The sequence below is a fragment of the Janibacter sp. RAF52 genome (assembly GCF_052114035.1).
In the GTDB taxonomy this organism is placed as follows: domain Bacteria; phylum Actinomycetota; class Actinomycetes; order Actinomycetales; family Dermatophilaceae; genus Janibacter; species Janibacter hoylei.
The window spans coordinates 1-54,416 of the sequence record NZ_JBFRDY010000006.1 but is presented as its reverse complement, the minus strand read 5'-3'; the positions used below and the strand labels follow the sequence as shown (position 1 = coordinate 54,416).

Annotated in this window: 58 protein-coding genes, 1 pseudogene and 1 riboswitch (1 of these 60 running past the window's edge); of the genes and pseudogenes, 29 read left to right on the top strand and 30 right to left on the bottom strand. The window is 72.1% G+C overall.

Going from position 1 to position 54,416, the window contains the following annotated elements:
* Both AB4Y78_RS09490 and AB4Y78_RS09485 read left to right on the top strand, forming a co-directional pair.
* On the top strand, positions 1 to 942 hold the final stretch of the coding sequence (locus AB4Y78_RS09490) for a polyribonucleotide nucleotidyltransferase (RefSeq protein WP_441713536.1). Its footprint begins 1,479 nt before the window's first position; the window shows 942 of its 2,421 coding nt (coding positions 1,480-2,421); the start codon falls outside the window, past its left edge; its stop codon occupies positions 940 to 942.
* Positions 943 to 1,082: 140 nt separating this feature from the next.
* Positions 1,083 to 1,223, top strand: coding sequence for a hypothetical protein (locus AB4Y78_RS09485; protein ID WP_441713537.1), 141 nt, complete (start codon positions 1,083 to 1,085; stop codon positions 1,221 to 1,223).
* Positions 1,224 to 1,301: 78 nt separating this feature from the next.
* On the opposite strand, the gene AB4Y78_RS09480 is transcribed toward AB4Y78_RS09485, so the two are convergent.
* On the bottom strand, positions 1,302 to 1,454 hold the full coding sequence (locus AB4Y78_RS09480) for a hypothetical protein (RefSeq protein WP_156811740.1): 153 nt from the start codon (positions 1,452 to 1,454) through the stop codon (positions 1,302 to 1,304).
* Between the two features lie 114 nt (positions 1,455 to 1,568).
* Here AB4Y78_RS09480 and dapB point away from each other — a divergent pair, with 114 nt between their 5' ends.
* Positions 1,569 to 2,309: a 4-hydroxy-tetrahydrodipicolinate reductase gene (gene dapB / locus AB4Y78_RS09475; RefSeq protein WP_040880901.1), complete on the top strand. Its 741-nt coding sequence runs from the start codon at positions 1,569 to 1,571 to the stop codon at positions 2,307 to 2,309.
* Between the two features lie 29 nt (positions 2,310 to 2,338).
* Here the strand turns inward: dapB and AB4Y78_RS09470 are convergent, their stop codons facing one another.
* From AB4Y78_RS09470 to AB4Y78_RS09435, 8 genes are read right to left on the bottom strand one after another with little or no spacing between them, the layout of a single operon-like run.
* Positions 2,339 to 2,659, bottom strand: coding sequence for an AzlD domain-containing protein (locus AB4Y78_RS09470; RefSeq protein WP_265229710.1), 321 nt, complete (start codon positions 2,657 to 2,659; stop codon positions 2,339 to 2,341).
* A complete protein-coding gene (locus tag AB4Y78_RS09465; protein WP_007926100.1) occupies positions 2,656 to 3,378 on the bottom strand; it encodes an AzlC family ABC transporter permease in 723 nt (240 codons plus the stop codon). The genes AB4Y78_RS09470 and AB4Y78_RS09465 overlap by 4 nt, the downstream gene beginning before the upstream one ends.
* Entirely contained in the window at positions 3,375 to 3,923 is a 549-nt protein-coding gene (locus tag AB4Y78_RS09460) for a GNAT family N-acetyltransferase (protein WP_007926103.1), read from the bottom strand. The genes AB4Y78_RS09465 and AB4Y78_RS09460 overlap by 4 nt, the downstream gene beginning before the upstream one ends.
* Positions 3,923 to 4,645 carry an enoyl-CoA hydratase-related protein gene (locus AB4Y78_RS09455; RefSeq protein WP_441713538.1) on the bottom strand — a complete coding sequence of 241 codons (723 nt, stop codon included), beginning with the start codon at positions 4,643 to 4,645 and terminating at the stop codon, positions 3,923 to 3,925. Before AB4Y78_RS09455 ends, AB4Y78_RS09460 begins: the two co-directional genes overlap by 1 nt.
* A gap of 21 nt (positions 4,646 to 4,666) precedes the next feature.
* Entirely contained in the window at positions 4,667 to 5,428 is a 762-nt protein-coding gene (locus tag AB4Y78_RS09450; RefSeq protein WP_040880950.1) for a hypothetical protein, read from the bottom strand.
* Positions 5,425 to 6,054 carry a SatD family protein gene (locus AB4Y78_RS09445; RefSeq protein WP_265229706.1) on the bottom strand — a complete coding sequence of 210 codons (630 nt, stop codon included), beginning with the start codon at positions 6,052 to 6,054 and terminating at the stop codon, positions 5,425 to 5,427. Before AB4Y78_RS09445 ends, AB4Y78_RS09450 begins: the two co-directional genes overlap by 4 nt.
* A 48-nt stretch (positions 6,055 to 6,102) precedes the next feature.
* Complete coding sequence (locus AB4Y78_RS09440; RefSeq protein ID WP_441713539.1) at positions 6,103 to 7,074, bottom strand: dihydrofolate reductase; 972 nt, start codon at positions 7,072 to 7,074, stop codon at positions 6,103 to 6,105.
* Positions 7,071 to 7,880, bottom strand: a complete 810-nt coding sequence (locus tag AB4Y78_RS09435; RefSeq protein WP_007926111.1) for a thymidylate synthase — start codon at positions 7,878 to 7,880, stop codon at positions 7,071 to 7,073. The genes AB4Y78_RS09440 and AB4Y78_RS09435 overlap by 4 nt, the downstream gene beginning before the upstream one ends.
* A 43-nt stretch (positions 7,881 to 7,923) precedes the next feature.
* Between AB4Y78_RS09435 and dapA the strand changes: the two genes are divergently transcribed.
* Both dapA and AB4Y78_RS09425 read left to right on the top strand, forming a co-directional pair.
* Entirely contained in the window at positions 7,924 to 8,820 is an 897-nt protein-coding gene (gene dapA, locus AB4Y78_RS09430; RefSeq protein ID WP_282070757.1) for a 4-hydroxy-tetrahydrodipicolinate synthase, read from the top strand.
* A complete protein-coding gene (locus AB4Y78_RS09425; protein ID WP_265229704.1) occupies positions 8,817 to 10,502 on the top strand; it encodes a ribonuclease J in 1,686 nt (561 codons plus the stop codon). The genes dapA and AB4Y78_RS09425 overlap by 4 nt, the downstream gene beginning before the upstream one ends.
* Before the next feature lie 57 nt (positions 10,503 to 10,559).
* On the opposite strand, the gene AB4Y78_RS09420 is transcribed toward AB4Y78_RS09425, so the two are convergent.
* Together AB4Y78_RS09420 and AB4Y78_RS09415 are read right to left on the bottom strand one after the other, a co-directional pair.
* Positions 10,560 to 11,777, bottom strand: a complete 1,218-nt coding sequence (locus AB4Y78_RS09420) for an aminotransferase class V-fold PLP-dependent enzyme (RefSeq protein WP_007926115.1) — start codon at positions 11,775 to 11,777, stop codon at positions 10,560 to 10,562.
* A 42-nt stretch (positions 11,778 to 11,819) separates the two neighbouring features.
* Positions 11,820 to 11,934, bottom strand: a riboswitch (SAM riboswitch).
* A 74-nt stretch (positions 11,935 to 12,008) separates the two neighbouring features.
* Complete coding sequence (locus AB4Y78_RS09415; protein ID WP_441713540.1) at positions 12,009 to 12,653, bottom strand: prepilin peptidase; 645 nt, start codon at positions 12,651 to 12,653, stop codon at positions 12,009 to 12,011.
* A gap of 124 nt (positions 12,654 to 12,777) precedes the next feature.
* On the opposite strand from AB4Y78_RS09415, the gene AB4Y78_RS09410 reads away from it, so the two are divergent.
* Positions 12,778 to 15,615 (top strand): DNA translocase FtsK, encoded by a 2,838-nt coding sequence (locus AB4Y78_RS09410; protein ID WP_007926119.1) that lies wholly within the window; start codon positions 12,778 to 12,780, stop codon positions 15,613 to 15,615.
* On the opposite strand, the gene AB4Y78_RS09405 is transcribed toward AB4Y78_RS09410, so the two are convergent.
* Positions 15,599 to 16,630: a MauE/DoxX family redox-associated membrane protein gene (locus AB4Y78_RS09405; RefSeq protein ID WP_007926126.1), complete on the bottom strand. Its 1,032-nt coding sequence runs from the start codon at positions 16,628 to 16,630 to the stop codon at positions 15,599 to 15,601. The genes AB4Y78_RS09410 and AB4Y78_RS09405 overlap by 17 nt on opposite strands.
* A gap of 22 nt (positions 16,631 to 16,652) precedes the next feature.
* Between AB4Y78_RS09405 and AB4Y78_RS09400 the strand changes: the two genes are divergently transcribed.
* The 5 genes from AB4Y78_RS09400 to AB4Y78_RS09380 all read left to right on the top strand — a co-directional run bounded on the left by AB4Y78_RS09400 (position 16,653) and on the right by AB4Y78_RS09380 (position 20,311).
* On the top strand, positions 16,653 to 17,357 hold the full coding sequence (locus tag AB4Y78_RS09400; protein WP_259909316.1) for an ion channel: 705 nt from the start codon (positions 16,653 to 16,655) through the stop codon (positions 17,355 to 17,357).
* 28 nt (positions 17,358 to 17,385) lie between these two features.
* The gene (rimO, locus tag AB4Y78_RS09395) at positions 17,386 to 18,792 is read left to right on the top strand and encodes a 30S ribosomal protein S12 methylthiotransferase RimO (RefSeq protein WP_441737074.1); all 1,407 of its coding nucleotides are present in this window, start codon (positions 17,386 to 17,388) and stop codon (positions 18,790 to 18,792) included.
* Positions 18,789 to 19,448 (top strand): CDP-diacylglycerol--glycerol-3-phosphate 3-phosphatidyltransferase, encoded by a 660-nt coding sequence (gene pgsA / locus AB4Y78_RS09390; protein ID WP_306514535.1) that lies wholly within the window; start codon positions 18,789 to 18,791, stop codon positions 19,446 to 19,448. Before rimO ends, pgsA begins: the two co-directional genes overlap by 4 nt.
* Positions 19,438 to 19,950 (top strand): CinA family protein, encoded by a 513-nt coding sequence (locus AB4Y78_RS09385; RefSeq protein WP_259909319.1) that lies wholly within the window; start codon positions 19,438 to 19,440, stop codon positions 19,948 to 19,950. Before pgsA ends, AB4Y78_RS09385 begins: the two co-directional genes overlap by 11 nt.
* A gap of 61 nt (positions 19,951 to 20,011) precedes the next feature.
* Positions 20,012 to 20,311, top strand: coding sequence for a helix-turn-helix domain-containing protein (locus AB4Y78_RS09380; protein ID WP_128276741.1), 300 nt, complete (start codon positions 20,012 to 20,014; stop codon positions 20,309 to 20,311).
* Between the two features lie 25 nt (positions 20,312 to 20,336).
* Here AB4Y78_RS09380 and AB4Y78_RS09375 read toward each other — a convergent pair whose 3' ends face one another.
* From AB4Y78_RS09375 to AB4Y78_RS09345, 7 genes are all read right to left on the bottom strand, one after another.
* Positions 20,337 to 21,200 (bottom strand): Fpg/Nei family DNA glycosylase, encoded by an 864-nt coding sequence (locus AB4Y78_RS09375; protein ID WP_441713542.1) that lies wholly within the window; start codon positions 21,198 to 21,200, stop codon positions 20,337 to 20,339.
* Between the two features lie 3 nt (positions 21,201 to 21,203).
* Complete coding sequence (locus tag AB4Y78_RS09370; protein ID WP_441737071.1) at positions 21,204 to 25,820, bottom strand: ATP-dependent helicase; 4,617 nt, start codon at positions 25,818 to 25,820, stop codon at positions 21,204 to 21,206.
* A 33-nt stretch (positions 25,821 to 25,853) separates the two neighbouring features.
* Entirely contained in the window at positions 25,854 to 26,102 is a 249-nt protein-coding gene (locus AB4Y78_RS09365; protein WP_441713545.1) for a hypothetical protein, read from the bottom strand.
* An 86-nt stretch (positions 26,103 to 26,188) separates the two neighbouring features.
* Complete coding sequence (locus AB4Y78_RS09360) at positions 26,189 to 26,725, bottom strand: carboxymuconolactone decarboxylase family protein (RefSeq protein ID WP_259909322.1); 537 nt, start codon at positions 26,723 to 26,725, stop codon at positions 26,189 to 26,191.
* Positions 26,722 to 27,606, bottom strand: coding sequence for an SDR family NAD(P)-dependent oxidoreductase (locus AB4Y78_RS09355; RefSeq protein ID WP_259909323.1), 885 nt, complete (start codon positions 27,604 to 27,606; stop codon positions 26,722 to 26,724). Before AB4Y78_RS09355 ends, AB4Y78_RS09360 begins: the two co-directional genes overlap by 4 nt.
* Before the next feature lie 39 nt (positions 27,607 to 27,645).
* Positions 27,646 to 28,332 (bottom strand): lysoplasmalogenase family protein, encoded by a 687-nt coding sequence (locus AB4Y78_RS09350; protein WP_441713546.1) that lies wholly within the window; start codon positions 28,330 to 28,332, stop codon positions 27,646 to 27,648.
* The gene (locus AB4Y78_RS09345) at positions 28,329 to 29,375 is read right to left on the bottom strand and encodes an agmatine deiminase family protein (RefSeq protein WP_259909325.1); all 1,047 of its coding nucleotides are present in this window, start codon (positions 29,373 to 29,375) and stop codon (positions 28,329 to 28,331) included. Before AB4Y78_RS09345 ends, AB4Y78_RS09350 begins: the two co-directional genes overlap by 4 nt.
* 76 nt (positions 29,376 to 29,451) lie before the next feature.
* Between AB4Y78_RS09345 and AB4Y78_RS09340 the strand changes: the two genes are divergently transcribed.
* From AB4Y78_RS09340 to AB4Y78_RS09315, 6 genes are all read left to right on the top strand, one after another.
* Entirely contained in the window at positions 29,452 to 29,706 is a 255-nt protein-coding gene (locus AB4Y78_RS09340) for a DUF3046 domain-containing protein (protein ID WP_128276736.1), read from the top strand.
* 73 nt (positions 29,707 to 29,779) lie between these two features.
* Positions 29,780 to 30,766: an ABC transporter ATP-binding protein gene (locus AB4Y78_RS09335; RefSeq protein WP_407716887.1), complete on the top strand. Its 987-nt coding sequence runs from the start codon at positions 29,780 to 29,782 to the stop codon at positions 30,764 to 30,766.
* Positions 30,766 to 31,599: an ABC transporter permease gene (locus AB4Y78_RS09330; RefSeq protein ID WP_306513275.1), complete on the top strand. Its 834-nt coding sequence runs from the start codon at positions 30,766 to 30,768 to the stop codon at positions 31,597 to 31,599. The genes AB4Y78_RS09335 and AB4Y78_RS09330 overlap by 1 nt, the downstream gene beginning before the upstream one ends.
* A complete protein-coding gene (locus AB4Y78_RS09325) occupies positions 31,596 to 32,384 on the top strand; it encodes an ABC transporter permease (protein WP_259909329.1) in 789 nt (262 codons plus the stop codon). The genes AB4Y78_RS09330 and AB4Y78_RS09325 overlap by 4 nt, the downstream gene beginning before the upstream one ends.
* Positions 32,385 to 32,625: 241 nt before the next feature.
* The gene (gene recA / locus AB4Y78_RS09320) at positions 32,626 to 33,699 is read left to right on the top strand and encodes a recombinase RecA (protein ID WP_040880958.1); all 1,074 of its coding nucleotides are present in this window, start codon (positions 32,626 to 32,628) and stop codon (positions 33,697 to 33,699) included.
* 13 nt (positions 33,700 to 33,712) lie between these two features.
* Positions 33,713 to 34,387 (top strand): regulatory protein RecX, encoded by a 675-nt coding sequence (locus AB4Y78_RS09315; protein ID WP_441713547.1) that lies wholly within the window; start codon positions 33,713 to 33,715, stop codon positions 34,385 to 34,387.
* Positions 34,388 to 34,492: 105 nt separating this feature from the next.
* Here the strand turns inward: AB4Y78_RS09315 and AB4Y78_RS09310 are convergent.
* Both AB4Y78_RS09310 and AB4Y78_RS09305 read right to left on the bottom strand, forming a co-directional pair.
* Positions 34,493 to 34,627: pseudogene (locus tag AB4Y78_RS09310) on the bottom strand (allophanate hydrolase subunit 2 family protein); the annotation flags it as partial.
* The gene (locus AB4Y78_RS09305) at positions 34,624 to 35,160 is read right to left on the bottom strand and encodes a LamB/YcsF family protein (protein ID WP_441713548.1); all 537 of its coding nucleotides are present in this window, start codon (positions 35,158 to 35,160) and stop codon (positions 34,624 to 34,626) included. The pseudogene AB4Y78_RS09310 and the gene AB4Y78_RS09305, both read right to left, overlap by 4 nt.
* Positions 35,161 to 35,307: 147 nt before the next feature.
* Between AB4Y78_RS09305 and AB4Y78_RS09300 the strand changes: the two genes are divergently transcribed.
* The 5 genes from AB4Y78_RS09300 to AB4Y78_RS09280 are packed head-to-tail and all read left to right on the top strand — an operon-like array spanning position 35,308 to position 40,064.
* On the top strand, positions 35,308 to 36,921 hold the full coding sequence (locus AB4Y78_RS09300) for a circularly permuted type 2 ATP-grasp protein (protein ID WP_007926167.1): 1,614 nt from the start codon (positions 35,308 to 35,310) through the stop codon (positions 36,919 to 36,921).
* Positions 36,921 to 37,844 carry an alpha-E domain-containing protein gene (locus tag AB4Y78_RS09295; RefSeq protein ID WP_007926169.1) on the top strand — a complete coding sequence of 308 codons (924 nt, stop codon included), beginning with the start codon at positions 36,921 to 36,923 and terminating at the stop codon, positions 37,842 to 37,844. The genes AB4Y78_RS09300 and AB4Y78_RS09295 overlap by 1 nt, the downstream gene beginning before the upstream one ends.
* Complete coding sequence (locus AB4Y78_RS09290; protein ID WP_007926171.1) at positions 37,841 to 38,686, top strand: transglutaminase family protein; 846 nt, start codon at positions 37,841 to 37,843, stop codon at positions 38,684 to 38,686. The genes AB4Y78_RS09295 and AB4Y78_RS09290 overlap by 4 nt, the downstream gene beginning before the upstream one ends.
* 11 nt (positions 38,687 to 38,697) lie before the next feature.
* Entirely contained in the window at positions 38,698 to 39,276 is a 579-nt protein-coding gene (locus AB4Y78_RS09285; RefSeq protein ID WP_441713549.1) for a hypothetical protein, read from the top strand.
* On the top strand, positions 39,273 to 40,064 hold the full coding sequence (locus AB4Y78_RS09280) for a glycosyltransferase (protein ID WP_441713551.1): 792 nt from the start codon (positions 39,273 to 39,275) through the stop codon (positions 40,062 to 40,064). The genes AB4Y78_RS09285 and AB4Y78_RS09280 overlap by 4 nt, the downstream gene beginning before the upstream one ends.
* Here the strand turns inward: AB4Y78_RS09280 and AB4Y78_RS09275 are convergent.
* The 7 genes from AB4Y78_RS09275 to idi are packed head-to-tail and all read right to left on the bottom strand — an operon-like array spanning position 40,030 to position 45,697.
* A complete protein-coding gene (locus tag AB4Y78_RS09275; RefSeq protein WP_441737068.1) occupies positions 40,030 to 40,935 on the bottom strand; it encodes a prenyltransferase in 906 nt (301 codons plus the stop codon). The two genes, AB4Y78_RS09280 and AB4Y78_RS09275, sit on opposite strands and share 35 nt — an antisense overlap.
* A complete protein-coding gene (locus AB4Y78_RS09270; RefSeq protein WP_306513291.1) occupies positions 40,932 to 41,261 on the bottom strand; it encodes a lycopene cyclase domain-containing protein in 330 nt (109 codons plus the stop codon). The genes AB4Y78_RS09275 and AB4Y78_RS09270 overlap by 4 nt, the downstream gene beginning before the upstream one ends.
* Positions 41,258 to 41,584 carry a lycopene cyclase domain-containing protein gene (locus AB4Y78_RS09265; protein WP_441713554.1) on the bottom strand — a complete coding sequence of 109 codons (327 nt, stop codon included), beginning with the start codon at positions 41,582 to 41,584 and terminating at the stop codon, positions 41,258 to 41,260. Before AB4Y78_RS09265 ends, AB4Y78_RS09270 begins: the two co-directional genes overlap by 4 nt.
* Positions 41,585 to 43,210: a phytoene desaturase family protein gene (gene crtI, locus AB4Y78_RS09260; protein WP_441713555.1), complete on the bottom strand. Its 1,626-nt coding sequence runs from the start codon at positions 43,208 to 43,210 to the stop codon at positions 41,585 to 41,587.
* On the bottom strand, positions 43,207 to 44,091 hold the full coding sequence (locus AB4Y78_RS09255; RefSeq protein WP_441713556.1) for a phytoene/squalene synthase family protein: 885 nt from the start codon (positions 44,089 to 44,091) through the stop codon (positions 43,207 to 43,209). The genes crtI and AB4Y78_RS09255 overlap by 4 nt, the downstream gene beginning before the upstream one ends.
* Entirely contained in the window at positions 44,088 to 45,071 is a 984-nt protein-coding gene (locus tag AB4Y78_RS09250) for a polyprenyl synthetase family protein (protein WP_441713557.1), read from the bottom strand. The genes AB4Y78_RS09255 and AB4Y78_RS09250 overlap by 4 nt, the downstream gene beginning before the upstream one ends.
* A gap of 56 nt (positions 45,072 to 45,127) precedes the next feature.
* Positions 45,128 to 45,697, bottom strand: a complete 570-nt coding sequence (idi, locus tag AB4Y78_RS09245) for an isopentenyl-diphosphate Delta-isomerase (protein WP_441713558.1) — start codon at positions 45,695 to 45,697, stop codon at positions 45,128 to 45,130.
* A gap of 96 nt (positions 45,698 to 45,793) precedes the next feature.
* Here idi and miaB point away from each other — a divergent pair, with 96 nt between their 5' ends.
* Positions 45,794 to 47,332, top strand: coding sequence for a tRNA (N6-isopentenyl adenosine(37)-C2)-methylthiotransferase MiaB (gene miaB / locus AB4Y78_RS09240; protein ID WP_441713559.1), 1,539 nt, complete (start codon positions 45,794 to 45,796; stop codon positions 47,330 to 47,332).
* Between the two features lie 73 nt (positions 47,333 to 47,405).
* Here the strand turns inward: miaB and AB4Y78_RS09235 are convergent, their stop codons facing one another.
* On the bottom strand, positions 47,406 to 47,585 hold the full coding sequence (locus AB4Y78_RS09235; protein ID WP_040880908.1) for an Rv0909 family putative TA system antitoxin: 180 nt from the start codon (positions 47,583 to 47,585) through the stop codon (positions 47,406 to 47,408).
* A gap of 189 nt (positions 47,586 to 47,774) precedes the next feature.
* Here AB4Y78_RS09235 and AB4Y78_RS09230 point away from each other — a divergent pair, with 189 nt between their 5' ends.
* The 6 genes from AB4Y78_RS09230 (at position 47,775) to AB4Y78_RS09205 (ending at position 53,685) form a co-directional block, all read left to right on the top strand.
* Complete coding sequence (locus AB4Y78_RS09230) at positions 47,775 to 48,314, top strand: YceI family protein (protein WP_441713560.1); 540 nt, start codon at positions 47,775 to 47,777, stop codon at positions 48,312 to 48,314.
* Positions 48,315 to 48,435: 121 nt separating this feature from the next.
* Positions 48,436 to 49,032 (top strand): peptide deformylase, encoded by a 597-nt coding sequence (def, locus tag AB4Y78_RS09225; protein ID WP_441713561.1) that lies wholly within the window; start codon positions 48,436 to 48,438, stop codon positions 49,030 to 49,032.
* Positions 49,029 to 49,952: a tRNA (adenosine(37)-N6)-dimethylallyltransferase MiaA gene (gene miaA, locus AB4Y78_RS09220; RefSeq protein ID WP_441713562.1), complete on the top strand. Its 924-nt coding sequence runs from the start codon at positions 49,029 to 49,031 to the stop codon at positions 49,950 to 49,952. The genes def and miaA overlap by 4 nt, the downstream gene beginning before the upstream one ends.
* Positions 49,949 to 50,818, top strand: a complete 870-nt coding sequence (gene dapF / locus AB4Y78_RS09215; protein WP_441713563.1) for a diaminopimelate epimerase — start codon at positions 49,949 to 49,951, stop codon at positions 50,816 to 50,818. Before miaA ends, dapF begins: the two co-directional genes overlap by 4 nt.
* A gap of 61 nt (positions 50,819 to 50,879) precedes the next feature.
* On the top strand, positions 50,880 to 52,733 hold the full coding sequence (ggt, locus tag AB4Y78_RS09210; protein ID WP_441713564.1) for a gamma-glutamyltransferase: 1,854 nt from the start codon (positions 50,880 to 50,882) through the stop codon (positions 52,731 to 52,733).
* Between the two features lie 49 nt (positions 52,734 to 52,782).
* A complete protein-coding gene (locus AB4Y78_RS09205) occupies positions 52,783 to 53,685 on the top strand; it encodes a hypothetical protein (protein ID WP_441713565.1) in 903 nt (300 codons plus the stop codon).
* Here AB4Y78_RS09205 and AB4Y78_RS09200 read toward each other — a convergent pair.
* Entirely contained in the window at positions 53,648 to 54,268 is a 621-nt protein-coding gene (locus AB4Y78_RS09200) for a class I SAM-dependent methyltransferase (RefSeq protein ID WP_282070781.1), read from the bottom strand. The two genes, AB4Y78_RS09205 and AB4Y78_RS09200, sit on opposite strands and share 38 nt — an antisense overlap.
* Between the last annotated feature and the right edge of the window lie 148 nt (positions 54,269 to 54,416).

Below are 54,416 nucleotides of genomic sequence, written 5' to 3'. Positions count from 1 at the left end.
GCCGGCATCGCGATGGGTCTGGTCTCCGACGAGGTCGACGGTGAGACCCGCTACGCGGCGATGACCGACATCCTCGGCGCCGAGGACGCCTTCGGCGACATGGACTTCAAGGTCGCCGGTACCCGCGAGTTCGTCACCGCGATCCAGCTCGACACCAAGCTCGACGGCATCCCCGCCTCGGTCCTGGCCGGCGCGCTGACCCAGGCTCGTGACGCGCGGATGCACATCCTCGACGTCATGAACGAGGCCATCGACGCCCCGGACGAGATGGCTCCGACCGCTCCGCGGATCATCACGGTCAACGTGCCCGTCGACAAGATCGGCGAGGTCATCGGCCCGAAGGGCAAGATGATCAAGCAGATCCAGGAGGACACCGGCGCCGACATCAGCATCGAGGACGACGGCACCGTCTTCATCGGTGCGGTCGACGGCCCGTCCGCCGACGCCGCGCGCAACGCGATCAACGCGATCGCCAACCCGCAGATGCCCGAGGTCGGCGAGCGCTTCCTCGGCACCGTCGTCAAGACCACGACCTTCGGCGCCTTCATCTCGCTGACGCCGGGCAAGGACGGCCTGCTGCACATCTCCGAGGTGCGCAAGCTCGTCGGTGGCAAGCGGATCGACGCCGTCGAGGACGTCGTCGCCATCGGCCAGAAGGTCCAGGTCGAGCTCAAGGAGATCGACCCCCGCGGCAAGCTGAGCCTCGCCGCCGTCCTCACCCCCGAGCAGGAGGCCGCCCTGGCCGCCGACTCGAAGGGCGATGACGAGGGTGGTCGTGGCGGTCGCCGTGAGGGCGGTCGTGAGGGTGGCCGCGAGGGCGGTCGCGACGGTGGTCGTGAGGGTGGCCGCGAGGGCGGTCGCCGTCGTCGCCGCCGCGGCGACAACGACTCCGCGGCCTCCGGCGAGGGCTCCGACGAGTCGCGCGACGCGCAGGACGACTGACCCACTCGGGTCTCCGCAAGGGGGCCGGCTCTCCTCCGGGAGGGTCGGCCCCCTTCGTCGTGCCTGTGGACGGTCGACGGGCGAGCCGCGCGACCCTCTCCTACGGTGATCCGGACACACGCCACACACCAGGGGGAACCATGAAGGCCGTGCGCCTGCTCATCGGGGTCATCGCACTCGTGCTCGTCGTCGTGGGGGCGATCCTCGTCCCGCACTCGGGCGCCCCGAGCGTCATCGGCAGCGAGGTCGAGCGCGTCCTCGATTTCCCGCCGTCCGGGTGATGGACGCAGGCATCATGAGGAAGCCCCCGGCACCGTGCGGTGTCGGGGGCTTCCTGGTGCGGGGGAGCGTTGGCTCGGTCAGGCAGCGTGACGCGCGGTGCGACGGGTCTCGTCGATCCAGCGCATCTCCATGCGGGTCCGGCCGTCCTCTCCACGCACGGCGACCCAGGTGCAGGTCAGCTTCGGGGCGGGTCGAGTCGTCTCGGTCTTCTTGAGGGTGGTAACGGTCATTGCGGACACCTCCTGTTCACTTTCTGTTCATGTATGACCGTAGCACCAAAGTGAACGGAAGGTGAACACGCTGCCCGGTCGAGCGCGTGTCGCCCGGCTTCGTAGGCTGTGCCCATGACGACGAAGGTGGCAGTGATCGGCGCCGAAGGGCGCATGGGTGCGACGGCCTGCGAGGCGGTCGAGGGTGCGGACGACCTCGAGCTCGTAGGCCGCTTCGACGAGGGCGACGACCTGGGCGATCTCGGGGGCGCCGACGTCGTCGTCGAGTTCACCGTCCTGTCCGCCAGCGAGCGCAATGTGCGCCACTGCGTCGAGCGCGGCGTCCACGTCGTCGTCGGCACCTCCGGCTGGACGGACGAGCGGGCGGCGCAGCTGCGCACCGAGGTCGAGGCGAAGGGGGGAGTGGGCGTGCTCATCGCCCCCAACTTCGCCATCGGCGCGGTGCTGATGATGCAGTTCGCCAAGCAGGCGGCGCGCTTCTACGAGTCGGTCGAGGTCGTCGAGCTGCACCACCCGCGCAAGGTCGACGCCCCGAGCGGCACCGCCACCCGCACGGCTGAGCTCATTGCCGCCTCCCGGGCGGAGGCCGGGCTCGGTCCGGTCCCGGACGCGACGACCGACGACCCGGACGGCGCGCGCGGTGCGAGCGTCGAGGGTGTGCCGGTCCACGCCGTGCGTCTGCGCGGGCTCGTGGCGCACCAGGAGGTGCTCCTGGGCAACGAGGGCGAGACGCTGACGCTCCGCCACGACTCCTTCGACCGGGTCTCCTTCATGCCCGGTGTCCTCACGGGGGTGCGCGAGGTCGCCAAGCACCCCGGCGTCACGGTCGGTCTGGAGCACGTCCTCGGTCTCTGACCGGGGCGTGTCCCGCGGCGTCCGCGCGGTCAGCCCCAGCCGAGGGCGCGCAGGCCCGCGGCCAGCGCGGCGGCGGCGAAGACGACGATGACGAAGTTGGCCCGCAGCCACAGCAGCACGACGGCCAGCGCGACGGCGGCCAGACGGGCGTCGACGACGATGCCGTCGTCGCCGCCGACGGTCTGCGTCACGAGCAGGCCGGCGAGCAGGGCGACCGGGAGCAGCCCGATGATCCGGGACCGGCGCCGACCGTCGACGAGGGACTCGGGCACGAGGTAGCCGACGTACTTCGTCACGAAGCCGAGCACGCACGCGGCGAGCACGCAGACCCACAGGCTGGTGGCGCTCACAGCAGGTCTCCTTCCGGTTGCTCGATGTCGTGGGCGCTGCTCGGCCCGGCGGAGGCCAGTCCGATGACGATCGCCGCGATGGCGGCGAGGAGCACGGGCACGCCGGCCGGCATCGGGGCGAAGCTGATGAGGGCGATGGCGGCGGCCAGGGCGGCCGTCACCTGTCCGGTGCGGTCCTTGAGCCGGGGCCAGATGAGCGCGACGAAGGCGGCAGCAGCGGCGGCGTCCAGGCCCCACACGCGCGGGTCGCCGATGGCATTGCCGACGAGCGCGCCGACGAGGGTCGACAGGTTCCAGAAGGCGTAGACGCCCAGCCCGGCGGCCCAGAAGCCGGTGCGCTGCACCTCGGGCTGCTCCTGGGCGAGGGCGACGGCGGTCGACTCGTCGATCGTCAGGTGGGCGGCGGCCGCCCTGCGCCACCCGAGCAGCCGCAGCACGCGGGCGAGCTGGAGCCCGTAGAGCCCGTTGCGGATGCCGAGGAGGGTGGAGGTCGCGACGGCGGTGACCGAACTGCCGCCGGAGGCGATGATGCCGACGAGGGCGAACTGCGAGCCGCCGGTGAAGAGCAGCAGGGACAGCGCGACGGTCTGCCACACGTCGAGCCCGGCGGCGATGCCGAGGGCCCCGAAGCTCACGCCGTAGACGCCGGTCGCCAGCCCGACGGACAGTCCTTGGCGGCGGGCGGCGGCGTGCTCGGCGGCGAAGGGGGCCGCGCTCACGGCGTCTCGTCCGTGAGGGCCGCGACGAGTCGGACCTCCCGGGCGGTGTCGCCGTCGGGGGAGATGACGCGGTCGCGGTAGGCGCCGTCGGGCACGAGCCCGGCGCCGGTGAGGAAGCCGCGCAGGGCCTCGTGCTCGACGAGGCTCCAGGTCGCGACGTGCTCGGCGCCGGCCTCGCGCAGGATGTCGACGGCAGCGTTGACCAGGCGGGAGCCGTGACCCTGGCGCCGGTGCCCGGGGTGGACCCCGAGGGCGGTCACCTCACCGGTGGTCTGCCCGGCGTCGGGGTCCTGGCTGGGGCCGATGGCGACGAACCCGACCACCTGCTCGCCGGCGCAGGCGACGAGGAGGCGGTGCACCCCTTCGGGCGGTGTGCGAAGGGAGTCCGCCCACGCCGCGGCGAAGGCCCGCGGGTCGAAGGCGGCGTGCACCTGCGGTGGCACGACGCCGTCGTAGGCCTGCTGCCAGACGAGGGCCTGCACCTGCCCGACGGTCGTGGCGTCGTCGGCCGTGGCGCTGCGGACGCTGGCGTCGGCGGTCGTCATCAGCGGCCGACGAACCGGGGGGAGCGGCGCTCGCCGAAGGCGCGCTGCCCTTCGGCGAGGTCGTCGCTGGCCCAGGCGCGGGCGAAGGCGGCGGCGTAGTCGGCGTCTGGGCCGGGGGTGGCGCCCATGCCGAGCTTCGAGCCGGCCTGGGTGAGCGGGGCGAGCGCCACCGTGCGGTGGGCCAGCCCGAGAGCGGTGCGCAGGCCGCCGCGCTCCTGCGCGAAGCCGAGGCGCCACGCGTCGTCGTCGGTGAGGACGGCGGCGGTGAGCACCATGTGGCGGGCGGCGCCCTCGCCCCACATGCGGGTCACGCGGTCGAGGGTCCACTTGTCGACCATGAGGCCGAGCTTGGCGACGGGCACGGCGAAGCGAGCGGGGGAGTCGACGACGCGGATGTCGCAGGCGACGGCCAGCTGCATGCCCAGACCCATGCACGAGCCGGAGATCGCGGCGATCGTCGTCACGGGGACCGCGGCGAGGTGCTGGAGCACCTCCGCGAGGCGCTCGGTGAAGGAGACGTCCTCGAGCTCGGTGAGGTCGGCGCCGGCGCAGAAGTGCCCCTCGGCGCCGGTCAGGACGAGGGCCCTCGACCCGCCCTCGACGGCGGCCACGACCGCGGCGTGCAGCTCCTCGAGCGTCGCCAGGTCGAGGGCATTGCGTCGGTGGGTGCGGTCGATCGTCAGGACGGTGACGTCGTCGGTGGTCTCGCTGAGGATGGGCACGTCGTCAGCATACGGAGGGGCTCAGGCGGCGAGCAGCAGCCCTCCCAGCGCGACGAGCCAGCTGACGAAGCTGCCGACGAGGAAGTACTCGGTCACCTTGTCGATGTCGGAGGCGCGGGTGTCGTCCTCGCTGCGGGCGTGCGACCTCAGCTCGGGCCAGCGGATGAGCCCCTTGGCGGCGATGACCAGGCCGGCGGCGGTGAGCTCACCGGCCAGGCCTAGCCCGAGGATGAAGAGGCGCTCGAGTGGGCCGAGCAGCCGCCCGCCGCGCAGCTCGCCGTCGACGCCGCCGGTCACCGGTCCGGCCGGCAGGGCGCCCGTCGTCACGAGCACCAGGCGCACGAGCCGGTTGCCGGTCGCGAGCTGGACGAGGGTGAGCCCGGCGAGCAGCAGCGCTCGGTCGGGGGCCGGCTGCCACGGCAGGTGGCTCCAGGCGAGCCAGTCGGCGAACCACCCGCCGACGGGCGGCGCCCAGCCGGAGGCGAGCAGCTGAACGCCCACGGCCGCGGCGAAGACACCGAGTGCCAGCGCGTGACCGCGGCCCCGGTCGGCCCGCTCCGCGCACACGAGCCACGCGACGAGACCGGCGACCGCGAGAGCCGTGAGGGCGACGCCACCCCAGGTCGCGAGCAGGCCGGTCGCGGATGCGATGACGACGAGCAGCAGCACCCCGGCGGCGGGCACGCCACGGGTCTCACGAGGCGCGTCGGAGGGCTGCGGGCCGAGGCTGCGCAGCAGGTCCGCGAGACCGATGGTGATGAGCAGGACGGACAGGACGCTCACGGGAGCCCTCCGAGGTCGGCGTCGAGGCGGACGAGGTGGTCGAGGGCGTCGCGGTGCACCCGCCGCGAGACGGCCGTGGGGGAGACGTCTTCCGCCTCGGCGAGCGCCCGCTGGCTGGTGCCGTGCAGCAGTCCCCGCAGCAGTCGGTGGGAGCGCTCGTCGAGGTCGGCCAGGAGCAGGTCGCGGTGCTGCAGGGCGGCGTCGAGGGCGGTGCCGGTGGGGGAGTCCTCGCGCCACCGGGTGCGCACGACGCGACCGTCGGCCCGGGCGGCACTCTCGGCGTCCTTGGCCAGGGTGATGGCCTCGCGGGCGAGCCACCAGCCGGGCCCGTCCTGGACGGTGCCGTCGTCGCTGAGCGCGGTGACCTCTCCGTGGCCCAGCCCGTAGCGGGTCTCGACCTCCGGCAGCAGCCCGGTGCGCAGCAGCAGGGCAGCGTGCACCGCCTGCCCGCGGCGGGCCCACGCCCCCTGGAACTCGTCGCCGACGGTGATCCGCACCGGGTGCACGGGGTCGGTCGTCGCGTTGATTGTGGCGATGACCTCCTCGAGCCGCGCGTGCAGACCACGGCGGTCGGCCGCGCTGCGGGAGCCGACGACGTCACCGATGAGGGTGGCCACGGAGGTCATGTGAACACTCTACAGCGATATCGACGAAAATAAACAGATATGGTTGATCTACCTGTTAGCGAACCTATGAGGTTCACGTTCGTAGGTGACGAAGTCGAAGCCCTCGCGCGGGTCCCGGCGCACCTCGCGCCACACGCGCGCATCGACCTCGGGGAAGAAGACCTCCGCCTCCGGCGAGCGGTCGATCTCGGTCAGCTCCAGCCGCGAGGCCAGGTCGATCGTCTGCCGGTAGATCTCACCGCCACCGACGACGTGCACCTCGCCGGGGCCGGCGGCGACGAGGGCCTCGGCGAGCGAGTGGACGACGATCGCGCCGGGGGCCGACCACGCGTGGTCGGAGGTGACGACGATCGTCGTGCGGCCCGGCAGCGCCCGGCCGATCGAGTCCCAGGTCCGCCGCCCCATGATCATCGTGCCGCCCATGGTCAGCGCCTTGAAGTGCGCCAGGTCCTCGGGCAGGTGCCACGGCATGCCCCCGTCGACGCCGATGGCCCGGTTGGCCCCGAGCGCCGCGACGAGGACGAGCCGCTGGTCGTGCCCCAGCTCGACGAAGGGAGCCAGCCCCCCGTCCCGCAGCCCCTCCAGCACGACCCGCTCGTGCGGCACGACGAGCGCGGGCAGCTGCGCGAGCGGCCACCACCGCAGGTCGGCCGCCTTGTCCGGCTCGCGCAGCGTCGGCTCGCCCGACCAGGCGGTGACGTGGAAGAAGAAGTCGGCGCGCTGCTCGCGCACCCCGGCGAGAGTCGAGCGCTGCACCGTCGTCAGGGGAGTCGCCTCGAGGACCTGCACGCCGAGCTCCTCGTCGACCTCGCGCGCCAGGGCCTGGCTCGGGGCGCTGGCGTCCTCGACGTGGCCGGCGGCCCCGCAGGCCCACCAGCCGTCCATGAATCCGGTGCCGCGACGCAGCTGGAGCAGCACCTCGGGCCCGCCGTCGCCCTCCCGGGTCATCACGGCGTAGGCGGCGGCGAGCAGGGGCACCCGGCCGCGCAGCTCCTCGGGGACGGGGCGGGGCAGGCTCATACGGCGATCGGCGCCTTGATCGAGGGCGCGGCCTCGTAGCCGACGAGGGTGAAGTCCTCGAGCTCGTAGGCGTCGATCGAGTCGCGGGGCGCGATCTCCATCCGCGGCAGCGGACCGGGGGTGCGGGTCAGCTGCAGGTCCGTCTGCTCGAGGTGGTTGAGGTAGAGGTGCGCGTCACCGAGGGTGTGGACGAACTCGCCCGGCTCCATGTCGACCTGCTGCGCGACCATCATCGTCAGCAGCGCGTACGAGGCGATGTTGAAGGGCACGCCGAGGAAGATGTCGGCGCTGCGCTGGTAGAGCTGGCACGACAGGCGGGGGCGGCCCCCTTCGCTCGCCGGGGTGACGTAGAACTGGAACATCGTGTGGCAGGGCGGCAGCGCCATCTCGCCGACCTCGGCGACATTCCACGCGGAGACGATGTGCCGCCGGCTGTCGGGGTTGGTCCGCAGCCCCTCGATGACCTGCGCGATCTGGTCGACGGTCGACCCGTCGGGCGTCGGCCAGGAGCGCCACTGGTGCCCGTAGACCGGCCCGAGGTCACCCTGCTCGTCGGCCCACTCGTCCCAGATGCTGATGCCGCGCTCCTGCAGCCAGCGCACGTTGGTGTCGCCGCGCAGGAACCACAGCAGCTCACCGATGATCGAGCGCAGGTGCAGCTTCTTCGTCGTGAGCACGGGGAAACCCTCCGACAGGTCGAAACGCATCTGGTGGCCGAAGACGCTCCGGGTGCCCGTGCCGGTCCGGTCGGACTTGACGACCCCGTGGTCGCGGACGTGCTCGAGGAGGTCGAGGTACTGGCGCATGGCGCCACGATAGACGCCGCCACCGACGGCTACGCTGAGCCGCATGACGACTTCCCCCTTCGGACGGGTGATCACCGCGATGGTGACGCCCATGACCCCTGACGGCGCGGTGGACACGAAGGGCGTGGCCGCCGTCGTCGAGCACCTCGTCGCCACCGGACACGACGGTGTCGTCGTCAACGGCACCACCGGCGAGTCGCCGACCCTCAGCTCCGCCGAGAGCATCGCGATGGTCTCGGCGGTCAAGGAGGCGGCCGGTGACCGGCTCGCCGTCACCGCGGGGGTCGGCTCCAACAACACCGCCCACGCCGTCGAGATGGCCGGCCAGGCCACCGCGGCCGGCGCCGACGGCCTGCTCGTCGTCTCCCCGTACTACAACAAGCCCACCCAGCCGGGCCTGCTCGCGCACACCCGCGCCATCGCCGACGCCGCCGAGCTGCCGGTCATGCTCTACGACATCCCGGGGCGCACCGCGACCCCCTTCGCCGTCGAGACGCTCGTCGCGCTCGCCGACCACGAGCGGATCGTCGCGGTCAAGGACGCGAAGGGGGACCTCTGGGCCGCCTCGCAGGTCATGGCCGCGACCGACCTGCTCTGGTACTCAGGTGCCGACGAGCACAACCTCGCGCACCTCGCGCAGGGCGCCTACGGCGTCGTCTCCGTCGTCGGGCACATCGCCGGCCGTGAGTACCGCGCGATGATCGAGGCCGTCGACGCCGGCGACCTCGCGACCGCCCGCGAGATCCACCACCGCCTCATCCCCGTCACCAATGCCCTGATGTCGACCTCGCAGGGCGCGATCATGGCCAAGGCCGCCCTCGTCGAGCTCGGTGTCATCGAGCACGCCGCCGTGCGCCTGCCCTACGTCGAGGGGCCGGCCGAGCACCTCGAGGTGCTGCGCGCCGGCCTGACCGCCTCCCGGATCGGAGCCACCGCATGAGCCACCCGCACCCCGACCTCGAGCTGCCGCCGCCGCTGGCGAAGGGGGCGCTGCGCGTCATCCCGCTCGGGGGCCTCGGCGAGGTCGGCCGCAACATGGCGGTCATCGAGCACGATGGCCAGCTGCTCATCATCGACTGCGGTGTCCTCTTCCCCGAGGACCACCAGCCGGGCGTCGACCTGATCCTCCCGGACTTCGACTACATCCTCGACCGGCTCGACGACGTCCAGGCGATCGTCCTCACTCACGGCCACGAGGACCACATCGGCGCCGTGCCCTACCTGCTCAAGCACAAGCCGGACATCCCGCTCGTCGGCTCGATGCTCACGCTGGCCCTCGTCGAGGCCAAGCTCAAGGAGCACCGGATCAAGCCCTACACGCTCGGCGTGCGCGAGGGCGGGCGCGAGTCCTTCGGCGTCTTCGACTGCGAGTTCATCGCCGTCAACCACTCGATCCCCGACGCGCTGGCGGTCTTCGTGCGCACCGAGGGCGGCACGCTGCTGCACACGGGCGACTTCAAGATGGACCAGCTCCCGCTCGACCGGCGCCTCACGGACCTGCGGGCCTTCGCCCGGGTCGGCGAGGAGGGGGTCGACCTCTTCCTCACCGACTCGACCAATGCCGAGGTCCCGGGCTTCACGACGCCCGAGCGGGAGATCGGCCCGGCGATCGACACCGTCTTCCGCAAGGCGCGCCGGCGGATCATCGTCGCCTGCTTCTCCAGCCACGTGCACCGTGTCCAGCAGGTGCTCGACGCGGCCGAGCGCAATGGCCGCAAGGTCGCGATGGTCGGGCGCTCGATGGTGCGCAACATGGGCATCGCCGCCGACCTGGGCTACCTGCACGTCCCCGACGGGGTGCTCGTCGACGTCAAGAAGCTCGACAACTACCCCGACGACGAGGTCGTGCTCATCTGCACCGGCAGCCAGGGCGAGCCGATGGCCGCCCTGTCGCGCATGGCCAACCGCGACCACCGGATCGACGTCGGTGACGGCGACACCGTGCTGCTCGCCTCGAGCCTGATCCCCGGCAACGAAAACGCCGTCTACCGGGTCATCAACGGTCTGATGCGGCTCGGCGCCGACGTCGTGCACAAGGGCAATGCCAAGGTGCACGTCTCCGGGCACGCGAGCGCCGGCGAGCTGCTCTACTGCTACAACATCGTCAAGCCGCGCAATGTCATGCCGGTCCACGGCGAGTGGCGCCACCTCGTCGCCAACGCCGACCTGGCCATCGCGACGGGCGTCGACCCCGACCACGTCGTGCTCGCCGAGGACGGCGTGGTCATCGACCTCATCGACGGTCGCGCCCGCATCGCCGGCGCCGTGCCCTGCGGCTACGTCTACGTCGACGGCTCGAGCGTCGGGGGCGCCACGGAGGAGCTGCTCAAGGACCGCCGCATCCTGCGCGACGAGGGCTTCATCTCCGTCATGGTCGTCGTCGACTCCTCGAGCGGCAAGGTCGTCGCCGGCCCGGAGATCACCGCCCGCGGCTTCGCCGAGGACGACGAGATCTTCACCCAGGTCAAGCCCAAGATCGTCGCGGCCCTCGACGAGGCCGCCCGCAAGGGCACGACCGATACCCACCAGCTGCAGCAGGTCGTGCGCCGCGCGGTCGGTGGCTGGGTCGGCGGCAAGATCCGTCGCCGCCCGATGATCATCCCGGTGGTCGTCGAGGCCTGAGACCGCCCGGGGGCGAAGGGGGCCTGCCGGGTCCCCCTTCGCCCTACCCGAGGAGGGTCAGAGCGAGCGCAGCGCCGCCAGCAGGCGGTCGATGTGCTCGGGCGTCGTGCCGAGGCCGGCACTGATCCGCACGGCGGTGTCGTGCTCGGTCTCGGAGAGCAGGTCGTCGACGAGCAGGTGGGCGCAGAACTTGCCGTCGCGCACCCCGATGCCGTGGTCGTCGCCGAGGACGCGGGCGACCTCGGCGCTGTCGTGGCCGTCGACGGTGATCGTCGCCACCGGGGCGCCGTCACCCCCGCCGAAGAGGGTGTGCACGCGCACGCCCTCGATCTCGGCGAGGCCGGCGAGCAGCCGGATGCGCAGGGCCTGCTCGTGGTCGCGGATCGCCCGCTCGTGCTCGCTGACGATCTCGCAGGCGGTGGCGAGCGCGACCGCGCCGAGCACGTTGGGGGAGCCGGCCTCGTGGCGGGCCGGGCCGTGCGTCCACTCGGTCGTGTCGAGATCCACGCGGGCGGTGGCGCCGCCGCCGGCGAGGTAGGGCTCGGCGGCGTCGAGCCAGTCGCTGCGCCCGACGAGGACGCCGGCGCCGAAGGGGGCGTAGATCTTGTGACCGCTGAAGGCGATCCAGTCCGCGCCGATCGCCTCGATGTCGACCCGGCGGTGCGGGACGACCTGCGCGGCATCGAGCGCGAAGCGGGCGTCGTGCTCGTGGGCGAGAGCCGCGAGCCGCTCGACCGGCCAGTGCTCGCCCGTGACGTTGGAGGCACCGGTGGCGACGACGAGCCGGTGCTCGGCGGGGTGGTTGCGCAGCGCCTGCTCGAGCAGGTCGAGCGCCTCGTCGTGGCTGTGCGGCACGGGCAGGCGCAGGGCGCGGGGCCAGGGCAGGAGCGCGGCGTGGTGCTCGGAGCCGAAGACGAAGACGAGCGTGTCCTCGGGCAGGGCGCGGGCCAGCAGGTTGAAGGAGTCGGTCGTGTTGCGGGTGAAGACGACCTGGTCGTCCTCGCGGGCCCCGACGAAGGTCGCGACGGTCTCGCGGGCCTGCTCGTAGCGCGAGCTGGTCACCCGCGAGGCGAAGCCGGCGCCTCGGTGCACGGAGGAGTAGGTGACGGCGGCTGCGGCCACCTCCTGGGCGACGGCCGCGAAGGCCGGCGTCGTCGCCCCGTGGTCGAGGTGCGCGTACTCGACGGTCGAGCCGTCGGCATCGCGGTAGGTCAGGCCCTCGCTGACGAGCGCGGGCAGGGCGGTGGAGGTGCGGTGGAGGTCGGACACGGTCATGGGAGTGCTCCTGATCCGTCAGGGACCCGGGCGGTGACCTCGAGTCCGCGCTTGCCGGGCGACACTGCGTCGCCGGCCAGGTCGTCACCCGGAGCACCCCACCGCGGAGGAGGGTTGCCGACCAGCTAGCCGGGGCTTGTCGCTGGTACTCGTGACCTTGGGTCGAGACCCTAGCCGATGACGGGTGCCGGCTGTCGAGCCACTCCGGGACCCGTCTCGCGACCTGGGACGTCAGGCGAGGGCGAGGGCGAGCACGGCCCCGGCGACGAGGTGGGGGCCGAAGGCGAGCGAGGTCCGTCGGCCCGCCCGGCGCGTGAGGAGCAGCGCGAGGGCGACGATGCCGCCGAGCACGAAGCCCAGCCAGATGCCGACGACGAGCTCGCTCCAGCCGAGCCAGGCGAGGGTCGGGGCGATCGACACGAGCAGCTTGGCGTCGCCCAGGCCGATCGAGCGGCCGGGCAGGAGCAGGGAGAGAGCGATCGCGCCGCCGCCGACGAGCAGGGCTGCGGTGCCTGCGCGTGCGAGGGCCGCGAGGTCACCGGTGGCGAAGGAGGCGACCGTCACGGCCAGGGCGATGGCCGGCGCGAGCGGCACGGTGATCGCATTGGGCAGCCGGTGCACGTCGGCGTCGATCGCGGCGAGCACGAGCCCGGCCAGCGACAGGGAGAGCGGGGCCAGCAGGACGGGCCAGGGTCGGTCGGCGAGCCCCCGCTCGACGGCCACGGCGACGAAGGGGGCGACCGCCGCCACCCACACGTGGCGGGGGAGGGGACCCCCTTCGTCCTCCCGGCGGTAGCCGCCGGTGGCCAGCCAGCGCCAGCCGGCGACCCCGACGACCAGGGCCAGGATCGCGACGACGACGGTGCGGGCTTCCACGGCCGTGACGCTACTCGGTAGGCGACCGGGGCGCGCCGGCTCGTCCACACCCGCCTGCGCGGGGTTGGCCCTGTTGCGCGTGTGACGCGTGTGTCAGGGGTGGCTTTCGCCTAACCTGCGAAGCATGGCCACTCGTCCGTCGACCACCTCGCGCAGCACCAAGGGCGCCTCCACGCGCCCGAAGGGCAGCACCCGCCCCACCGGGCGCAAGGCTCCCGCCAAGAGTGCTGCGAAGGGGAAGACCTCCGCTTCCCGCAAGACCTCCGCGTCGGGCGGGGGCCTCCCGCTGCCCATCGCCGCGGTGCAGAAGACGTGGATGGGGGTCGCCCACGCGACCGGCTCTGGCGTGCGCCGCATCGGGCACAGCGCGAGCCAGATCGAGCCGGAGCACCGTCGTGACGGCTGGGGCTTCCTCGCCCTCGCGCTCGCCCTCGTCGTCGCCGTCCGCGAGTGGTGGGGCCTCACGGGCCTCTTCGGCGACATGGTCCACGCGGTCTTCGCCGGCACCTTCGGTCGGGTCGCCTACGCCCTGCCGATCGTCCTGCTCGTCCTCGGCGTGCGCCTGCTGCGCTCCGAGGGGGACTCCGCCGCCGACGCGCGACTCGGCTTCGGCGCCGTCATGGGCCTCTTCGCCGCCTCCGGCCTGACGCACATCGCCAAGGACATCCCGCAGCCGCCCGACGGTGCCGGCCCGATGCGCGATGCGGGCGGGATCATGGGCTTCCTCGCCTCGGACCCGCTGGCCACCGCGGTCACCGAGTGGCCCGCGACGATCCTGCTCGTCCTCCTCGGCCTCTTCAGCCTGCTCCTGCTCACCGGTACCCCGCTGCACGAGGTGCCGCAGCGGCTGGCCTACATCCGCGCCGCCTTCACCGGCGAGGTGCCCAGCCACGTGACCGCTGCCCCGGAGGCCGCCCACGACGCCCCCAAGGCCGCCGTGAGCCGCGCCCGTCGGCGCCGCGTCATCGACCCCGCCGACGAGGAGCTGTCGGGTGAGCGTGACGGCGACACCGCCTTCGACCAGGCCGCCGTCGTGCAGCCGGTCGGCAAGGGGCGCCGCAAGAAGTCGGCCCCGGTGCCCGAGGCCGACGAGACCGTCGAGACGCCCCAGGCCGAGGCCGGGGGCCCGCGCCCCGGGGAGAAGCGCCCGACGAAGAACCCCGTCGTCGCGCCGATCAAGCCCTCCGACAAGACGGTGCTCGAGCCGCCGCCCACGACCCAGCTGCCGCAGCGGGTCGAGCAGCTGGCCCTCGCCGGCGACGTCACCTACACGCTGCCCGACAGCCAGCACCTCAAGCCCGGTGCCCCCCACAAGGAGCGCTCGGCGGCCAACGACAAGGTCGTCGAGTCGCTGACGAGCGTCCTCGACGAGTTCGGCATCGACGCCCAGGTCACCGGCTTCCACCGCGGCCCGACGGTCACCCGCTACGTCGTCGAGCTCGGCCCGGGTGTCAAGGTCGAGCGGGTCACGGCCCTGTCCAAGAACATCGCCTACGCCGTGGCCTCGGCCGACGTGCGCATCCTCAGCCCGATCCCGGGCAAGTCGGCCATCGGCATCGAGATCCCCAATGCCGACAAGGAGATGGTCTGCCTCGGCGACGTGCTCCGCTCCGACGTCGCGCGCAACAACGAGCACCCGATGGTCATGGGTGTCGGCAAGGACGTCGAGGGCGGCTACGTCATCGCCAACCTCGCGAAGATGCCGCACATCCTCGTCGCCGGTGCCACGGGCTCCGGCAAGTCCTCCTTCGTCAACTCGATGATCACCTCGATCCTCATGCGGGCCACGCCCGACGAGGTGCGCATGGTGCTCGTCGACCCCAAGCGGGTGGAGCTGACGGCCTACGAGGGCATCCCGCACCTCATCACGCCGATCATCACCAACGCCAAGAAGGCCGCCGAGGCCCTGCAGTGGGTCGTGCGCGAGATGGACATGCGCTACGACGACCTCGCGACCTTCGGCTACAAGCACGTCGACGACTACAACAAGGCGGTCAAGGCCGGCAAGGTCGAGCCGATCCCCGGCAGCGAGCGGGTCATCCAGCCCTACCCCTACCTCCTCGTCATCGTCGACGAGCTCGCCGACCTGATGATGGTCGCCCCGCGCGACGTCGAGGACTCGATCGTGCGCATCACCCAGCTCGCGCGCGCCGCGGGTATCCACCTCGTCCTCGCGACGCAGCGCCCGTCGGTCGACGTCGTCACCGGTCTGATCAAGGCCAACGTGCCCTCGCGCATGGCCTTCGCCACCTCGTCGCTCGCCGACTCGCGGGTCGTGCTCGACCAGCCCGGCGCCGAAAAGCTCCTCGGCCAGGGTGACGCCCTCTTCCTGCCCATGGGCAAGTCCAAGCCGATGCGTGTGCAGGGTGCCTGGGTCACCGAGTCCGAGATCCAGGCGGTCGTCGCCCACGTCACCGGGCAGCTCAAGCCGGTCTACCGCGAGGACGTCGCCCCGGCGGAGGCGCCCAAGAAGGAGATCGACGAGGACATCGGCGACGACCTCGACGTGCTGCTGCAGGCCACCGAGCTCGTCGTCACGACCCAGTTCGGCTCGACGTCGATGCTCCAGCGCAAGCTCCGGGTCGGCTTCGCCAAGGCCGGCCGGCTCATGGACCTGCTCGAGTCGCGCGGCGTCGTCGGCCCCTCAGAGGGCTCCAAGGCCCGTGACGTGCTCATCACCGTCGAGGACCTGCCGACGACCCTGGCCCTGATGAAGGGGGAGGAGCCGCCGGCTCCGGAGGCCTCGGCCGAGGGTGCCGACGGGGTGGAGGGCGGCGTCGACGACGAGGCCCCGCAGGCCGCGCCGGCAGGGGTCTCCACCGACACCGACGTCATCGACCTGCGCCAGGGTGCCCCAGCAGCGCAGGACCGTTACGCGAGCGACCCGATCGGCACCGAGGTCGTCGAGGAATGGACCGAGGACGACGACGAGGACGCCTGGTCCCTCACCGACCGTCGCTGACCTGCTCGGGCGCCGGCGCCTCGTCGAGGGCGCCGGCGTCGAGGAGCTCGGCGCGCACGTCGCCGACGAAGTCGACGACCTGGTCGCGGCCGCGGACCGGACCGCCGGCGAGCAGGCCGTCACCGCCGAGGAGCACCGCTGCGGGGGTCCCCACGCCGAAGATGCGCGCCAGCGTGCCCTGCGGGTCGTGCAGCACCCGCCCGGACAGCGCAGGGGCCTGCTGGGTGGCCAGCTCGACGGGCTGGGCGACGACCGCCCGCACCCGCACCGGGCCCAGCCCCTCGTCCCAGCCCGGCAGCTCCTCGATGACCGGCGTGCACGGACCGCACCCCGGTGAGATGAAGAGGAGCAGCACCGCGCCCTCGGCGACGAGGGCCGTCAGCGGGATCGAGCGGCCGGCCTCGTCCTCGAGCGCCGCGTAGGGCATCGGCTGGCGGCTGTAGTCCAGCTCCTCCTCGTCGGTGGCGGCCGCTGCGGGGGCGGGGGTCGCCCCCTTCGTCCCGCCGAAGGTCACGACGACCACGGCGACGGTGACGACGACCAGCGCGAGCCAGACCCACGTCGCCGCGCTGGCCTCGGCGAGCCGCGCGAGCACGGAGGCCTCCGCTGACGCCGACCACAGCGTGAGCAGCCCGACGAGCACGAGCAGCACGTTGCGCCACGCGGTGCGGCGGGTGACCTCGCCGAGCCCGAGCCGCCCGAAGCAGCTGCACGTCACGGGGTAGCCGAAGCCCAGCGCCCGCACGATGACGGCGAGGTAGGCGATGAGCAGGCCGAGCGTGACCACCGCCACCCCCAGGGCGAAGGGGGCGGGCGTCACCACGAGCGCCACCGCCAGGACGATCTCGGCCCACGGCAGGACCCGCGGTGCGGGGGAGTCGGTGAGGGCCCGGGGCAGCTGCAGCTGCGCGAAGGCGCTGCGCGTCTCCTCGGGGTGACGCAGCTTGGCGCCGCCGCTGACGCAGAGCAGGACGGCGAGCAGCAGGGGAGGGAGCAGGAGGGGTCCGGCGAGCACGTGGCGAGTCTAGGGTTGCCCCATGACGAAGGCTTGGTACGAGCTCGACAGCCGTCCGACGGGGGCCCGCTACTGGGCCGCTGTCGTGCGCAAGCAGCCCTCGGCGATCCTCGTGGGCATCCAGCTCTTCGCGATCGTGCTGCTCCCGTGGGTCGAGTCGGAGAACTGGGGCCGGGCGGTCATCACCTCGCTGTCGCTCTTCGCCGTGACCTTCGGCATCTGGGTCGTCCGCTCCACCCCGGCTCTGACCTGGCTCGCCCTGCTCATCGGCTTCCCGGCCTTCGTCCTCGAGGTGTGGTCGGTCGTCGACCGGAGCAACGTGTCGGTGACCTTTGCGGCCCACCTGCTGCTCGCGATCTTCTACATGTACGTCGCCTACGGGCTCGTTGCGTACATGTTCGCCGACACGTGGGTGACCAAAGACGAGCTCTTCGCGGTGGGTGCGGCCTTCACCGTGCTCCTCTTCGGCTTCACCTACCTCTTCGTGGCGATCCAGACACTCGAGCCCGGCTCCTTCGACGGGCACACGGGCGTGGGGCAGAAGTCCTTCCTCGAGCTGTTGTACTTCTCCGCGGCCAACCTCACGAGCGTCGGCCTGTCCGACGTCACGGCCATCGAGCCGCACGCGCGGGCCGCGACGATCATCGAGCAGCTCAGTGGCGTCCTCTACGTCGCCATGGTCATCTCGCGACTCGTGGCGCTGACGGTCAGCCGGGCGCGTCACTGAGTCGCCTGCGGGGACCTAGAGTGGGGGCATGTCCGTCACCACCCGTAGCGTCGCCATCGTCACCCTCGGGTGCACCCGCAACGACGTGGACTCCGAGGAGCTCGCCGGGCGGCTCTCCGCCGAGGGGTGGACCCTCGTCGACGACGCCGCGGAGGCGGACGTCGCGGTCGTCAACACCTGCGGTTTCATCGAGCAGGCCAAGAAGGACTCGATCGACGCGATCCTCGAGGTGGGCGGCCTGCGCGAGCACGGTCGCACGCAAAAGGTCGTGGCCGTCGGGTGCCTCGCCGAGCGCTACGGCAAGGAGCTGGCCGACGAGCTGCCCGAGGCCGACGCGGTGCTCGGCTTCGACTCCTACACCGACATGTCGGCCCACCTGCGGGCGGTCCTCGACGGGCACGCCCCCGAGGCCCACACGCCCGGTGACCGGCGCAAGCTGCTGCCGATCTCGCCGGTCGAGCGCGATGCCGCTGAGGTGGCCCTGCCGGGGCACAACACCGCCAGCGACCTGCCGCGGACCCGCCTGGCGGACACGCCGTGGGCGCCGCTGAAGATCGCCTCGGGCTGCGACCGGCGCTGCGCCTTCTGCGCCATCCCGACCTTCCGTGGCGCCTTCGTCTCGCGTCGTCCCAACGACGTCGTGGCCGAAGGGAGGTGGCTCGCCTCCCAGGGGGTGCGTGAGCTCTTCCTCGTGAGCGAGAACTCGACGTCCTACGGCAAGGACCTCGGCGACCTCGACCTGCTCGAGCAGCTGCTGCCGGAGCTCGTCGCGATCGAGGGCATCGAGCGCGTGCGGGTGTCCTACCTCCAGCCGGCGGAGATCCGGCCCGGGCTGCTGCGCGCGATGGCGGCGACGCCGGGCGTCGTGCCCTGGTACGACATCTCTTTCCAGCACGCCTCGGGTCCGCTGCTGCGGCGGATGCGTCGCTTCGGTGACACCGACTCCTTCCTCGAGCTCATCCGTGGCGTGCGCGAGCGCCAGCCGGAGGCCGGCATCCGCTCCAACGTCATCCTCGGCTTCCCGGAGGAGACCGAGGAGGACGTCGCCGAGCTCGAGCGCTTCCTGATCCAGGCCCGTCTCGACGTCGTCGGGGTCTTCGGCTACTCCGACGAGGACGGCACCGAGGGAGAGCTGCTCACCGACAAGGTCGACCCGGAGGTCATCGCCGAGCGCGTGGAGCGGGTGCGCTCGCTCGTCGAGGAGCTGAGTGCCCAGCGCGCCGAGGAGCGCGTCGGCGAGGTCGTCGAGGTCCTCGTCGAGGAGATCGACGACGAGACCGGCGAGATCAGCGGGCGGGCTGCCCACCAGGGGCCCGACGTCGACGGCGTCACCCTGCTCACCGGAGCGGTCGAAGAGCTGGAGGTCGGCACGATCGTCACCGCCGAGGTCATCGGGACCGAGGGCATCGACCTCGTCGGGCGGGTGTCGGCATGACCTCCCAGCCGCAGTCGCAGGCGCCGGTGGGGCAGACGCAGGCGCCCGAGCCCAGCCCCTGGAATCTGCCCAACGCCCTGACGGTCCTGCGCATCCTGCTCGTGCCCGTCTTCGTCTGGCTCGTCCTGCGCGACGGCGGCGACGACACCGTCACCCGGTGGTGGGCCTGGGGAGTCTTCGCGATCGCGATCATCACCGACCGCATCGACGGCGACCTCGCCCGGGCCAAGGGGCTGGTGACCACCTTCGGCAAGGTCGCCGACCCGATCGCCGACAAGGCACTGACCGGGGCGGGCTTCATCACCCTGTCGATGATCGGCGAGATCCCGTGGTGGATCACCGTCGTCATCATCGCCCGCGAGCTCGGCATCACGCTCATGCGCTTCTGGGTCATCCGCCACGGGGTGATGCCGGCGAGCCGCGGTGGCAAGGTCAAGACCTTCTTGCAGGCCCTGGCCATCGGCCTCTTCGTCATCCCGCTGAGCAGCCTGCCCGTGGAGTGGCTGTGGCGCGGCCTGGCCTGGGCGATCCTCCTCGCGGCCCTCGTCGTGACGATCGCGACCGCGGTCGACTACGTCATGAAGGCGATGACGCTCCGCTCGACGAGCGATCGCGCCCGGATGAAGCAGGAGCGCAAGGCGGCACGTGGCCGCTGACGCCGCGGCACTGCTCGACGCCCTCGCCGCGCGGGGGTGGTCGCTCGGCACCGCGGAGTCACTGACGGGTGGCCTGCTCGCCGCGACCGTCGTCGAGGTGCCCGGCGCCTCCCGGGTCTTCGCCGGCTCAGTCGTCGCCTACGACCCCGCCGTCAAGATCTCGCTGCTGGGCGTGGACCAGTCCGTGATCGAGCGCGTGGGCACCGTCGACGAGCAGGTCGCGACCCAGATGGCGACGGGAGCCTGCCGCGCCCTGGGCGTCGACGTCGCCGTCGCGACGACGGGGGTGGCCGGTCCCGGCCCGAGCGAGGGACACCCGGCCGGCACGGTGTGGCTGGCCTGCGCCTGGCCCGAGGGAGTATCGACGCGTCGGCTGGCGTTGACCGGGGAGCGCTCCGAGGTGCGCGCGACGGCGGTCGCTGCCGCGCTGACCTTGGTGGCCGACGCCATCGGTCGCACGTCGACCGGCGGCGGCCCTGACCTTTCGCAGGGACTCACCTGATCGTTGTGGGTGGGGCGTTGTACCGTGGTGTCGGACGAGATGCTCGAGGAGGTGGTCCGTGATGGTGTTGCTGCGTGAAGAGCTCGGCGACGTGCTGCGCGATGCCCGCCGCTCCCAGGGGCGCACCCTGCGCGACATCTCGGCCAAGGCCTCCGTCTCTCTCGGCTACCTCAGCGAGATCGAGCGCGGCGAAAAGGAAGCGAGCTCCGAGCTGATCGCCTCGATCTGCACCGCGCTCGAGGTGCCACTGTCCGCCGTCTTCACCGAGATCGCGCACCGCGCCGACCGGGCCGAGCGGGCCAGTGCCCCCCTCACCCTGCCGGTCGCCACCCGCTCCGAGGACGTCGTCTCCGCCGCCTGACCGGCTCTGCCGGACCTGCCGGCCCTCAGCGGCCAGGTCGTCGCCGGGAGCCCAGCGGGCCCTGCGGACGCCCGTCATCGGTCGGGGCCGGCCCACCCTGGCACCCCGGGCAGGAGAAGAAGACCCGGTCCGGCCCCGTGCGACCCAGCGGCGCCACGCGGATCGTCGCGCCGCAGCGTCGGCACGGCCGCCCCGATCGCCCGTGCACCCACGAGCGGTGGTCGGCACGCAGCACGCCGGTCGCCGACTGGACGGCGTGGTCCTTGCCCCGGTCCATCAGCTCGTGCACGCGAGCGACGAGCGCGGAGATCTCGTCGCCGGTGAGGTCGCGGGCCAGACGCCACGGGTGCAACCGCTGGGCGAAGAGCGCCTCGCTCGCCCAAAATGTCCCCACCCCGGCGAGCACCCGCTGATCGAGCAACGCCGCGGCGATCGTGACATCCGGGGGACACTCGCTGATCCGCAGCACGACGAGGTCGGGGTCCCAGTCCTCGCCGAGGACGTCGGGGCCCAGGTGCCCGACGAGCCGGTGCTCGTCGCGACGTGGCACGACGTCGACCTCACCCAGCCGCAGACCCAGCGTCGTCCACGCATCGGTGCCGATCGCCGCCCGCAGGTCGGTCCGGCGCAGCGCGCGTCGCGCCGCCTCGGACCCGGCGGCCTCGACCCGCCACGAGCCCTCCATCCGCAGGTGGGTGTGCAGCGTCCATCCGGAGTCGAAGCGGTGGAGGAGGTGCTTGCCGCGGGGCACGACCTCGTCGACGACCGCGCCCGTGAGGCGCCCTTCGTCCACCTCACCCCACCGGATGTCGACGAGTGTCGCGGGGGCTCCCGCCAGGGCGGCGTGCAGCCGTCGCGCCGTCCGCCAGACGGTGTCGCCCTCGGGCACCGGTCAGCCTCGCCGGCCCGGGCGCAGTCTCAGCCCGCGCGGGGTCATGGTGAAGCCGGCATCGGTCAGGGCCACGGCGAGCGGGTCCTGCGAGCCGAGGACAGCGGCACCGTCGGCGCGCTGCACCGTGAGGCGACCCAGCGCTCCGCGGTGCACGGCATCGGCGAGCCCGGTCGCGGCGACGGCGAGCGACTCCTCGTCGCACGGCCAGGAGAGCAGGGTGCGGCCACCGCGCTCGACGTAGAGGACGAGCTGCCCGTCGACGGCGACGACGAGGGCTCCGGCCTTGCGACCCGGCTGGTGCCCGGAGTCCCGCTCGGGCCAGCGCAGGGCGGCGCCCCACGGGTTGGCGGGGTCGGTCGCGGCGAGCACGACCGGGCCCTCGGGGGGCCGGGCCGAGCGCACCTCGTCGACGGCGCCGGGCACGGCGAACTGCGAGGCACCGAGCCCCTCGATGAAGTAGCCGCGGCGCACCTGACCGGCCTCCTCGGCGGCACCGAGGACGCGGTGGACGGCGGCGAAGCCGCCGGTGACCTCTTCGGCGACCACGCTGCCGCGGGTGACGACGCCGTACCGGTCGAGCAGGCCCTCGGCGGCCGCATGGGCGCGGACCGTCGGCTCTGCCTCCGTGGCGGGCAGGGCTGACCAGCGCCCGGCGGCGCGTGGTGGGCCGCTGCGCTGCGGGACGGTGGGCCGACCGAGCCGTGGTCGGCCGCCGTAGCGCCCCCGCGCTGCCGGTCGCCGCTGCAGCTTGTGCGCGGTGCGGCCGCCCGCGAGCAGCCCGCGGACCGGGGCGAGGGTGTCGCCGGTGACGAGCCCGCGGTGGGCCAGGGACCACAGCGCGTCGGCCAGCTCCTCGTCGTCGACCCGCTCCTCGTCCTCGGCGCGGTCGTGGGCGAGGGTGTCCGCGAGGTCGCGGAAGAAGTGGGCTCCGCCGCCGGCGAGGGCGTGGTGCACCCGTGCTTCGAGCGGGCTCAGACCGGTCGCATCGGGCACCGGAAGGGTGGTCTCGGCCCCGTCGGTCAGGTGCAGGCTGACCCACGCGTCGTCGCCGGGGAGGCTGCCGTGGCCGGCCCACAGCACCTCGCCGGTCGCCATGAGGTCGTCGAGGACCGGTCCGACGGCGTCGTCGACCCGGGCGGGCAGGACGAGGGACTCGAGCGCACTGGCCGGGAGCGGGACGCCGCTCAGCTGCTCGACGACCCGCAGCACGCCGTCGCGTCCGCGCATGCGGCGGCCGACGCCCTGCCACGAGGGCAGGAAGCGGGCGAACTGCCGGGGCTCGACCGGCTCGACCTCATGACGCAGCGCGGCCAGCGACCGCCGCCGCAGGGTCCGCAGCACCTCGGCGTCGCAGAACTCGCCACCCCGGCCCCCGCACTCGACGGGCAGCAGGTCGCCCTCGACGAGGCGGCCGGTCTGCACCAGACGCCGCAGGGCATCGGTGGCGACCGCCCGGCCGATGCCGTAGTGCGTCGCGAGGTCGGTTGCGGCGAAGGGGACGTGGGTGCGCGCGTAGCGCGCCACGAGGTCCCCGAGCGGGTCGCTCGCCGGTTGCAGCAGCGAGTCGGCCAGTCCGGGAGGCAGGCTCACCCCGAGGGCATCGCGCAGGCGAGCGGCGTCCTCGGTGCTGGCCCAGCGGTCCTCACCGGCCACCCGCACGGGGATGATCTGGCGGCTGGTCTCGAGGTCGACCAGGGCCGCGCGCACGGCGTCGGTGTCGAGGCGGCTGCGCCCCTCGAGCCCCTCGACCGTCAGGGGCCCGAGGACGCGCAGCAGGTCGAGCAGGTCCTCGCCGTCCCGGGCCGCGCGCTCGGGCGTGAGGCTCTGCAGCTCGGCGGCGGTGCGCTCCACGGCTGCCGGGTCGAGCAGGTCGGCCAGGGCGAGCTGCTCGCCGCGCCCGAGCAGGTCCGCGAGCAGGGTCGGGTCGAGGGTCAGTGCGGCGGCGCGCCGCTCGGCGAGCGGTGAGTCCCCTTCGTAGAGGAACTGGGCGACGTAGCCAAACATCAACGACGCGGCGAATGGGGAGGGCCGCTGGCTCTCGACGTCGACGAGGGTCACCCGTCGTCCCGCGATGTGCGTCATGAGCTCGGTGAGGGCCGGTACGTCGAAGACGTCCTGGAGGCACTCGCGCACCGCCTCGAGCACGATGGGGAAGTCGCTGTGCCCGCTCGCGACCTCGAGCAGGGCCGCGGCCCGCTGCCGCTGCTGCCACAGGGGCTGGCGGCGGTCGGGGCGACGCCTCGGCAGGAGGAGGGCCCGCGCCGCGCACTCGCGGAAACGCGCGGCGAAGAGGGCCGAGCCACCGATCTCGTCGGTCACGGCTCGCTCGACGTCGGCCGGGTCGAGGGTGATGAGGTCGAGGACCTGACGGCTCAGCGCGGCGGCGTCGAGACTGTCGTCGAACTCGAGATCGGGCAGCCGCAGGACGATCCCGTCGTCACCGTGCATCGCCTGCACGTCGATGCCCCACCGCTCTCGCATGCGGCCGGCGATCGCCAGCGCCCACGGGGCGTGCACCTGGGCGCCGAAGGGGGAGTGCACGGCCACGCGCCAGTCACCGATCTCGTCGCGAAACCGCTCGACGACGATCGTGCGGTCGTCGGGCAGGTGACCGGTCGCCGCGCGCTGCTCCTCGAGGTAGGCGAGGAGGTTGTCGCGAGCCCACTCGTCGAGCCCCGCCTGCGCGAGGCGGGCGTTGGCTCCCTTCGTCCCGAGGCCGCCGATCTCTCGGACGAAGCTGCCGACGGCGGCGCCGAGCTCGGCCGGTCGGCCGAGCTGGTCGCCGTGCCAGAAGGGCAGCCGGCCGGGCTGGCCGGGGGCCGGGGTGACGAGCACCTGGTCGTGGGTGATGTCCTCGATGCGCCAGCTGCTCGTGCCGAGGGTGAAGACGTCGCCGACCCGCGACTCGTAGACCATCTCCTCGTCGAGCTCGCCGACCCGGCGTCCGGGCCCGTCACCGGAGGCGAGGAAGACGCCGTACAGACCGCGGTCGGGGATCGTGCCGCCGCTCGTCACGGCGAGTCGCTGCGCTCCGCGGCGCCCCGCGATGGTGCCGGCGACGCGGTCCCACGTGATGCGCGGGCGCAGCTCGGCGAAGTCCTCCGACGGGTACCGCCCGGCGAGCATGTCGAGGGTGGCGTGCAGCAACGTCGAGGGCAGGGAGGCGAAGGGGGCCGCCCGCCGCACGAGCGCCTCGAGCTCGGTGACCTCCCACTCGTCGAGGGCGCACATGGCGACGACCTGCTGGGCGAGCACGTCGAGCGGGTTGGCAGGGACGTGCAGGGCCTCGATCTCGCCGGCGCGCATCCGCTCGACGACGACGGCCGACTGGACGAGGTCGCCGCGGAACTTCGGCAGGACGACCCCGTGGCTGACGGCTCCGACCTGGTGGCCGGCACGGCCGACCCGCTGCAGCCCGGAGGCGACCGACGGCGGTGACTCGATCTGGACGACGAGGTCGATCGCGCCCATGTCGATGCCGAGCTCGAGGCTGCTCGTCGCGACGACGCAGGGCAGCCGGCCGGCCTTGAGGTCCTCCTCGATGAGGGCGCGCTGCTCCTTGCTCACCGAGCCGTGGTGGGCACGGGCCAGGACGGGTGGTGCTCCCGCGGAGGCGCCGGACTGGGCCATGACCTCGGCGGGTGGCCGGCTGGGGAGGGGCTCCTCGGCGGCCTCGGGAGGAGCGACGCGCTCGGCGTGGATCTCGTTGAGCCGACCGGTCAGCCGCTCGCCGAGCCGGCGGCTGTTGACGAAGACGAGCGTCGAGCGGTGCTGCTCGACGAGGTCGACGACCCGCTCCTCCACGTACGGCCAGATCGAGGCCCGACGCTCCTCGCCCGCGGCGGCACCGGAAAGATCGCCTGTCGGCTCGCCGAGCTCGGTGAGGTCGGCGACCGGGACGACGACGTCGAGCTGCCACTGCTTCGTCGACGTGGGCTGGACGATCTCGACCGGTCGGCCACCGGAGAGGAAGCGGGCGACCTCGTCGACCGGGCGCACCGTGGCCGACAGGCCGATCCGCTGGGCGGGCCGCTCGAGCAGGGCGTCGAGGCGCTCGAGCGAGAGCGCCAGGTGGGCCCCGCGCTTGGTGCCGGCGAGGGCGTGGATCTCGTCGATGATGATCGTCTCGACCCCGCGCAGGGCCTCGCGCACGCCCGAGGTGAGCATGAGGAAGAGCGACTCGGGGGTCGTGATGAGGACATCGGACGGCGTCCTGGCGAAGGCCCGGCGCTCGGCGGCCGGGGTGTCTCCCGAGCGGACGGAGACCGAGACCTCGGGCGCCGGCAGCCCGAGCCGGTCAGCGGCGTGCCCGATGCCGACGAGCGGGGCGCGCAGGTTGCGCTCGACGTCGACGGCCAGGGCCTTGAGGGGCGAGATGTAGAGGACGCGGCAGCGCGCCTGCGGGTCCTGTGGTCGTGGTGTCGACGCGAGTCGGTCGAGCGCCCAGAGGAAGGCCGAGAGGGTCTTGCCCGAGCCGGTCGGGGCGACGACGAGGGCGTGGCTGCCAGCGCTGATCGCGCTCCAGGCACCGACCTGCGCCTGCGTGGGCTCGGCGAAGCTGTCCCGGAACCACGTCGCGGTGGCGGGGGAGAAGCGGTCGAGGACGTCGTCGGTCATGGTAGGGACAGCCTGCCACCGTCCGCCGACAGCTCAGCGCTGCAGCAGGTCGAGCCCCTGGTCGAGCTTCGTCTCGAGCGAGGTCATCCGGGTCTCCATGGAGGTCATCCGGGTCTCGAGCGAGTCCATCCGGTCCCCGAGCGCCCCCACGTCCTCGGTCAGCTCGTTGAACCGGTTGGTGTGGCGACGCTGCGTGTTGTGGACGTCGGCGATCATCGTGTGCATCGCGGAGATGTCGGTGTCGTGCTGCCGCACCTTGCGCTCGAGATCGGTGGCCGTCATGCGTCCACGATAGGCGCTCGAGGGAGCCTGTCCGGCGCCTCGGGCGAGATCTGTGGACAACGAGCGGGCAGCGGTCGGGGCCCGGCTCAGCGGTGCTTGTCGGGCTCGAGCCGCAGGGTCATGAGCGTCGTGGCGAGCATGTCGTAGTGCCCGACGAGCAGCAGCAACTCGATGGCCTCTCGCTCGCTCGCGACTGATCTGAGGCGGTCCCACTGCGCATCGTCGAGGTCCTTCGTCGCCACGAGCGTCTGGGCGCTCTCGCGCAGCACCCGCTCGCGGTCGGTCAGCGTCTCCACGGCTGTGTCGGCGAGGATCCCCTCGATCTCGGCCGAGCTCAGCCCGGCTCGCTGACCGAGCAACCGGTGGTGCTCTCGCTCGTAGTCGCAGCCCCGCGCGGTGGCGACGGTGAGGATCACCAGCTCGGACTCCCTTCGCTCCAGGGAGCCGAAGGGCATGAGGCGCCCGGCGAAGTGCAGCCAGCCGGTGAAGAGGCCCTTGGTCCGCCCGAGGGTGGTGAAGATCGCCGGCGGCTCGGTGCCGGTGACCCGGCCGGCGGCGCGGGCGAAGCCCCACCGCACCGGCCCGAGCTCACGCAGGCTCCCCGGCCCGATGCGGGCGGTCACGAGCCCAGCGCCCGGGTCGTGCCGGTCGGCTGCTCGGTCGTGTAGGCGACCTGCTCCGTGCGGGCGATCTCGAGCGACTCCTCGAGGTCGGGCATCGGCTTGAGCTCGATGACCCGCTGCGCCACGTGTCGAAGGGGGACGACCGGCGGCACCCAGCCCGGCGCCGCGATGCGCCGCGACCGCTTGGCGATGCCCCGCTCGAGCGCCCGCAGGCCGGACTCGATGGGGGCGACGCCGCTGACGGTGCCACCTCCGGTGAGCTTCTTGCCGGCGACCGTGTCGAAGCCGCGGCTGGTCATGTCGGTCGCGAGCTCGGAGTAGTAGGCGACGCCGACCTTGGCGCCCGTGGGCTTGATCTCCTGGCGGAAGGTGTTGCCGATCGCCTCGACCGCGGCCTTGCTCGCGCTGTACGCGCCGAGCAGGGGCAGGTGCACGGCCGCTGCGAGGGAGGCGGTCGCCAGGGCGTACCCGCCCGGGTGGGTGATGTGCGGGCCGGCCGCGCGCAGCGTGTAGAAGACGCCGAGGGTGTTGACCCGCAGGTGTGCCTCCATGACGTCGGGCTGGCCGCCGATGATCGGCAGCTGCTTGGCGATGCCGGCGTTGGCGACGACGACGTCGAGACCGCCGAGCTCGGCGACGAGCTCGGCGACCGCGCGGTCGACCTGGTCGGGGTCGGAGACGTCGCACTCACGCCAGGGTGCGTGGTTGCGCTGCGCCACCTCGGCGAGGAGCTCGGGCTCGAGACCGGCCAGCGCGACGCGGGCGCCGTGGGCGGTGAGCAGATCGGCCAGGCCGGCGCCGATGCCGCGCGCCGCGCCCGTGATGAGGACGCGACGGCCGCGCAGGGCCGGGGTGTACTTCGGGCGGGGTGAGAGGCTCATTACCCGACGGTAACAAGGTTGGCGCGAACCCGCGACCCCTCAGCCCTCGTCGCGCAGCCCGTGCACGAGCAGCCCGAGCGCCGACGTGTAGGTCGAGAGGATCACGGCGGACGAGATCGCCTGCGTCCGTGGGGTCTTCGCGTACTGCTGGCCGACGATGATCGCCGCGTCCGAGACGAGGAAGAGCGCGCCGCCGAGCGCGACCGCCCGTCCGTTGCGCGGACGCTCGCCGTCGCCCATGGCGAGCGCCGACATCGAGCCGAGCAGCAGGCCGTAGCCGGTGAGCACCGGGTCGGGGGCGCCGCCGTCGGTGTCGAGCACTGCGAGCCCGGCGAGGGTCGTCGCGGCGATGGCGGAGGGGACCGGGCGGGGGCGGGCGCCGTCGTGGAGGAGCAGCCCGATGAGCCCGGCCTGCTGGACCCCGAAGGCGCTGGCGCCACGGCGCATCAGGCGGCGCGACTCGTCGTCCTCGGCCCGGCTGGACCGGTACATCCACCAGTCGCCGACGGTCGACCCGACGAGGGCGGTGACGAGGGTGGCGGTGCGCTTGGGGCAGCGCTGCGAGCGGGTCGCGAGCACACCCGCTGCCAGGGCCGGCGCGAGCGCCACCTTGGTCGCGGCGTGCGTGCGGTGGCGGCCGATGACGTCCGCGGCGGTCGTCGCGAGGGCCAGAGGCACGTAGGCGAGCAGGTCGGCGCGGCCGCGGACGAAGGAGGAGAAGCTCACGAGGACTCCGGCTGTTGTTGGGTGATGCAGTGGATGCCGCCACCACGGTCGAAGAGCGGCCGGGCGTCGACGCCGACGACCTCGCGCCCCGGGTAGACCGAGCGCAGCACCTCCAGGGCGCGCTCGTCGTGCGGGTCGTCGAAGACGCAGGCCACGACGCCGCCGTTGCAGACGAGGTGGTTGACGTAGGACCAGTCGACGGGGCCCTCGTCGTCGGTCAGGGTCTGCGGTGCCGCGATGCGCGTCACCTCGAGGCGGCGGCCGGCGGAGTCGGTCGCGGCGAGCAGCACCTGCTCGATCTGCTGGCAGACCTCGTGGTCCGGGTGGGTCTCGTCCTCCTGCCAGTGCAGCAGCACGTGACCGGGTGCGGTGAAGGTCGCGACGATGTCGACGTGCCCGCGGGTGCCGAAGTCGTCGTAGTCCCGGGTCAGGCCGCGCGGCAGCCAGACGAAGGTGTCGACCCCGAGCAGCCGCCCGACCTCGGCCTCGATGTCCCCCTTCGTCGCCCCGGGGTTGCGACCGGGGTCGAGCTGGACGGTCTCGGTGAGCAGGACGGTGCCTTCACCGTCGACGTGGAGGCCGCCCCCTTCGTTGACGATGGACGAAGGGAGGTGGTGGGCGCCGGCGGCGTCGGCCACCTGCGAGGCGATGCGGGAGTCGAAGCCCCACGAGGCCCACTCCTGCGCGCCCCACCCGTTGAAGATCCAGTCGACCGCGCCGAGCTCGCCGTCGGGGGCGAGGACGAAGCTCGGCCCGATGTCGCGCATCCACGCGTCGTCGAGGTCGGCGACGACGATGTCGATGGGGTGGGCGGTGTCGTTGCGCAGGTACTCGCGGCACAGGTGGATGTCGGCCGGCGGCACGACGAGGGTCACCGGCTCGAAGCGCGCCACGGTGCGCGCGACGGTCGCCCACGTCGTGCGGGCGCTCTCGACCTCCTCGGGCGTGTCCCCGAGCGTGTAGCCGTGGCTGGGCCAGGCCATCCACGTGCGCTCGTGGTCGGTCCACTCGGCGGGCATCCGCCACCGGGTCGCGTCGCCCATGGGGCCGCCCTCCTTGGTCGTCGTGGCTGCAGTATGCCGTCCGACACCGACGAGCGCCGACAACTACACTCCACGGGTGCGGCTGAGCCACTTCTGGACCCTGATGGAGGACGAGTTCGGGGAGAGCTATGCCCACACGCTGGCGCGTGGGCACGTCGTCCAGGCGCTCGGCGACCGGACGGTCACCGCCGCCCTCGACGAAGGGGAGTCCCCGCGCCGTGTGTGGGAGGCCCTGTGCGACGACCTCGACATCCCGCCGCACCGCCGGCTCGGGATCGACCGGGAGCCGATGCCGGTCCCGCCCGAGATCGCGAACGAGCGGCCGGAGTGACGCCTACTCGATGACGTGGCCGACGCCGTCGAGCCCCGGGAGGTCAGGGACCGTGAAGGTGTCCAAGGAGCCCATGCGCGCGATCGTAGCGACGGGCGTCGCCCCCATTTTTCGTGCGGGTACTCTCGCCCCCGTGAACGACGTCCTCCTGAGCGCCTCCGGTCTGACGAAGACCTTCGGTGACTTCACCGCCGTCGACGGGATCGACATCGAGGTGCGGCGGGGCGAGTCCTTCGGCTTCCTCGGCCCCAACGGCGCTGGCAAGTCGTCGACGATGAAGATGGTCGCCGCGACCTCGCCGCCCACCGGGGGAGAGCTGCGCATCTTCGGCCTCGACCCGGTGACCGACGGCGCGGCGGTGCGGGCCCGTCTGGGCAACTGCCCCCAGCAGGACAACCTCGACGAGGAGATCACCGTCGAGGAAAACCTCCACGTCTACGGCCGCTACTTCGGCCTGCCCCGCAAGGTCATCCGCGAGCGCACCGACGAGCTGCTCGACTTCGCCCAGCTCACCGAGCGCCGCAAGGACAAGGTCGAGCCGCTCTCGGGGGGCATGAAGCGCCGCCTGACGATCGCCCGCTCGCTCGTCAACAACCCCGAGATCCTCCTGCTCGACGAGCCGACGACCGGCCTCGACCCGCAGGCCCGGCACGTGCTGTGGGACCGCCTCTTCCGCCTCAAGCGGCAGGGCGTCACGCTCATCATCACGACGCACTACATGGACGAGGCCGAGCAGCTGTGCGACCGGCTCGTCGTCATGGACCACGGCCGGATCGTCGCCGAGGGCTCGCCCCGCTCGCTCATCGAGACCCACTCCACGAGAGAGGTGCTCGAGCTGCGCCTGCCCGTGGAGGACCACCTCGGGGCGGCCGGGCTGGTCGAGGGCATCGGCGAGCGCGTCGAGGCCCTGCCCGACCGCCTGCTCGTCTACACCGACCACGGTGACGGTGCCCTCGAGGCGGTCCACGCCCGCGGGCTGCAGCCGGTCTCGGCCATCGTGCGTCGCGCCAGCCTCGAGGACGTCTTCCTCCACCTCACCGGCCGGACCCTGGTCGACTGATGACGGCGACACCGGTGGCGTCGACGACGGTGCGCCACGAGCACGGGGAGCGGGCCCCCCTTCGTCCGGTGCAGCGGGTGGCCGCCGTCGCGGCCTACTTCGGCCTCGTCTACCGCCGCACGTGGATGGGGTCGGTCTTCAGCCGCTTCGTCATGCCGCTGCTCTTCCTGCTCGCGATGGGCGTCGGGCTCGGCTCGCTCGTCGACGACGCCTCCGGCGGTGTCGAGGGCGTCTCCTACCTCCTCTTCGTGGCCCCGGCGATGATCGCGGTGCAGGCGATGATGACCGCGGTCAGCGAGTCGACCTACCCGGTCTACGGGCTCTTCACGTGGAACCGGATGTACCACTCGATGCTCGCCACCCCGCTCACGGTGAGCGACCTCCTGCTCGGCCACCTCGCCGTGGTCGCCGCGCAGGGTGGCTTCGCGGCGGCGGCCTTCGTCGTCGTCGCGGCGCTCTTCGGCAGCTTCACGTCGTGGTGGGTGCTCCTCGCCGTGCCGATCGGCGTGCTCGTGACGCTGGCCTTCGCGGTGCCGCTCTTCGGCTTCACCGCCCGGGCGAAGGGGGAGTCGGCCTTCAACATCGTCTACCGGCTCGTCATCACGCCCCTCATGCTCTTTTCCGGCGTCTTCTTCCCCGTCGACCGCCTCCCGCTGGTCCTCGAGGTGCTCGCCTGGCTGACGCCCCTGTGGCACGGCGTGGAGCTGTGCCGCGCCGCGGCCCACGGGAGTTTCGCTCCCTTCGACCTGGTGCACCTGGCGGTGCTGCTCCTCGTCATCGCGGCCGGCTGGGTGTACGCCCGCGCCGGCATGACCCGCAGGCTCGTCTCGTGAGCGCGGGGGTGCTCACGCCGGGCCTGGCGATGTGGCGCTCCGTGGTGGAGCGCAACGTCGTCGGCTTCCGGCGGCAGTGGGCGGCCTTCGTCACCGGCTTCGCCGAGCCGGTCTTCTACCTACTCTCCCTCGGCATCGGGGTCGGGTCGCTCGTGCCCGTCGTGCTGACCGACGGCGGCACCGAGGTGAGCTATGCGGCCTTCGTCGCGCCCGCCATGCTCGCCGCGTCGGCGATGAACGGCGCGATCATGGACTCGACCTTCAACGTCTTCTTCAAGCTGCGCTACGCGAAGATCTACGACGCGATGCTCGCGACGCCGCTCGGCCCGCGCGACATCGCGGTCGGCGAGGTGGTGTGGTCGCTCATCCGTGGCGGGGTCTACGCGCTCGTCTTCTACCTCGTGGCGCTCGCCGTCGGGGTCGTGGAGTCGTGGTGGTCGCTGCTCGCGGTGCCGGCGGCGGTCTTCATCGGGCTCGCCTTCTCCGCCGTGGGCATGTTTGCGACGACCTTCATGCGCTCGTGGGTCGACTTCGACTGGATCATGCTCGTCATCCAGCCGCTCTTCCTGCTGTCGGCGACCTTCTTCCCGCTCGGCACCTACCCGGGGTGGGCCCAGCCGATCGTCCAGGCGACGCCGCTCTACCACGGGGTGGCGCTGGAGCGCGGGCTCATGCTCGGGGAGGTCGGCTGGGGCCTGCTGTGGCACGTCGGCTACCTCGTCGTGCTCGGCGTGGTCGGCATCTGGGCGACCTCCCGCCGCATCGAGACACTCCTGCGGTCGTAGCCGACGGGCGACGAAGGGGGAGTCCCGGCGTGTCGGCGCGCCGCTCCCGACCTCGAACACGTGTTCGGGTAACGTCGTCCACAGGTGCTCGGCCGACGACACCGGCGTCCACAGCCCCACGGCAGCTGCGGACCGTTGTCGGTGCTGGCTCCTAGCGTCTGACCAGACACGCACGAGACGTCCGACAGTGCGATCCGGTCGCCGGTGGACGCGCCCGACACGACGACAAGGAAGGTGTGGCATGGCTGAGGTCACCGCCATCGACAGCAAGCTCCACGAGCAGAAGCTCAAGTCCCTCGACAACGTCATGGGCCAGATCGAGAAGGCCCACGGCAAGGGCGCGGTCATGCGCCTGGGTGACGACGTGCGTCCCCCGATCGCGGTCATCCCGACCGGCGCGATCGCCCTGGACGTCGCCCTCGGCATCGGCGGCCTGCCCCGCGGCCGCGTCGTCGAGGTCTACGGCCCGGAGTCCTCCGGTAAGACGACCGTCGCCCTGCACGCCGTCGCCAATGCGCAGCGCGCCGGCGGCATCGCGGCCTTCATCGACGCCGAGCACGCGCTCGACCCCGAGTACGCCAAGAAGCTCGGCGTCGACACCGACGCCCTGCTCGTCAGCCAGCCGGACACCGGTGAGCAGGCGCTCGAGATCGCCGACATGCTCATCCGCTCCGGCGCGCTCGACATCATCGTCATCGACTCGGTCGCCGCGCTCGTGCCCCGCGCCGAGATCGAGGGCGAGATGGGTGACAGCCACGTCGGTCTGCAGGCCCGCCTCATGAGCCAGGCCCTGCGCAAGATCACCGGTGCCCTCAACGCGTCGGGCACCACCGCGATCTTCATCAACCAGCTGCGGGAAAAGATCGGTGTCATGTTCGGCTCGCCCGAGACGACGACCGGTGGCAAGGCGCTGAAGTTCTACGCCTCGGTCCGCCTCGACGTGCGCCGCATCGAGACGCTCAAGGACGGCACCGACCCGGTCGGCAACCGCACCCGGGTCAAGGTCGTGAAGAACAAGGTCAGCCCGCCCTTCAAGCAGGCCGAGTTCGACATCCTCTATGGCCAGGGCATCTCTCGCGAGGGCGGCCTCATCGACATGGGCGTCGAGCACGGCTTCATCCGCAAGGCCGGCGCCTGGTACACGTACGAGGGCGACCAGCTGGGTCAGGGCAAGGAAAATGCCCGCAAGTTCCTCAAGGACAACCCCCAGCTCGGCGAGGAGATCGAGGTCAAGATCAAGACCAAGCTCGGCATCGGCGTCAAGCCCGCCGACGAGGCGGCTGAGGAGCCGGCCGAGGTCCCGGTCGACTTCTGATCGAGGGCACGTCATGACGGATCGTCACGACCCGGAGACCGTCGCGCGCCTGCGTGCGGCGGTCTCCGCCATCGAGGACGGCTCCCCGGTCGCTGCCGTTCGAGACGCTCGCCCGCAGAGCGGACTCCCTCCTCAGGACCCGGAGGTCGCTCAGCGACCGTCTCGAAGGATCCCGCCCCCGGACCCGGCGACCCGGGACGCGGACTCCGACCCCCACGCGGTTGCCCGTGCCGTCGTGCTGCGCCAGCTGACCGGTGCACCCAAGAGCCGCAAGCAGCTCGAGGACGCACTGACCCGCAAGGGCTGCCCCGACGACGTCGCGGCCGAGGTGCTCGACCGCTTCGAGCAGGTCGGGCTCGTCGACGACGAGGCCTATGCGCAGGCCTTCGTCCGCTCCAAGCAGGCCGGGCGCGGCCTGGCCCGTCGAGCGCTATCGCACGAGCTGCGGGCCAAGGGGGTCGACGACGAGATCGCCCGTGCGGTCCTCGACGACGTCGACCCCGAGGACGAGCGGGCCAGGGCCCACGAGCTCGTCGCCAAGAAGCTGCGCTCGCTGCACGGCCTCGACCGCGTGGTCCAGACCCGACGGTTGTCCGGCATGCTCGCCCGCAAGGGCTATGGCCACGACGTCGCCAGAGTGGTCATCACCGAGGCGCTCGACGCCGATCCGGAGCACCAGCGCGACTGAGCCGCACGCGAGGACCCGGCACGAGCTGGCCGCACGGTCGCCCGACCCCGCGGTGTGCGCGGCGATGAGGGGGTAGCCCCCGGTCACCGGGTGGTCGCTGAGGAAGAGCGTCGGCTGCCCGTCGCCGTTCACCTGGACCGATCCGCGGACCACCCCCTCGCTCGGCAGCTCGTCGGTGACGGCGCGCTCGAGGGTGGGTCCCTGCAGCCGCGCCCCGACCCGGTCGACGTCTGCCGTCACCTACAACTCCGCGCTCGTGAGCGTGCGCCGGCGAGATAGGCAAAGCCGGCGAAGGCGACCTCGACGACGGAGATCTCGTGGGCCCGGCTCGTCGCGCTCCCGGTGGGCCGGCCAGGCGTGCCGGCGGCTGAGCGCAGGGCAGCGACTACCGCCGTCGTCGTCGTCACGCGTGGGTCGAGGGTGACGAGGACGCTGCGTACCGCACGGCGCGGACGTCCTCGACGGCGCTGGGGGAGTCGCCGTGGACGCACTGGAGGAGACCGATCCCTGACGACCTCCGCCGTCAGCTCGGCGGGGTCGACGTCGATGAAGCGACGGCCGAAGCCCGCGAGATCGCGGTAGGAGACCTGCGCTCCGACGACGACGCCGCGCTGGGCGCACAGGGCGACGACGGGCTGCATCGTGCGGGTGTCCCCGGCGTGGGAGCCGCACGCGACGTTGGCGCTCGTCACGACGTCGAGCAGGCCCTCGTCGTCTGTCAGGGCCCGCCGGCCGAAGCCTTCGCCGAGGTCCGCGTTGAGGTGGATCGTCACCACAGCGAGCTCGTCGCAGAGCCCTGCCGAAAGAGGCCTCGGGCGGGAAACCTTGCGGCAACCTCCCGGCCCTATGGTGTGGGGGTGACCCAGGTACAACGACAGTCCCAGGGCCGCGGGAACCCCGCGACCGCCGAGGGGCCGAGCATGTTCGACGACTACCCGACCGGGGACGCGTGGGACGAGATGTTCGACCACGGATCGGGAGAGCCCCGCGCTCCGTACAAGCCGATCCACCACACGCTGCGCGCGATGGACCCGGAGAGCCTCGAGGAGCGCGCCGATGCGCTCGCCCGGATGTTCCTCGACCAAGGCGTGACCTTCGACCACGCCGGGGAGGAGCGCCCCTTCCCGCTCGACGCCGTGCCGCGCGTCATCGACGCGGAGAGCTGGCAGACCGTCGAGCGGGGAGTCGCCCAGCGGGTGCTCGCCCTCGAGTCCTTCCTCGACGACATCTACTCACGCGAAGGGGCTATGCCACGGGCCGTCGAGGACGGCATCATCCCGTGGCGGCTCATCGCGACCTCGAGCCACTTCCACCGCGCCGTGGCCGGTCTGCGCCCCGCCAACGGCGTCCGGGCCCATGTCTCGGGCATCGACCTCATCCGCGACGAGCAGGGCGACTTCCGCGTCCTCGAAGACAACGTCCGGGTGCCGTCCGGCGTCTCCTACGTCATCGCAAACCGGCGTGCCATGGCCAACGTCTTCCCCGAGGCCTTCGCGACGATGCGGATCCGCCCGGTCCACCACTACCCGCGCATCCTGCTCGACGCGCTCCGTGCGGCTGCTCCCGAGGGCCGCACCGACCCGACCGTCGTGGTGCTCACCCCCGGCGTCTACAACAGCGCGTACTTCGAGCACACGCTCCTCGCGCGGATGATGGGTGTCGAGCTCGTCGAGGGTCGTGACCTTGTCGTCCGCGGCGGCGAGGTCCGGATGCGCACGACGCGCGGCGAGGAGCGGGTCGACGTCATCTACCGCCGGGTGGACGACGACTTCCTCGACCCGGTGCACTTCCGTCGCGACTCGATGCTCGGGGTGACCGGTCTCATCTCCGCCGTCCGGGCGGGTCGGGTCACCCTGGCCAACGCCATCGGCAACGGCGTCGCCGACGACAAGCTCGTCTACTCGTACGTGCCTGACCTCATCCGCTACTACCTCGACGAGGAGCCGATCCTCCACGGTGTCGACACCTACCGCTGCAACGAGCCCGAGGCCCTCCAGGAGGTCTTCTCCCGCCTCGACGAGATGGTCGTCAAGCCGGTCGACGGCTCAGGCGGCAAGGGCCTGGTCATCGGACCGAAGGCGAGCGGCGAGGAGCTCGACGAGCTGCGCGCCAACCTCGAGCGGGACCCGCGGGGCTGGATCGCCCAGCCCGTCGTCCAGCTCTCCACCGTGCCGACGCTCATCGACGGGCAGCTGCGCCCTCGGCACGTCGACCTGCGCCCCTTCGCCGTCAACGACGGGGACCAGGTGACGGTGCTGCCCGGCGGGCTGACCCGGGTCGCGCTGCCCGAGGGGCAGCTCGTCGTCAACTCCAGCCAGGGCGGTGGCTCGAAGGACACGTGGGTGCTCGCCGGCCGCTACGCCAAGGTCCCGACGAGCGGCGATGAGGTCATCCTCCTCGGCACGAACCGTCCGATGCCGAGCGACGACAGCGCGCCGCCCACCGAGCTGCTCGACTCCGAGACCGAACCGGGGGGCACCTCGCCACCGCAGGCGGTCCCGGACCATGACTCGACGGCAGGCGAGGAGGCCTGATGCTCAGCCGGATCGCGGACTCGCTCTTCTGGATCGGCCGGTACATCGAGCGCGCCGACGGCACCGCGCGCATGGTCGACGTGCTGCGGCTTTCGCTCATCGAGGACCCGGGGCAGGACGTGAACTACACCTCGTGGATGCTTCTCGGCGGGATCATGGGGCTCGACGACGTCAGCCCCGATGTCACCTACGCCGACGTGGCCAGCCGGCTCGTCTTCGACGCGGACAACCCGAGCGCCATCTCCGGCTCATGGCTGGCCGCGCGGGAGAATGCCCGCCGGGCCCGGGAGACCCTCTCTACCGAGCTGTGGGAGGTCATCAACACCTCCTGGCACCGGTGGAACGGCCTCGGGGCGCAGACCGCGACCCAGCAGCACCTCGGCTGGGTCACCGAGCGCGCCGCCCTCGTCGCCGGCATCGCCGACTCGACGATGAGCCACGACGAGGCGTGGGACTTCCTCAGCCTCGGGCGGTCGCTCGAGCGTGCCGACATGACGGCTCGGATCGTGGCGACCGGCGCGATCGACGGCGGCCCGAACTGGGGCGTCGTCCTCGCGAGCTGTGGTGCCCAGCAGGCGATGCTGCGCACCATGCGGGGTGTCATCACCGACCGCACCGCTGCGGCCTTCCTCTCGCTGGACCGTCGCTTCCCGCGCTCGGTCCTCGCGTCCCTGCGTGAGGCCGAGGAGCGGCTGACGACCCTCTCGCCGGACACCGACCGCGTGGGCTTCTCCGACGAGGCCCGCCGCATCCTCGGCCAGACCCGCACCCAGCTCGAGTACGCCGACCCGGACGACGTCCTGGACGACCTGCCCGCGATGATGGGTCTGGTCCAGGAGTCGGTCACCCAGGCATCGGACGCGATCGGGGCCCGCTACTTCATGTCGGGCCCGGTCCAGGAGTGGACGGGGGAGATCCTGTGAGTACCCGACGGCACCGCATCGTGCACCGGACGGTCATGCGCTACGACGGCGACGTCGTCGCCTCGCACAACGAGCTGCGGATGACGCCGCTGAGCGAGCCCGGGCAGACCACGCTCGAGGCGCGGATCCGGGTACGCCCGCACTCGTGGAGCAACGTCTACACCGACCACTGGGGCACCCAGGTCATGGCGGTCGAGTCCCAGGGCGCGCACGACACCCTCGAGATCGAGGCGATGTCGACCGTCGAGCGCGCGCAGACGGTCGCGGAGGCGAGCGGCACCGGCTGGGATGCGCTGGCCAACGAGCAGACCCGTGACCTGCTGAGCGAGCTCGTCACCGCGACACCGCGCACGACGACCACCGAGGAGCTGACGAAGATCGCGCAGGCGGCTCGCGACGAGCGGACCCCACGGGCTGCTGCCCAGGCGATCTCGACGCAGGTCCACGAGCGGATGAGCTACGCCAAGGGCGTCACGGAGGTCTCCGACACCGCCGAGGACGCCTGGGCCAAGGGACAGGGCGTGTGCCAGGACTTCGCGCACATCACCCTCGCGGCGCTGCGCTGCATCGGCATCCCCTCCCGGTACGTCTCCGGCTACGTCGCGAGCGAGCCCGACCTCGAGCGCGGCCAGTCCTGCCCCGGCGAGTCGCACGCCTGGATCGAGATCTGGGACGGCGCGTGGATGCCCTACGACCCGACGAACCTCGCGCCCGTGGGGCTCGACCACGTCGTCGTCGGCCGCGGCCGCGACTACGACGACGTCGCGCCCTTCCGGGGGATGTATGCCGGACCCGAGCTCTCCGAGCTCGACGTCGAGATCACCTTCACCCGGGTCAGCTGAGGGGCCGGCGGTTGCCCCTGGATGCGCCGCGACGGCAGAGCCAGCGGGACCCGCTCCGCCCGGTCGCCACGGATCTCCTACGCCTCGCGGCGGCCCTGAGCGTGGTGCTCGGCACGCTCGGCTGGGGATTCATCGGCTTCGCGCTCTTCATGCTCGTGCTCGGAGGCTCGATGCTCCCCCGCACCCTGGGGACCCCCGCGCCGCTCGATCTCTCCTACTGCGCAACGATCCTCGTCGGCGCCTGGGCCGCGATGCTCGACTGGTACCTCGCCGTCAGCTGGCTCGATGTCGTCGTGCATGCCGCACTGACCGGCCTCGTCGGCGCGATCGGCTACGCCGCGCTCGAGCGGCTCGGGCTCTTCGGTGAGGGCATGACTCGGCTGGGGGTCGTCGTCGTGAGCAGCACCCTGGCCACGACCCTCGCCCTCCTCTGGGAGATGGGTGAGTGGTTCGGGCACACCGTCCTCGACGACCGCATCCAGGTGGGGTACGAGGACACGCTTGGCGATCTCGGGGCCGGGGTGGTCGGGGCGGTCGTCGCCGCGGTCCTGCTCGCCCTGAGTAGACCTGAGCCCGAGGGGTCCGGATGAGAGCCCCCGCCGGGCACGGCCTGCCGAGCGTCTCCGTCGTCATCCCGGCTCGCGACGACGCCGTGGCCCTGCGCACCTGTCTGACCTTGCTCGCCCGCCAGCATGTGCCGCCGCTCGAGGTCGTCGTCGTCGACAACGGCTCCCGCGACGACACGGCAGCAGTCGCACGGGCGCACGGAGCGACGGTGATGCACGAGCCACGGGTCGGAATCCCCCCTTCTGCGGCAACTGGCTACGACGCTGCCCGCGGCGAGGTGATCGCCCGTCTCGACGCCGACTCCCGTCCCGGCCCGGGCTGGGTCGAGGGGGTCGCCCGGGCCATGGCCGACCCTGCGGTGAGCGCCGTGACCGGCACCGGCACCTTCTACGACCTGCCCCGCCCATTCGGGCCGCCGGTGGCTGCGCTGTACCTCGGTGCGTACTACGTCCTGAGCTACCTCGCGCTCGCCCAGACCGCGCTGTGGGGCTCGAGCATGGCCGTTCGCCGCAGCACCTGGCTCGCCGTCCGCCACGAGGTGCACCGCGAGGATCCCGAGGTGCACGACGACATGGACCTCGCCTTCGTCCTCGGACCGGGCCGAAGGGTGCGGCTGGCGCGCGGCCTGCACGTCGGGGTCTCGGCCCGGTCGCTGCGTGGGGCCGCGCAGGTACGTCGGCGCTTCGCACGGGCTGTGCGGACCCTCGAGCTCAACTGGCAGGTGCACCCGCCGTGGCTGCGGTGGCGCGACCGCATCGAGCGGGCGCGTCTCGAGGTCAGCGACCGGGCAGGCCGATCGTCGCGACGATGATCAGCTGGATGAGCAGAAAGCCGGTGAGATAGTTGAGCCAGAGGAAGCGTCGCCAGCCTGCGTGCGCGCGCTCGCACTCAGCGTCTTCGAGCCTTAGGTACGGCACGACGTTGGCGAGGTACGGCAGGACGAGGGCCGCAGCGAGCGTGCTCGGCCAAGGCAGGGCCAGCAGGAGCAGCCCGCTGACGAGGTAGGCGAGCAGGGCGAAGCCGGTCGTGCGCCGCGCCCCCAGGACGGTGCCGATCGAGGCGATGCCGCCTGCCCGGTCGGCCTCGATGTCCTGCACCGCGCCGAAGGCGTGCGACCCGACCCCCCAGGCGAAGAACCCGGCGAGCGCGGCGAGGGTGACCGGATCGAGGGTGCCACCGGCCAGCGCGATGCCGAGGACGGCAGGGCTGACGAAGTGGGTGCTCGACGTCAACGAGTCGAGGACGGGCCGCTCCTTGAAACGCAGCCCTGGGGCTGAGTACGCGACGAGTGCGAAGACGCTCACCGCGAGGACGAGCGTCGAGCGGAGATCGCCGAGGAGGACAAGCGCGACGACGAAGGGCAGGTTCGACACCACCACCGACCACAGGGTGGCCCGGTGCAGGGAACGATCGAGGACGACCCCTTCGACTCCTCCCTTGCGGGGGTTGCGGATGTCCGACTCGTAGTCGAAGACATCGTTCACCCCGTACATGAGCAGGTTGTAGGGCACGAGGCACCACAGCGTCCCGACGACCCACGCGAGGTCCATCCGCCCGCCGGTGAGCAGGTAGGCGACGGCGAAGGGGTAGGCCGTGTTGACCCACGACAGCGGCCGGGAGGACGCGAGGACGTGGGCGAAGGGAGACGACTGAGCCGACCGCTGCTGCGCTGCGGCGTTCATCGCCGGGCTCCGCGGGTGGCTCGTGGGTGGTCGAGATCGAGGAGGAGCGTGAGCGCGGGCAGGGTGGCAGCGGCCGCGACCGGCCACGCGAGGTCCTCGAGCGGTGCGAGGCCGATGCGTATGCCGGAGAGCTGGGCCTCGTCGAAGCGGAAGAGGTCGGCGGCGATCATGAGGTTGTCGAAGATCACGGTGAGCACGACGAGCGCCAGCGCCGTCGCAGCGGTCGCGAGCCACCAGCGCCGGTCGGGTCGGCGCAGCACGGCGGCGGCGACGAGGACGAGCGCCGCGGCGGCGAGGAAGCAGACGGCCAGGCCGGCGTAGGTCATGAGGGCACCTCGCCGCGGGGGATCAGGCTCGAGAAGAGCCCGTGGAGCACGCACGTGAGGTAGCTGAGGAAGACGATGAAGAAGATCTCCTCGACGGGGAGCTCGGGCAGCAGCTCGATGCCGGTCATCGCGGGCGACTCGCCACGCACGTACATGCCCGACTCGATCGCCACGAGGTCCCACACGAGGAAGAGCAATGAGCCTGCTGCGACGACGGCGAGGGTGCGGGCGGGCCGGTCGAAGAGGGCGAGGCGCCACCGGTGGTCGACGAGACCCATGCAGACCGTGGAGACCACGACGAAGCCGAGGTAGAGCAGACCCACTCAGCCCACCTCGACATCGCCGGTCGGGGTGACGCTCGGCCCGCTCGAGGTATCGCCCCTCAGTCGCTTGAGCACGAGCTCGGCGCTGATGAGACACATCGGCAGCCCGATGCCGGGGCGGGTCGAGTAGCCCGCGTAGTAGAGCCCGTCGACCTTCTTCGAGACGTTGTCCGCGCGGAAGAAGGCGCTCTGGCGCAGGACATGTCCTGGTCCGAGCATGCTCCCGGAGAAGGACGACAGGTCCCGCACGAAGTCCTCCGGCCCGACGGTGCGCCGGACCTCGACGCGCTCGGCAAGGTCCGGCACGCCCGCCCACGCAGCGATCTGATCGATGGCGGCGTCCACCGTTCGCTCCACCACGGGGTCACCGGCGCCGTCCGTGCCGCCCTGGCCGATCGTGGGGTCTGCGGGGACAGGGACGAGGACGAAAAGGTTCTCCTTGCTGGCGGGGGCGACGGTGCTGTCGCTCGCCGACGGCCGGCACACGTAGATCGAGGCCGGGTCGGGCACCCGGGGCTCAGGGCCGAGGATGTCGTCGAAGTTGCGCCGCCAGTCGGTGGTGAAGAAGAGCGAGTGGTGGGCGAGCTGCGGCAGCTCGCCGTCGACGCCGAGCATCGCGAGCACACCCCCGGGCCCGGGGTCGACCTGCTCCCACCACGACTGCGGGTAGGTCTGGAGGTGCTCGGGGAGCAGCGCGGTCTCGACGTGGTGCAGGTCGGCCGCCCCGACCACGGCATCGCACGGGAGCTCCTGGGTCTCGCCGTCCGGGCCGGTGACGTCGACGCCGATCACGCGGGCACGCCGACCGCGCGCGGCAGTCGTACGGATAGCGGTCGCGGTCGTGCTCGTCCTCACCCGGACGCCGTGGCGCTCGGCCACCCGCACGAGGGCGTCAACGATCGTCGTGAAGCCCCCTGCCGGGTAGAGCACGCCCTCTGCGAGGTCCATCCAGCTCATGAGGTGGTACATGCTCGGGGCGCGGTCTGGCGAGGTGCCGAGGAAGACAGCGGGGTAGCCGAGGATCTGACGCAGCCGTGCGTCGTCGAAGCGGGTGGCGATGTGGGACTCGAGTGAACGAGTCAGCAGGCTCGAGAGGCGGGGCCCGTTGCGCAGCACGTCGGCGTTGAGCAGCGAGCCGCTGGAATCGAAGCTCGTGTAGAGGAAGCGGTCGACGGCGAGCTCGTACACGTGGCGCGCGGAGTCGAGGTAGTCCGACAGCGCCGACCCAGCACTGGGCTCGAGGGACTCGAACAGCGCCTCGTTGGCCGCCCTGGTCGCCTGCACGTCGACCGGCTCGTCGTCATGCTCGAAGAAGACCCGGTAGCCCGGGTCGAGCCGGACGAGGTCGAGCTCGGAGTCGACGGAGGTGCCGAGCATCTCGAAGAAGTGGGCGAAGACCTCGGGCATGAGGTACCACGACGGCCCGGTGTCGAAGCGGTAGCCCTCGTGCTCCCACAACCCCGCCCGGCCGCCGGGACGCTCCGAGCGCTCGACGAGATCCACCTGCCAGCCGTCGGCGGCGAGCAGCGCCGATGTGGCCAGACCGCTCACCCCGCCACCGATGACGCAGACGGTCCCGGGCTCGCGCGGCTGACTGGTCCGACCGGTCCAGCGCAGGGGCCTCATCGTCGGCCTCGAACGACGCTGTCGAGCACGATTGCGGCCTTGCGGGGGCCCGGCACCCGGACCCGCTCGTGGCGCAGCCGCTCCACGGGGGTCTCGCGCAGTCGGCCAGACAGCTCGGCGAAGAGCCGGTGCGCCACCCGGACTGCACGTCGGCTGCTCGGCGGCAGCTGCTCGACGGCGGCGGCAGCGAGGGCGAGATCGTTGTCGAGGTCGTCGAGGAGCCGGTCACGGTCGGCGTCGTCGATGCGGTGCGGGTCGACGCCCGGGAAGTAGCGGCGACCGAGCTCGTCGCGGTCGGCGGCGATGTCTCGCAAGAAGTTCACCTTCTGGAAGGCGGCCCCGAGGCGTAGAGCCCCCGGGGCGAGCCGGTCGTAGCTGGCCTGGGCGTCGGCCTCGTCGGCGAGGAAGGCGCGCAGGCACATGAGACCGACGACCTCGGCCGATCCGTAGACGTACCTCGCGAAGCTTTCCTCGTCGTGGGTGGTGCGAGTGAGGTCGGTGCGCATCGAGGCGAAGAAGGGCTCGACGAGGTCCATGCCGATCCCGCATGCTCGCGCTGTCCGGGCGAAGGCATGGACGACGAGGTCAGAGCTCAGGCCGCGGTCGATCGCGACGCTCACCTCGCGCTCGAGATGGTCGAGCACAGCGCGCTGCTCGTCGGTGGCAACGTCGGGGCGGGGAGCATCGACGATCTCGTCAGCGACCCGGACCAGGGCGTAGATGCTGCGCACGCGCGCCCGGACGGGCTCGGCGAGCAGCCTGCTCGACGCACCGAAGGAGGTCGAGTACCGGGCGATGACGAGCTCGGCCGCGGCCTGGGCGGTCGCGTCGTAGCGGACGTGGGGTGGGGCCTCGTCGCGCTGATGCCTAGCCGGTGTCATGCCATGCCGCCCTCGAGGGAGCCCGCGACCTCGCCCACCCACGTGACGAACTCGGGTGGGAGGCTCAGGTCCTCGGCGAGCGTGGTCGCCTCGCGCAGCTGCTGCGTGGCGAGGTCGTCGACGAAGGAGCGTGATCCGGCAGTCGTGAGGGCGGCCCGGACGTGCTCGACGCCCTGCTCGTCGAGGTCGGGATCACCGAGATGGCGCTCCAGGACAGGCCACGCCGAGGTAGTGCGTGCGTGGACGACGAGCGGTGTGCGCTTGCCCTCGCGCAGGTCACCGGCGATGCCTGGCCTGCCGGTCTGGGCCGGCGTGCCGAAGACTGCGGTGAGGTCGTCGAGCAGCTGGTAGGCCAGGCCGAGGTGCCGCCCGATGCGGCCGAGGCCGTCGACGAGCTGGTCCGGGGAGTCGGCGAGCACGGCGCCGCACTGCATCGGCAGGCTGAAGGAGTACACCGCAGTCTTCTGCTCGGCGACGCTCAGCGCTTCCTGCAGCGTCGGTTCCTCGCAACCGAGCGAGAGGCGGACGTCGGCCAGCTCTCCTGCGGCCGAGACCGCCAGGGTGTGGTCGAAGAGGTCGAGCAGCTGGAGCATCCGCTCACGCGACACGGGCGCCGAGGCCACGGCCCGCATGGCCGCGCCGAGCGCCAGGTCGCCGGTGAGGATCGCCCCGGCGGTGGCGAAGGAGCGGGCCGCAGCCGCCGGGGCGCCGACTCTGAGCGCGTCGGCGTGGAAGCGGCCAGGCGTGCTCAGCCCACCCCGTCGGAGGTCGTCGCCGTCGATGACGTCGTCGTGGACGATGAAGGCGGTGTGCAGCATCTCCACGGCGTCGGCGACCTGGTCGACGGCCGGGCCGGCGTCACCGCCGAGCAGGTCGTGGACCGAACGGACGAGACGAGGGCGGAAGCGCTTGCCGCCGCTGCCTGCCGAGGCCAGAGCGTCCCGCAGGACCTGAGCGTCGCGGAGCTCATACGCCGACACGGCCGCTGCCGGCGATGTGGTCACAGAGGTGGGCTCGGCGTCACGGGTTGCCGACCTCATACGGCCAGGCCGACCTGGTCGAGGGCGCTCCGGCCAGCAGGCAGCTCGTCGAGCTGGAGGACGAGCCACGGGCTGAGCGCCCACGGCGCGACCTCGGCCGTCGTCCTCAGCTCCTGCGGCGTCACCCAGCGGGCCTCGACGGCCTCGTCTCGGTTGAGGCTCGGGTCCGATGTCGTATGGGCGAGCCAGACAGGACAGACCTCGTGCTCGACGGTGCCCGAGGCGTCGACCGCTCGGTAACGGAAGTCTGGGAGCAGGGCCTCGAGGTGGTCCAGCCGCAGCCCGAGCTCGTACTCGGCGTAGCGGTGCACCGCGACCTGGGGGTCCTCGCCCGGGCGAGGGTGCCCGCAGAAGGCGTTCGTCCAGACCCCCGGCCAGGTCCGCTTGTTGAGCGCGCGTCGGGTGAGAAGGAGACGGCCGCTGCCGTCGGTGACGTGGCACGAGAAAGCGAGGTGGAGCGGCGTGCGGTCTGTGTGCACGTCGGCCCGAGGGGCGGTCCCCACGGGACGTGCGTCGTCAGCCAGCAGCACGACCAGATCGGCCGGGTCCTCGTCTGCGGTGCTCATGGTGTCAGCATGTCATCTGAACAACGTGATCTGGACGCCAGTGTCCAGGGTTTTGCGTCACTCCTTGATCTGGCGGGCGACTACCCTTCGACTGACATGAATGCTGCATCCAAGACCTACGACGTGCGCACCCACGGGTGCCAGATGAACGTGCACGACTCCGAGCGCCTCGCGGGGCTGCTCGAGACGGCGGGCTACGTCGACATCGCGAGCCTGCCTGCCGACGACCGGGGCGAGATCGCCGACGTCGTCGTCTTCAACACGTGCGCGGTGCGCGAAAACGCGGACAACAAGCTCTACGGCAACCTCGGCCAGCTGCGCCCGCTCAAGCAGCGCAACCCGGACCTGCAGATCGCGGTCGGGGGCTGCATGGCGCAGAAGGACCGCGCGACGATCGTCGAGCGCGCCCCGTGGGTCGACGTCGTCTTCGGCACGCACAACATCGGCTCGCTGCCGGCCCTGCTCGACCGCGCGCGGCACAACGAGGAGGCCCAGGTCGAGATCCTCGAGTCGCTCGAGACCTTCCCCTCGACCCTCCCGACGCGACGCGACTCCGCCTACTCGGGCTGGACCTCGATCTCCGTCGGCTGCAACAACACGTGCACCTTCTGCATCGTCCCCGCCCTGCGCGGCAAGGAGAAGGACCGCCGGCCGGGCGAGATCCTCGCCGAGCTCGAGGCGCTCGTCTCCCAGGGCGTCATCGAGGTGACCCTCCTGGGGCAGAACGTCAACAGCTACGGCGTCGAGTTCGGTGACCGGCTCGCCTTCGGCAAGCTGCTGCGCGCCTGCGGTGACATCGAGGGGCTGGAGAGGGTCCGCTTCACCAGCCCGCACCCTGCCGCCTTCACCGACGACGTCATCGACGCGATGGCCGAGACGCCCAATGTCATGCCGAGCCTGCACATGCCGCTGCAGTCCGGATCCGACCGGGTGCTCAAGGCGATGCGCCGCAGCTACCGCTCCGAGCGCTTCCTCGGGATCATCGACCGGGTGCGCCAACAGATCCCCGACGCGGCGATCACGACGGACATCATCGTCGGCTTCCCCGGCGAGACCGAGGAGGACTTCGAGGAGACGCTGCGCGTCGTCCGCGAGTCCCGCTTCAGCTCCGCCTTCACCTTCCAGTACTCGATCCGCCCCGGCACCCCGGCGGCGACGATGGACGGCCAGGTGCCCAAGGAGGTCGTCCAGGAGCGCTACGAGCGCCTCGTCGCCCTCCAGGAGGAGATCTCCTGGGCCGGCAACCGCGAGCAGGAGGGCCGCGAGCTCGAGGTGCTCGTCGCGACGGGGGAGGGGCGCAAGGACCGCGAGACCGCCCGGCTCAGCGGGCGCGCCCCCGACAACCGCCTCGTCCACTTCGCGCTCCCGGAGGGGCTGGCCGAGGCCGACCGCCCGCGCCCGGGTGACATGGTCACCGTCGGCGTCACCTACGGCGCCCCGCACCACCTCGTCGCCGACTCCGCGATCACCGGTGGTGTCTTCGCCGTGCGCCGCACAGCCGGTGGCGATGCGTGGGCGGCCCTGCAGGAACAGGGCGCCGAGGGCGCGGTCGCCAAGCCGAGCGTCTCGCTCGGCATGCCGCGCATCGGCGCTCCGGAGACGGTCGAGACGAGCGGCCCCGCCTGCGGGCTCTGACACCCGGGCATGACGAAGGGGGTGGGTCACCGTCGCGGTGACCCACCCCCTTCGACGTGTCAGTGAGGCTGACTCACTCGCCGATCTTGCCGTCGAGGAAGTCCTTGCCCTTGTCGACGTGCTCGGAGCTGGCACCCTTGCCCTCGGCGAACTCGCCGGCCTTGTCCAGCCCCTGGTCGCTGTGCTCCTCGACCTTGTCGCTGTTGTTGCCGAGAGCGTCGGTGGCCTTGCCCTTCAGATCGTCGAACCCCATGGTGTTCTCCTTCTGTTGACGGGTGCCCGGTATCGAGCCGTGGTCCCAGCCAAACACGTGCGCGCGAGCGCTTCAACCGCTGATGTGCCATGATCCAAGTGGTTGAAAGTCCAATAGTTGACACGACAATTAAAAGCATCTAGGGTCTGTCGTGTTCCCGGAACCAACGATCACCACCCAGGAGACATCGTGAGCAACTTCCCCACCGGCACCTACACCATCGACGCCGGCCACTCCGAGGTCGGCTTCGTCGCCCGCCACGCCATGGTCACCAAGGTTCGCGGCTACTTCCGTGAGCTCGAGGGCACGATCACCGTCGCCGACGACTTCACCGCCTCGTCCGCCTCCGCCACGATGCAGGTCGCCTCCGTCGACACTGGCTCCGCCGACCGCGACGGCCACCTGAAGTCGGCCGACTTCTTCGACGCCGAGAACTACCCGACCGTCTCCTTCGTCTCGACCGGCATCAAGGACGTCAAGGGCGAGGAGTTCACCCTCGTCGGCGACCTGACCATCAAGGACGTCACCCGCACCGTCGAGCTCGCCGCCGAGTACGAGGGCACCGCCCAGGACCCCTTCGGCAACGTCCGCGTCGGCTTCACCGCCCGCACCGACGTCGACCGTGAGGACTTCGGTCTGACCTGGAACGCCGCGCTCGAGACCGGTGGCGTCCTAGTCTCGAAGAAGATCACCCTGACCCTCGACATCTCGGCCATCAAGCAGGCCTGAGTCTCGAGCCACACCGTGCGGCGCCTCTGACGCCGCACCCCCCGCGGAGCCGGGGCCGGTCCCCCCTTGCCGGCCCCGGCTCCGTCATGTCGTGGGGGCCGGGCGACATACGATGCGGTCCATGACGATCCACCGCATCACCATCACGGGAGAGCCGGTCCTGCACACCCGCGCAGAGCCGGTCACCGACTTCGACGCGCGGCTGCGCACCCTCGTCGAGGACATGTACGAGACCCAGGAGGCCGCCCACGGCGTCGGCCTGGCCGCCCCCCAGATCGGGCTCGGCCTGCGGATCTTCACCTGGAGCATGGCCAACGACGACGGGGTGCCGAGCCTCGGGCACGTCATCAACCCCTACGTCCGGGCGAGCAAGCCCGCCGCCGGCGAGCCCGACCGCGACCACGAGTCCGAGGGCTGCCTGTCGGTCCCCGGCTACTCCTTCCCCCTGCGTCGGGGGGAGCGGGCCGACGTCACCGGCTACGACTGGGACGGCAACGAGATCGCCTTCTCCGCCACGGGCTGGTTCGCCCGCTGCATGCAGCACGAGTACGACCACCTCAACGGGTTCCTCTACGTCGACCGCCTCGGCGACCGCTGGAAGAAGAAGGCCCGCAAGGCCGTCAAGGCCGAGGGCTGGGGAGTCCCCGGGCACACCTGGCTGCCCGGCGAGGGGCCCGACCCCTTCGGTCACGACGACCCGGACGTCGACGAGGAGTGACCCCGCAGGTCATCGCCGTCGTCGGCGCCACGGCGACGGGCAAGTCCGACCTGGCCCTCGACCTCGCCGAGGAGCTCGGCGGCGAGGTGGTCAACGCCGACGCCATGCAGCTCTACCGCGGCATGGACATCGGGACCAACAAGCTCCCACCGGACGAGCGGCGCGGCATCCCGCACCACCTCCTCGACGTCCTCGACGTCACCGACGAGGCGACCCTCGCCGACTTCCAGCAGCGCGCCGAGGCCGCGGTCGTCGACATCCTCGACCGCGGTCGCGTACCCGTCCTCGCCGGCGGCTCCGGACTCTACGTGCGCGCCGCGCTCGACCACCTCGACATCCCCCCGACGGACCCGCAGGTCCGCGCCCGTCTCGAGGCGGTGGCCGAGGGCGAAGGGGGTGCCGCCGCCCTGCGTCGTCGACTCCAGCAGGTCGACCCCGCAGCAGCCGAGGTCATCGAGCCCAACAACATCCGTCGGATCATCCGGGCCCTCGAGGTCGTCGAGATCACCGGTCGTCCCTTCTCGGCGACGGCACCCACCAAGCGCTACCGACGCCCTTCGCTCGTCATCGGTCTGCGTGACGACTGGACGGCGCTCACCGAGCGCATCGAGCGACGGGCCCGGGCGATGTGGGACGGCGGGCTCCTCGACGAGGTGCGCCGCCTCGACGCCGCCGGCCTGCGCGGTGGCCGCACCGCATCCCGGGCCATCGGCTACGCCCAGGCGCTCGGCGAGCTCGATGGTCGCTGGGGGCGTGAGGAGGCGATCGCCGACACGGCGCGCGCCACCCGCCGCTACGCCCGCCGGCAGGAGTCGTGGTGGCGCCCCGACCCGCGGCCCCGATGGCTCGACGCCACGGCGCCCGACCTCGTGCAGGTGGCGTCGGACCTGGCTCGCCGTCCGACACAATGGACGCCATGACGCTGCGATTCACCAAGGGCCACGGCACCGAAAACGACTTCGTCCTCGTGCCCGACCTCGACGGCGGGCTCGACCTCACCGCCGAGCAGGTCGTCCGCCTCGCCGACCGGCAGGCCGGCATCGGCGGCGACGGCGTCATCCGCGTCGTCCGCACGGCCCACGCTGCCGAGGCCGACGTCCGCGCCCAGGCCGACGAGGCCGAGTGGTTCATGGACTACCGCAATGCCGACGGCTCGCTCGCGCAGATGTGCGGCAACGGCACCCGCGTCTTCGCGACCTGGCTGCGGCGAGAGGGGCTCGTCGGCAACGACTTCGCCATCGCGACACGAGCGGGTGTGCGGCGCATCCGCTTCGAGGGCGACGACGTCGTGACCCACATGGGCACGTGGCGCTTCGTCGACGAGGCCAAGGCGCAGGAGCAGGGCTTCGACGCGCTCGTGCACGTCGAGGAGGCCGAGGACATCACCGAGCCCTACTCCGCGCTCTCGCTCGACCTCGGCAACCCGCACACCGTCGTGGCCCTGCCGGAAAACGTCAACCTCAACGGACTGCGTCTGCGGCGTCCGCCCGCCGTCAACCCCGTCCCGCCGGAGGGGAGCAATGTCGAGTTCGTCCGTGTGCTCGGACCGGGGCACATCTCGATGCGGGTCCACGAGCGCGGCGTCGGGGAGACCCGCTCCTGCGGCACCGGCGTCTGCGCGGCGGCCATCGGCACCGCCTTCTGGTCCGGCGACGCGGACTCGACCGGCACGATGACCGTCGAGGTCCCCGGCGGCACCCTGCGGGTGCGGCTCCTGCCCGGCCGGGAGGTCGAGCTCGCCGGCCCTGCGGTGCTCGTCGCGGACGGGACGACCGAGCTCGTCTGAGGGGACCCCTTCGCCCCGCCTCGACATGCGAGTGACGGCCATCACACCTAGCGTGGAGGTCATGGGACGAGCGACACGAGTCATCGTCGGGGCACTCACCGCTGGCGGGCTCACCCTCGCCGCGACCGCCGGCGCCACTGCGACCCCCGACGCGAGGCCGGGGCCACCACCGGCGGGCCATGACCTGCCGAAGATGCCCGTGATGCGTGGCAACGGCGGTGCCGTCGCCTCCGTCGACCCGATCGTCAGCCAGATCGGCATCGACATCCTCGAGCGGGGCGGCAATGCCGCCGACGCGGCCATCGGGATGGCCGGGGCGGTCGGCGTCGTCGAGCCCTACAGCTCCGGCCTCGGTGGTGGCGGCTTCTTCGTCCACTACGACGCGAGGACCGGCAAGGTCGAGACGATCGACGGCCGGGAGACCGCGCCCGCGAGCTTCCACGACGAGGTCTTCGTCGGGGACGACGGGCAGGCCATGGACTTCGACACCGTGGTCAACTCCGGTCTCTCCGTAGGGGTCCCGGGCACGCCGGCGACCTGGGAGCTGGCGGCGGAGCGCTACGGCACGAAGTCGCTCAACCAGCTGCTCAAGCCTGCGGAGGACACCGCGCGGCGCGGCTTCGTCGTCGACGAGCCCTTCCACGAGGCGACGGTCGACAACGCCGAGCGCTTCGCCAAGTTCCCCGACACCGCGAAGATCTATCTGCCCGGCTGTGAGCCGATCAAGACCGGCGCGATCCTGCGCAACCCCGACCTCGCCCGCGCCTACCGGCAGATCCGCACCCACGGTGCCGACGCCATGCAGCGCGGCGACATGGGCAAGGCGGTCGTGCGGACCGCGCGCAACCCTCGCACCGCGCCCGGGGTGTCGGTCCCGCGCGGGCAGATGACGATGGCCGACATGCGCGCCTACCGGGCGTTGGTCAAGGAGCCGACGCACAGCGAGCACCGGGGCCTCGACGTCTACGGCATGCCGACCCCGAGCTCCGGCGGCTATGCCGTGAGCGAGATCCTCAACCTGCTCGAGTCCTACGAGGAGCGGACCGGCAAGCGGACCGAAGACCTCTCCGGCGGCGAGTGGGCGCACTGGTTCGCCGAGGCCTCCGCCACGGCCTTCGCCGACCGCAACCGCTACGTCGGCGACGTGCCGGGCGTCCCGGGCGAGGAGCTGCTCTCCCAGGACTTCGCGGACGAGCGCTCGTGCCTCTTCGACGAGGACGCGGCGATGCCCCGTCCCGTCCCCTTCGGCGAGGCGGACGGCTCCTACAGCGACTGCCAGTCCTCGACGGCGACGACGAAGGTGGGGTCCGAGGACCAGCACACGACGTCGCTGACGGCCGTCGACAAGCACGGCAACGCCGTGACCTACACGCTGACGATCGAGCAGTACGGCGGCAGCGGCATGGTCGTGCCCGGTTACGGGTTCTTGCTCAACAACGAGCTCACGGACTTCAACTTCACGCCGGTGACGAAGGGGGTCCCCGACCCCAACCTGCCCGGTCCCGGCAAGCGGCCGCGATCGTCGATGGCCCCGACGATCGTCCTCGAGGACGGCAAGCCGTGGATGACCGCCGGCAGCCCCGGCGGCGCGACGATCATCACGACGGTCGCCCAGCTCGTCTCCGGTGTCGTCGACCGCGACCTGCCGATCGGCGACGCGCTCGCCGCTCCACGGGTGTCCTCGCGCAACGGGAGCTCCACCGAGCTCGAGCCCTCGCTCGCCGGGGGCCCGGTCGGGGACGACATGCGGCGGCGAGGCCACCAGGTCAAGGAGGTCGACCGGCTCGGCAATGCCACCGGCATCCGGGTGCACGACCGACGGGACCTCGAGGCCGCCGCTGAGCCGACCCGCGCCGGAGGTGGGTCGGCCATGGTCGTCGACCCGGACTGGTGGCGGTACTCGAGCAGGCACTGAGGTGGCTCTCGCGGGGCTGCCGAGGTCGGTCGCGGCCTAGGCTCTCGGTGTGGAGCTGCTGCGGGATGTCACGTGCGGCGGCTGGCTGCTCGCCCGGGTGGGTGACTGGGGTCGAGTCGGCGGTGTCGCCGGTGCCGGCTTCGCGGCCTATGCCCGGGTCCTGCACCCGGTCCCCGTGACCCGGCTGGACCTGTCCGACGTCGACACGTGGGGGATGCCGCGCGTGCTCGAGGAGACCCGCTGGCCGTGGGCGGAGGTCGCCTCCCGGCAGGGGCTGACGATGCACCCGCTCGTGCAGTTCAACCGACTGGCCGATCTGCACAGCGGCGTGCAGTTCGCGGACGGGTGGCAGGTCGGTCAGACGTGCGAGGGGTGCTTGGACGTCGACCTGCTCGCCGGGCTGACCGGGCACCTCCGCGAGGCGACGGCGACGCCCGACGACCTCGTCGCCGGGATCTGGGCCGGCTGGGGTGAGCTGTCCGGCTCGGCATCCGTCGTCTACCTCTCGGACGACGCCGGGCTGCAGGGCTGGTGGGCGCGGCGCCGGATGCAGCGGGAGTCCGAGCGGCGGCGTGCGGCCTCGCTCCGGCCCGAGGTGCGTCGAGCCGTGCGGCGCGGGCCGTTCCTGCAGCTGCCCGGGCGCGAGTGTCTGCTCTTCGCGACCTCGTCCGCCGAGCTGGCCGACCCGACATGGCCGGGGCGCGCGGGGATCGGGGTCATGGCAGAGGCGCCCGAGCTCGGCCCGCAGATCATCTGGCCTGCAGGCCGCGAGTGGGTCGTCGCGAGCGAGATCGACTGGGACAGCACGATCGTCGCCGGCTCACGTGAGCTCGTCGACGCGGTCCTCGCGGACGAGCGGTTCGAGGCCTACGAGGTCGACGAGAGCAGTGACCTCACGTGGGAGGGTGACCTGATCAACCCCCCGCGGGCCGGCTGGTCCGCAGGACCCTGAAGCCCTTGCTCGTCGCCGCCCGCTCCGTGGGCAGCCCGAGCTCGTCGGTGATCCAGCGGGCGTACCCGTCGGCGCCGAGGTTCTTGCCGATGACGAGGTGGGCGTCGGCCCCCTGCGTCAGGCGGGGGAGCCAGGTGCCCAGCAGCTCCTGCACCGCGGGCTTGCCGATGCGGATCGGCGGGTTGGACCAGATCGCGGCGAAGGCGAGGTCGGCCGGCACCTCGTCCGGTCGGGCCGTCCGCACATTGGTCAGGCCGAGCGTGGCCGCATTGCGGCGGGTGAGGTCGAGCGCGCGCTCGGTCACGTCGACGGCCCAGACGGTGGCCTCGGGGGAGAGCAGGGCGAGGCTGAGGGCGATGGGCCCCCAGCCGCAACCGATGTCGAGCAGGTCGCCGGCCGCAGGGGGTGCGGGCACCTCGTCGAGCAGGATCGCCGTCGCCTTGTCGACGCCGCCGGGGGAGAAGATGCCGCCGGCCGTCTCCACCGTGACCTCACGGCCGGCGAGGGTGAGCTGCCGCGGGCGGCGCTCGGCGTCGGTCGCGGCCGGGGAGTCGGTGAAGTAGTGCTCGGTCACGGGGATCACCCTAGGTGTTGCGGGGCATGAGGTTGGTGACACCAGGTCGGGTGTAGGGCGGGCAGGTCCCTTGGCGACAAGATGAAGGTGTTCGAAGCCTCATGAGTCGGAAGGAACCTGCCCTATGTCCCACGCTAATGCCCCGTGGACTGCGTGT

Excerpts from the sequence above, each read along its gene's own strand:
- AB4Y78_RS09485 (WP_441713537.1), top strand. The coding sequence starts at position 1,083 with ATGAAGGCCGTGCGCCTGCTCATCGGGGTCATCGCACTCGTGCTCGTC.
- AB4Y78_RS09480 (WP_156811740.1), bottom strand. The coding sequence starts at position 1,454 with ATGACCGTTACCACCCTCAAGAAGACCGAGACGACTCGACCCGCCCCG.
- dapB (WP_040880901.1), top strand. The coding sequence starts at position 1,569 with ATGACGACGAAGGTGGCAGTGATCGGCGCCGAAGGGCGCATGGGTGCG.
- AB4Y78_RS09460 (WP_007926103.1), bottom strand. The coding sequence starts at position 3,923 with ATGACGACCGCCGACGCCAGCGTCCGCAGCGCCACGGCCGACGACGCC.
- AB4Y78_RS09445 (WP_265229706.1), bottom strand. The coding sequence starts at position 6,054 with ATGACCTCCGTGGCCACCCTCATCGGTGACGTCGTCGGCTCCCGCAGC.
- AB4Y78_RS09440 (WP_441713539.1), bottom strand. The coding sequence starts at position 7,074 with ATGAGCCTGCCCCGCCCCGTCCCCGAGGAGCTGCGCGGCCGGGTGCCC.
- AB4Y78_RS09435 (WP_007926111.1), bottom strand. The coding sequence starts at position 7,880 with ATGCGCCAGTACCTCGACCTCCTCGAGCACGTCCGCGACCACGGGGTC.
- dapA (WP_282070757.1), top strand. The coding sequence starts at position 7,924 with ATGACGACTTCCCCCTTCGGACGGGTGATCACCGCGATGGTGACGCCC.
- AB4Y78_RS09425 (WP_265229704.1), top strand. The coding sequence starts at position 8,817 with ATGAGCCACCCGCACCCCGACCTCGAGCTGCCGCCGCCGCTGGCGAAG.
- AB4Y78_RS09420 (WP_007926115.1), bottom strand. The coding sequence starts at position 11,777 with ATGACCGTGTCCGACCTCCACCGCACCTCCACCGCCCTGCCCGCGCTC.
- AB4Y78_RS09410 (WP_007926119.1), top strand. The coding sequence starts at position 12,778 with ATGGCCACTCGTCCGTCGACCACCTCGCGCAGCACCAAGGGCGCCTCC.
- AB4Y78_RS09400 (WP_259909316.1), top strand. The coding sequence starts at position 16,653 with ATGACGAAGGCTTGGTACGAGCTCGACAGCCGTCCGACGGGGGCCCGC.
- rimO (WP_441737074.1), top strand. The coding sequence starts at position 17,386 with ATGTCCGTCACCACCCGTAGCGTCGCCATCGTCACCCTCGGGTGCACC.
- pgsA (WP_306514535.1), top strand. The coding sequence starts at position 18,789 with ATGACCTCCCAGCCGCAGTCGCAGGCGCCGGTGGGGCAGACGCAGGCG.
- AB4Y78_RS09380 (WP_128276741.1), top strand. The coding sequence starts at position 20,012 with ATGGTGTTGCTGCGTGAAGAGCTCGGCGACGTGCTGCGCGATGCCCGC.
- AB4Y78_RS09370 (WP_441737071.1), bottom strand. The coding sequence starts at position 25,820 with ATGACCGACGACGTCCTCGACCGCTTCTCCCCCGCCACCGCGACGTGG.
- AB4Y78_RS09365 (WP_441713545.1), bottom strand. The coding sequence starts at position 26,102 with ATGACGGCCACCGATCTCGAGCGCAAGGTGCGGCAGCACGACACCGAC.
- AB4Y78_RS09355 (WP_259909323.1), bottom strand. The coding sequence starts at position 27,606 with ATGAGCCTCTCACCCCGCCCGAAGTACACCCCGGCCCTGCGCGGCCGT.
- AB4Y78_RS09345 (WP_259909325.1), bottom strand. The coding sequence starts at position 29,375 with ATGGGCGACGCGACCCGGTGGCGGATGCCCGCCGAGTGGACCGACCAC.
- AB4Y78_RS09335 (WP_407716887.1), top strand. The coding sequence starts at position 29,780 with ATGCGCGCGATCGTAGCGACGGGCGTCGCCCCCATTTTTCGTGCGGGT.
- AB4Y78_RS09330 (WP_306513275.1), top strand. The coding sequence starts at position 30,766 with ATGACGGCGACACCGGTGGCGTCGACGACGGTGCGCCACGAGCACGGG.
- recA (WP_040880958.1), top strand. The coding sequence starts at position 32,626 with ATGGCTGAGGTCACCGCCATCGACAGCAAGCTCCACGAGCAGAAGCTC.
- AB4Y78_RS09315 (WP_441713547.1), top strand. The coding sequence starts at position 33,713 with ATGACGGATCGTCACGACCCGGAGACCGTCGCGCGCCTGCGTGCGGCG.
- AB4Y78_RS09300 (WP_007926167.1), top strand. The coding sequence starts at position 35,308 with ATGTTCGACGACTACCCGACCGGGGACGCGTGGGACGAGATGTTCGAC.
- AB4Y78_RS09295 (WP_007926169.1), top strand. The coding sequence starts at position 36,921 with ATGCTCAGCCGGATCGCGGACTCGCTCTTCTGGATCGGCCGGTACATC.
- AB4Y78_RS09280 (WP_441713551.1), top strand. The coding sequence starts at position 39,273 with ATGAGAGCCCCCGCCGGGCACGGCCTGCCGAGCGTCTCCGTCGTCATC.
- AB4Y78_RS09275 (WP_441737068.1), bottom strand. The coding sequence starts at position 40,935 with ATGAACGCCGCAGCGCAGCAGCGGTCGGCTCAGTCGTCTCCCTTCGCC.
- AB4Y78_RS09270 (WP_306513291.1), bottom strand. The coding sequence starts at position 41,261 with ATGACCTACGCCGGCCTGGCCGTCTGCTTCCTCGCCGCCGCGGCGCTC.
- crtI (WP_441713555.1), bottom strand. The coding sequence starts at position 43,210 with ATGAGGCCCCTGCGCTGGACCGGTCGGACCAGTCAGCCGCGCGAGCCC.
- AB4Y78_RS09255 (WP_441713556.1), bottom strand. The coding sequence starts at position 44,091 with ATGACACCGGCTAGGCATCAGCGCGACGAGGCCCCACCCCACGTCCGC.
- idi (WP_441713558.1), bottom strand. The coding sequence starts at position 45,697 with ATGAGCACCGCAGACGAGGACCCGGCCGATCTGGTCGTGCTGCTGGCT.
- miaB (WP_441713559.1), top strand. The coding sequence starts at position 45,794 with ATGAATGCTGCATCCAAGACCTACGACGTGCGCACCCACGGGTGCCAG.
- AB4Y78_RS09235 (WP_040880908.1), bottom strand. The coding sequence starts at position 47,585 with ATGGGGTTCGACGATCTGAAGGGCAAGGCCACCGACGCTCTCGGCAAC.
- def (WP_441713561.1), top strand. The coding sequence starts at position 48,436 with ATGACGATCCACCGCATCACCATCACGGGAGAGCCGGTCCTGCACACC.
- dapF (WP_441713563.1), top strand. The coding sequence starts at position 49,949 with ATGACGCTGCGATTCACCAAGGGCCACGGCACCGAAAACGACTTCGTC.
- ggt (WP_441713564.1), top strand. The coding sequence starts at position 50,880 with ATGGGACGAGCGACACGAGTCATCGTCGGGGCACTCACCGCTGGCGGG.